This window comes from Thalassospira xiamenensis M-5 = DSM 17429, assembly GCF_000300235.2.
In the GTDB taxonomy this organism is placed as follows: Bacteria; Pseudomonadota; Alphaproteobacteria; order Rhodospirillales; family Thalassospiraceae; genus Thalassospira; species Thalassospira xiamenensis.
Window position 1 is genome coordinate 1311879 of sequence record NZ_CP004388.1, and the last position, 56797, is coordinate 1368675.

Genomic DNA, 56797 nt, shown 5'->3' on the forward strand with positions numbered 1-56797 from the left:
CGCGGTATGATCGCCAAGGTCAAGCACCTCGTCCGCGTGGACGAGGCCTGATTGGCCCCCAGATCGAAAAGGTGTTGATTAATGAAACTCAACGAACTTGCCGATAACCCGGGTGCCCGCAAGGCGCGCACCCGCGTCGGTCGCGGTATCGGTTCGGGCAAAGGCAAAACTTCTGGCGCAGGTCAGAAGGGTCAGACGTCCCGTTCCGGTGTGGCGATCAATGGCTTCGAAGGCGGGCAGATGCCAATCTACCGTCGTCTTCCGAAGCGCGGCTTTAAAAATCCGTTCCGGAAACTGTTCGGTGTCGTGAACCTTGGTACCCTTCAGACCGCCGTTGATAACGGTGTTCTTGAAGAAGGTGCGAATGTCACCATCGACGTTCTGGTCGAAAAAGGCCTGGCCCGTCCGCAGAAAGACGGTCTGCGTCTGCTCGCTAAAGGCGAACTGAAAGCGAAACTGAACATCGAAATCACCGGTGCTTCCAAGTCGGCTATCGCAGCCGTCGAGAAAGCGGGTGGCTCGGTCAAGGTTCTTGCTCCGGTTGCCGCAGCAGAAACCGCAGAATAAGCCTCTATGACTACGTGAGGGTCCGGTTCCCAAGATTACGGGACCGGACCCTCCAGTTTTAGCCTATTGGGAGATAAGTGCATGGCATCGGCCGCCGAGCAGCTTGCCGCGAACCTGAACTGGTCGTCTTTTTCGAAGGCAACCGAGCTTAAAAAGCGCATCTGGTTCACGTTGGGCGCGCTTATAGTTTACCGTCTGGGAACATATATCCCGATTCCCGGCGTTGACCCGTCCATTCTTGCTGATATTTTCCAGCAGAATGCTGGTGGCGTCCTGGGCATGTTCGACATGTTTGCTGGTGGTGCGCTTGGGCGTATGACCATCTTCGCGCTGAACATCATGCCTTACATCTCCGCCTCGATCATCATTCAGCTGATGACCACTGTTTCGCCAAGCCTTGAGGCTATGAAAAAAGAGGGCGAACAGGGGCGTAAAAAGATTAATCAATATACCCGTTATCTGACCGTTGTGATCGCCACGATCCAGGCATGGGGCATTGCCGTTGGTCTTGAAAGCATGAGCGGTTCATCCGGCTCTGCGGTTCATGATCCGGGCATGTTCTTCCGCTTTACTGCGGTTGTGACCCTGGTTGGCGGCACCATGTTCCTGATGTGGCTGGGCGAACAGATCACCCAGCGCGGTATCGGTAACGGCATTTCGCTTATCATTTTCGCCGGTATTGTTGCGGGCCTTCCGGCCGCGATTGCGGGCACGCTTGAGCTTGGCCGTACCGGCGCGATTTCCGCCCTGGTGATCGTTGCGATCATCGTGCTGGCGATTGCCGTCATTGCCTTCATCGTGTTCATGGAACGTGCCCAGCGCCGTGTTCTGATCCAGTACCCGAAACGCCAGGTCGGCATGAAGGTCATGGAAGGTCAGAGCTCGCACCTGCCGCTCAAGATCAACACGGCTGGCGTTATTCCGCCGATCTTTGCAAGCTCGCTTCTGCTGATGCCGCTGTCGGTTGCACAGTTCACTGCCGGTGCGGATGCGCCTGCGTGGCTTAGCACCGTGACAGCACTGCTTGGCCGTGGCCAGCCGCTTTATATCGGTCTGTATATCGCGCTGATCGTCTTCTTTGCCTTCTTCTACACCGCGGTTGTTTTCAACCCGGAAGATACGGCAGACAACCTGAAAAAGCATGGCGGCTTCATTCCGGGCATCCGTCCGGGCAAGAATACCGCCAACTATCTGGATTTCATCCTGACCCGCCTGACGGTCATCGGTGCAGCGTATCTGGCATTTGTCTGTATCCTGCCAGAGCTTCTGATCGCCGAATGGTCGGTGCCGTTCTACTTTGGTGGGACTAGCTTGCTGATCGTTGTCACGGTAACCATGGATACCGTAGCACAGATCCAGTCGCATATGCTGGCACACCAGTATGAAGGCCTGATCAAGAAATCCAAATTGCGTGGACGCCGCCGCTAAGGCGGCGCCACCAAGACCATCAGGGGGACGGACAACAATGAACATTATCCTTCTTGGCCCTCCGGGTGCTGGCAAAGGGACCCAGGCAAAGCGTCTTGAAACGGGACGCGGCATGATTCAGCTTTCGACCGGTGACATGCTGCGTGCAGCGGTAGCAGCCGGGACCGAGCTGGGGCAGAAGGCAAAGGAAGTCATGGATGCGGGCAAGCTCGTTTCCGACGATCTGATGATCGGTCTGATTTCCGAACGACTTGATCAGGATGATACCAAGAACGGTTTCATCCTGGACGGATTTCCGCGCACCACAGCCCAGGCACATGCCCTGGATGTGATGCTGGAAACCAAGGGACTGGCACTTGATTATGTGATCGAGTTGCGGGTTGATGATGCCGCCCTTGTGGCACGTATCGTTGGTCGCTACACCTGCGCGAAATGCGGGCAGGGATACCATGACACGTTCCAGAAACCCAAGCAGGACGGTGTTTGCGACGTATGTGGCAGCACCGAATTCAAACGCCGTGCGGATGACAATGCCGAGACGGTCACCTCGCGACTGGAAGCTTATCACAAGCAGACAGCACCGATCATTCCCTACTATGAGAATGCCGGTAAGCTGAAAACAGTTGACGGGATGGCCGAAATCGACGAAGTTACGCGCGAGATAGAAGCCATCCTGGGGTAATTTCCCGGGCAGGGCATTTTTTGCTGGCGGGTTGGCAGTATTGCTGGCCCGCTTTTGCAGCGCCCCGTCCTACCGGATCTGCCGCAGGGTTTGTTAACAGGAAACAGGAGTCTCACACAGTGGCTCGTATTGCTGGCGTAAACATCCCGACCGCTAAGCGCGTCGTGATTGCGCTTACCTACATCACCGGCATTGGCCCGGCGAAAGCTAAAGAAATTTGCGCAAAGGTTGGCATCGAAGCAGCAACCCGCGTTCATCAGCTCTCTGATGACCAGGTTCTCAAGGTGCGTGAAGTCATCGACGCTGATTACACCGTCGAAGGCGACCTTCGTCGTGAAACCGCAATGAACATTAAACGTCTGATGGATCTGGGTTGCTATCGCGGCCTGCGTCATCGTCGCGGTCTCCCGGTACGCGGTCAGCGTACCCACACCAACGCCCGCACCCGCAAGGGCCCGGCTAAGCCGATCGCTGGCAAGAAGAAGTAAGGTAGGGGACAGACAATGGCAAAAGCTCCTCAGACTCGCGTGCGTCGCCGCGAGCGGAAGAACATTACGAACGGTATCGCGCACGTAAACGCGACCTTCAACAACACCATGATCACCATCACCGACGTTCAGGGGAATACCATTTCCTGGTCGACCGCTGGTGGTATGGGTTTCCGCGGTTCGCGTAAATCGACCCCGTATGCTGCACAGGTTGCTGCCGAAGACGCAGGTAAAAAAGCTGCTGAACACGGCATGAAAACCCTTGAAGTTCAGGTTAAAGGCCCGGGTTCGGGACGTGAATCTGCCCTTCGTGCGCTTCAGGCGGTTGGTTTCACCATTACGTCGATCAAAGACGTAACGCCGATCCCGCATAACGGTTGCCGTCCGCGTAAACGTCGTCGCGTCTAATCGCGCCGATCTGCGGACGACCCCGCGTTTGGGCCCGGGCGACCGGGCCTCTTCGCGTTTCTCGCGGGGGCCAATTTTGTGCCCCCCTTACCATAGGCTCCAGTTGCGAAGGTGGGTCTCGTGATTCAAAAGAACTGGCAGGAACTGATTAAGCCGACCAAGCTTGATGTTACTCCGGGTACGGATGCCAGCCGCATCGGTACGATCGTGGCGGAACCGCTGGAGCGCGGTTTTGGTCAGACTCTGGGTAACGCGCTGCGTCGCATTCTGCTGTCGTCGCTCCAGGGTTCGGCGGTTACTGCGATCCAGATTGACGGTGTATTGCACGAATTTTCGTCGATCCCGGGTGTGCGTGAAGATGTCACCGACATCATCCTGAATATCAAGACCATGGGTGTGCGCATGCATGCCGAAGGTCCGAAGAAAATGGCGCTTAAAGCGACTGGTCCGGGTGCTGTCACCGCGGGTCAGATCGAAACCGGTGCCGACATCGAAATCCTTAACCCGGATCTCGAGCTGTGCCATCTTGATGATGGTGCGACGCTGAACATCGAATTTACCGTTGATAACGGTAAAGGCTATGTTGCGGCGACTTCGCATCGTTCGTCGGATGCGCCGATCGGTCTTATTCCGATTGATGCAATCTTCAGCCCGATCCGTAAAGTGGCCTACAAGGTGGAAAACACCCGTGTTGGTCAGGATACCGATTATGACAAGCTGTCGCTGACCGTTGAAACCAACGGCTCGGTCACCCCGGAAGATGCAATGGCACTTGCTGCCCGTATCCTTCAGGACCAGCTGTCGCTGTTCGTCAACTTCGACGAGCCGGAAGCGGTTGTCGAAGAGAAGAAAGAAGACGAACTGCCGTTCAACCGCAATCTGCTGCGCAAGGTCGACGAGCTTGAGCTCTCGGTCCGTTCGGCAAACTGCCTCAAGAACGACAACATCATCTATATCGGTGATCTGGTTCAGAAAACTGAAGCAGAAATGCTTCGTACGCCGAACTTCGGTCGTAAATCGCTGAACGAAATCAAGGATGTTCTGGCGCAGATGGGCCTGCATCTTGGTATGGAAGTCGGCGGTTGGCCGCCGGAAAACATCGAAGAACTGGCGCGTAAGTTCGAAGACCCGTTCTAAGGCGGGGCTTCGGCCTTCGGGTCGGTGCTTTTTGACTGACGGGGCAGGCGTTCTGCCCCAACCAGAAACCCGGTTTTCGGAGTTTCTGGCGGGCTGGTGCCCAAAACCGCACGTGCATGACCTGATTTAGTCAGGGTGGCGGCGCGGTATCACAATCGGTTTCGTGCGCGAAGCCAAGGCAATAAGGAGAGTTCCTATGCGTCACGGTATGCAAGGCCGTAAGCTTAATCGTACTTCGTCCCATCGTAAGGCGATGTTCTCTAACATGGCGGTTTCGCTGCTCACCCACGAGCAGATCAAAACCACTCTTCCGAAGGCCAAGGATCTTCGCCCGTATGTCGAAAAACTGATTACGCTGGGCAAGCGGGGCGACCTGCATGCACGCCGTCAGGCCATTTCGATCCTGCGTGACGAGAAAGTCGTTGCCAAGCTGTTCGGCGAAATTGCTGATCGCTACAAAGAGCGTTCGGGTGGTTACACCCGCGTTCTGAAGGCTGGCTTCCGTTATGGCGATGCTGCTCCGGTTGCTGTGATCGAACTCGTTGATCGCAACCCGGAAGCCAAAGGCGCGGAAGACCGTGCTCGCCTTGAAGCAGAGGGCGAAGGCGAAGAAGCGTCTGCTGAATAAGCAACGTTTCGGCCTTTAAGATAGAAACGGGCGGTGCCAATGGTGCCGCCCGTTTTCTTTTGGTTTTATCGCGGCAGCGAAATATTTCAAAATTCATCATATTTCCGCCAAGGTTGCGCGTAAATCCTGATCACCCTACTTTCTGTCGGGTATCCAGGGTTCTGACCCTGACCCTAACCAGACTGTTTTCCGCGCTGACCCGCTTTACGAAGAAAAGAGAGAGTTCGACGTGCAGGCACGATTGATTGCGACCGTCATGACCGGGATCATGATTGTATCAGGGGCCATGTTTGGCCAGATTGGCGTAGCATCCGCACAGGATCGGCGTCTGCCCGAAAGCCAGACCGAAATAAAGATGTCGCTGTCGCCGCTGGTGAAGCAAACCGCGCCGGCCGTTGTGAACATCTATACCAAAAAGGTCGTCACCACCCAGCAACGAAGCCCGTTTTTCAACGATCCGTTCTTTCGGCAGTTCTTTGGCGAACGGTTTGGCGGTGCATTCGGCGCCCCGCGCCAGCGGGTTGAACGGTCGCTTGGTTCCGGGGTGATTGTATCGTCGGACGGCACAATCGTGACCAACCATCACGTGATTGATGGTGCCAGCGAGATCCGCGTTGTTTTACATGACAATCGCGAATTCGATGCCGATCTGGTCGGTTCGGACGAACGCACCGATCTGGCCGTTCTGCGTCTGCGTGATGTTAAGGATGAATTGCCGGCCATCACGCTTGGCGATTCTGACGCGGTCGAGGTCGGCGACCTTGTCCTTGCCATCGGCAACCCGTTCGGGGTGGGGCAGACCGTGACCAGCGGCATCGTTTCCGCACTGGCACGTGCCGGTGTGACCGGACAGGATTACCAATCCTTTATCCAGACCGATGCCGCGATCAATCCGGGGAACTCCGGCGGGGCGCTTGTTGATATTGATGGCAATCTGATCGGGGTGAATTCGGCAATCTTTACCAAATCGGGCGGATCAAACGGCATCGGTTTTGCCGTGCCGGTCAATATGGTCAAGGTGGTGATGCGTGGCCTGATCAGTGGCGATCTGCGTCGCCCGTGGCTGGGGGCGGCAGGGCAGTCGGTAACCGCCGATCTGGCGGCGTCGCTTGATCTGGATCGCCCGCATGGTGTTCTGATCAACGAAGTCCGCGATGGTAGCCCGGCGGATCGTGGCGGCCTTAAACCCGGTGATGTGGTGGTTGCGGTGAATGGTCTTCCTGTCGATAACCCCAACGAGCTTAAATTCCGCATCGCAACACTGGAACTTGATCACAATGCCGAGCTTTCCGTGCTGCGCAAGGGGCAGGAAGTGATGCTCCGGATGCCGCTTGAAGTCGCACCCGAACTGCCTGCGCGTGATGAAACCGAGGTCGAAGGCCGCAATCCGTTCAGCGGATCAAAAATCGCCAATGTGAACCCCGCACTTGCCGATGAAATTGGCATTGATACGCTGAGCAACGGTGTCATCGTCCTTGCCGTACAGCGCGACAGCCTTGCGCGCCGTGCCCGCATTCAACCCGGTGATTATATCGTCGAGGTCAATGGTGTGCCGATTGACACGGTGGCCCGCCTGAAGGACGTTATCAAAGCCGGTGAACGCGGTCGTGACTGGTCGATTGCGGTCAAACGCGATGGCAAGGTTCTGACCGCTGAATTCCAGCTTTGATTCTTGTCAGCCAATAGATAGACAGATCCGGGGATCATTCCCCGGTTCTGTCGTTTTTGTCGCTGACAATCGATAGCGGCAGATGGTCGATCTGGCTTTTCATGATGCCGATGATCTGGCCGTATCGGTTTTAAGAAACATCATAGCCAGACAACTGAGTAAACCCAGCCCGACGGTCAGAAGCACTGCCCGGACGCCATATCCGTCGATCAGCAATCCGAACAGGAACGGGGCGGCCGCCTGCGCAAAGCGCGACGGTGCCATCAGAAACCCCTGCCGCAGGCCATAGCCAACCGGCCCGAACAGGGCAAGGGGCAAGGTCCCCTTGGCGATGGTCAGGATACCATTGCCCGCCCCATGCAGGCTTGTGAATATCATGCCGACGGGACCGGCAAAAACCAGCAGAAGCGATGCGCCAAGCGGATGGGCAAAGCCTGCTATCCGGGCAGAAATCAGTGGATGCATGCGTTGCAATACACCGAATTCCAGCAATCGTCCCGCGACCTGTGCCGGGCCGACGAGCGAGGCGGCAATAATCGCATCCGCCGTATCCATCCCCGAAATTTGCAACAATCGCGGCAAATGGGCGGCCATGGCGGTTGCGATAAACCAGCTTGCGGCGAAAACAAATGCCAGCAGGATCATCGGTACGGTGAAATATCCCGGGGTTACCGCCGTATCCGCTTTGACCCTGACATTATCGGGATTGTCAGCAGGGGCCTGGGCTGGTGCGGCATGCTGGCCGTTTCCGGCCGGGATGATCAGGCGGTTTAACGGCAACCCGACAAACAGATGCATCGCCGCCCAGAAAAAGCAGGCAGTACGCCAGCCATATTCGATTTCAAGCCCGGCTGATATCGGCCAGCAGATCGTGCTGGCGAATCCGGCAATCAATGTGATGCCGGTAATCGGCCCGCGTGCACCGCGCCCAAAGATCCCGGCAAGTGTTGCAAAGGCCGCCTCGTAAAGTCCCATCGCCATACCGGCCCCGATGATGAGCCACGCCATGCACATGGCGATCATACCGTTCGACAGGCCAAGCAAACCAAGGCCAAGCGCGAAGACAAGGCTTGAAACCGTCAGGATATTGCGCCCGCCAAACCGGTCGATCCGCGCACCTGCCATCGGGCCCAGAAGGGCCGCAACCACAAGTGCCAGCGAAAAGGCACCAAACGCCCAGCCGGTCGGAATGCCGAATTCCTCTGCCATTGGGGCGGACAGAATGGCCGGCAGATAAAGTGTCGATCCGAACCCCAGTGTTTGTGCGCTGCCAAGGGCGATAATGATCGGCAATTTTTTGGGGGCTTTGGTCATGGTTTGATGCCTCGATCATCGAGGTATGATGACCTGAAAAAAGGGCTACTCACAGCATGCCTTTCCCTGTGGTTGGGGGACCGGGGTGGTGGAGGATGCCGTGCGGGTCTGGGTTGCATCCCGGCTGGCAAGGATATGCTGGGTCACATCCATCCATGCCTCGGTCGCGACCCGGAATGCATCGCGCCCCTTGTTGGTCAGTTCGTAAACCTTGCGCTGGCGGCCCTGAACGACTTCGGGGTGCGATGTAAGGTATCCACCGGCCTCGAATTCGTTCAGAACCGGATAGACGGTTCCTTCGGAAGGGGAACAGCAGCCATTGGTGGTTTTTTCGACGGCCTGAACGACCTCGTAGCCATGCATCGGCTTGCGATGCAAAACGCACAGCACGAAAAACTTCGACAAGGACATTTTGATTGTGCCTTGCCAATAGGAACGGTCAGTATAATCGGCAATCTGTTTCACGTCGGTGTTTCCGGCTGGTTTGACGGCGCGAACGGTATACCTCGATGGTCGAGGTGTCAATATTCTTGCCTTATCGCTATAAACCGGTCGATGTTCGTGATAAGTTCCGCGCAAAACCGGTCGCAAGATAATAATAGGAACATCTGCCCGATATGGCGTCACTGTTTGAAAGTCAGGCATCCCGGCCCTTGGCCGACAGGCTGCGTCCGGCCAAGCTGGATGAGGTTGTCGGACAGGGGCATCTGTTCGGGGATGAGGGACCGATCACGCGCATGATCAATACCGGGCGTGTGCCATCGGTCATTCTTTGGGGGCCGCCGGGCTGCGGCAAAACGACGCTGGCGCGCCTAATGGCCGATGTTGCCGATATGGCGTTCGAGCCCTTGTCGGCGATCTTTTCCGGGGTGGCGGACCTTCGCAAGGTGTTTGACCGGGCACGCGGGCGGCGGGCAACCGGGGCATCGACCCTGTTGTTCATTGATGAAATCCACCGTTTCAACAAGGCACAACAGGACAGCTTCCTGCCGTTTGTTGAAGACGGCACCATTACCCTGATCGGGGCGACAACCGAAAACCCCTCGTTCGAGCTGAACGCGGCGTTGCTGTCGCGCTGTCAGGTGCTGGTGCTTAAACGGCTTGATGATCAGGGTCTTGAAGAGCTTCTGGTGCGTGCGGAAAAGGAAATGGGGTTCGAGCTGCCCCTGTCGCCCGAAGCACGGGTAACGCTGCGCGCCATGGCCGATGGGGATGGCCGTTATTTGCTGAACCTTGCCGAAGAACTGTTTTTGCTGCCGCCCAGTGACGATGGCCCGCTTGGCGTTGCCGAACTGTCGCGTACCGTGCAAAAGCGCATGCCGCTTTATGACAAGGGCGATGACAGTCATTATAACCTGATCAGTGCGCTGCATAAATCGGTGCGCGGGTCGGACCCGGATGCGGCCCTGTACTGGTTTAATCGGATGCTGGCCGGGGGCGAGGACCCGAAATTCGTCGCGCGCCGCATCACCCGCATGGCGGTCGAGGATATCGGACTTGCCGATCCGCAGGCGCAGCAGATTTGTGTTGGCGCGTGGGAGACGTATGAACGCCTCGGCAGCCCCGAAGGCGAACTGGCGCTGGCGCAGGCGGTGATCTATCTGGCGCTGGCGCCCAAATCAAATGCCGGTTATGCCGCCTATAAACGATCATTGAAGGTCGCGCGCGATACCGGGTCGCTGATGCCGCCGGCCCATATCCTCAATGCCCCGACCAAGCTGATGAAGGATATCGGCTATGGCAGTGGCTATGCCTATGACCATGATCAGGAAGATGGTTTTTCCGGGCAGAATTATTTTCCCGATGGCATGCGCCGCCAGAATTTTTACGAACCGGTCGAACGCGGTTTTGAACGTGATTTGAAAAAGCGGGTCGACTATTTCGATAAATTACGCCGGGAACGTCAAAAGCAGCGCGGCGAAGACTAATCGGCAGGTGTGTTGTTCTCTTTTGGTCAACAATCTGGTGAAAAGACATCGGATAATCATCGTCATGGAAACTGTTAAAGTCGGGGTAACAGAAACAAACCCGGACTTGGAGAATTCACATGACTTCGATCCTGCATATCAATGCCTCGGTTAACGGCGAAAATTCCAATTCGCGTCAGATCGCATCAAAGCTGATCGAACGTATTGTTGCCGCAACTCCGGCTGCCAATGTTGTTGAACGTGACCTGAACGACAAATCGATCCCGGCCCTGACCGGCGAGATTGTCGGCGCGTTCTATACCCCGGCTGAAAACCGTACCGAGGCACAGAAAGACGTGATCGCCGTTTCCGACAAACTGGTTGCCGAGCTTCAGGCATCCGACGTCGTTGTGATCGGTGCGCCGATGTATAATTTCTCGGTCCCGTCGACGCTTAAGGCCTGGGTTGACCTGATCGCCCGTGTCGGTGTGACCTTCAACTACACTGAAAATGGCCCGAAAGGCCTGCTTGAAGGCAAGAAAGCCTATATCGTTGTTGCCACCGGCGGTGTTCCGGTCAACAGCCCGGCCGATTTCGCGACCCCGTATCTGAAACAGGTTCTTGGTTTCGTCGGTATTTCCGATATTGACGTTATCGATGCATCCGGTTTCGCGGTAAACGCCGAAGAAGCCATGGAACGTGCGATTGCCAATGTGGCTGCTGCACCGCTTCCGACGGCGGCATAACGCCTACCCCTGTTGCATTGCCCGCGGGAAATCGATCATCGCAATCCATCCCCCCCCCCCGTTGCGGTCCATTGGTTTCCCAAAAATGCCCGAACGAGCATCTCGTTTGGGCATTTTCGTATTTGTTAACTTGACGAATTACAGGAATTAACCGGTATTTAGGGAGTCTTGCGTTACAGCAGGGCACGCAAAACGGGAACGGGGAATTTTTGTGAAACGCGTAGCGATTGTACTGGCATGGCTTCTGTTTGTCGGCGGACTGACATTTGCCGTAATCCGTTTCAGCGGATTGCTCGACAGTATGCTGATGGCAGATGAGCCGGCAGACATCAGTCTGGGACCGGATATCGACCTGCCGCAATCACCGACCTATTTCCTGATCTGCCCGCCGGATGCCTGCCCATCGACCGATCGCAACGTGCCAAGCCCGGTATTCGATGCATCGCCCGATACCGTCGCAACCGCCTTGCAGGCAACCGCGGGCGCACAAGGCATGAAACTTGTCGAGGGGAATGGATTGGCGCTTGAATTGCGCTTCCTTGCCCGGACGCCTGTTTTCCGTTTTCCCGACTGGGTTGATGTCAAGGTCATTCCCGGTGAAAATGGCGGCAGCCGCGTTTTTGCCTATTCCCGATCCGTCTATGGCAGTGACGATTTCGGCCAGAATGAAAAACGCCTGAAATCATGGATGGCGGCAACCGTCGCCCTGATTGGCCGGCAGGCCGCGCCGCAGAACTGATTGTTCGTTTGCGACGGGGTTTGGTTGGTGTACCGGAATGCGACCCGCCCATGATGTTTTCACACGTGACTTTTCAGAACTGAAAGACTAGGTTCCGCGCCATGCAATTTTCACCGTTGTTTATCGCATCCATCGCATTGGGCGGGGCTATCGGGGCGGTTGCCCGATATGGTGTTTCTGCCCTGATGGGCGCGACACTTGGTCATGGATTTCCATGGGGGACTTTGACGGTCAATATCGTCGGCTCCTTCCTGATGGGGCTTCTGATCGAGCTTTCGGCGGTCAAGCTGTCGCTCAGTCCTGAAATGCGGGCCTTCCTTGTGACCGGCTTTCTGGGGGCGTTTACAACGTTTTCGACTTTTTCGCTCGATGTCGCGACCTTATATGAACGCGGTAATATCGGCCTTTCGGGCCTTTATGTCGCGGTTTCGGTCTGCGTTGGCATCGCAGCATTGTTCGGCGCAATCGCGCTGGTAAGGGGAGTTCTGCAATGAGTGGCGTCACTCTGCGCAAGGTTAAGAATGACGAAGCCGAAATGCGGCTGGATCGCTGGTTCAAACGGAACTGCCCGGAATTTACCTTTGGGCAGGTTCAGAAGTTCCTGCGGGGTGGTCAGATCCGTGTTGATGGCAAACGTGCCAAGGCCGGTCAGCGCCTTGAGCCCGGTCAGGAAGTCCGTGTTCCCCCCGCGCCGGTCATGTCGGGCGGCGGTATGGGGCCATGGGCGGAGGGCAATTACGATGCGGCCAATGCGGCCCAGCATGTAAAATCCGGCCCGGCCAAATCGAACGCGACCGAGGAAGAACTTCAGGCGTTGCGCGATTCCGTCATTTTCTATGACGAGGTGGTTCTGGCGATCAACAAGCCCGCCGGTCTGGCGGTGCAGGGCGGGACCAATACCGACCTTCATGTTGATGGCATGCTTGATGCGTTAAAGCTTGATAGCAAGGAACGCCCGAAACTGGTGCATCGTCTTGATAAAGACACCAGCGGCGTGCTGTTGCTTGCACGGTCGGCATCGGCGGCCAATGCCCTGACCAAGGCATTCAAGGACAAGACCACGCGGAAATTGTACTGGGCGATTGTTACCGGTGCGCCCGATGAACGCGAAGGTCTGATTGATGCCCCGCTTGCCAAACATGGCGGCAAGGGCGGTGAAAAGATGGTCATCGACGAAAAAGAAGGCAAATCCGCCCAGACGATCTATCGTCAGTTGGCCCGTGCCGGACGCCGTGCGGCGTGGCTTGCCCTGTCGCCGCTGACCGGTCGTACCCACCAGCTGCGCGCGCATTGTCAGGCGATAGAATGCCCGATCCTTGGCGATGGTAAATATGGCGGGGCCAAAGCGTTTCTTGATGGACTGTCAAACCAGATGCATCTGCATGCGCGCGCGATTGACTTTCCCCATCCGGTGACCGGCCATCGCGTCGTGATCGAAGCCCCGGTGCCCGAACATTTCAGCGCAACCATCAAAGCGTTGAACTTTGATCCGAAAACGCCAACCAAATTCCTGACGCCGGAAATCCACCGGGAAAAGGAAATCAAACCGAAACCCAAGGCAAAGCCGTCCCGGTTGCGTAAAAGATAACGGATGCGGTCAGTGTCCGAAACGCGAAAAGCCGACGCAGTGCGTCGGCTTTTTCGTCCCTGTCAACGGCGTTGATGACAATCGATCTTTAAGGGCGCGCGACCATTTTGTCGAAGCGGTTGATAAACGCATCATGAACCCGGCGCAGATGTTGGGCGTGGACCGTATTTCCCGTACGTTCGCACATTTCCGCCTGGCTTTTGATCATAATAGCAATCCGTTTGCGCCCCCGTGGGGTGTGCACCATGCTTTCGCCTTCCTCAAGGGCGGTCAGAAGGGGGATGTGTTCACACTCGGCAATCGCGAGGATTTCCTCCTCGCTCAGATCGCTGAAATCGATGCAGTCCCGAAGTGTGAGCATGTTCAGCCTCCGCAGTTTGCGTGCTAACAGAATCATCCTAACCCTACCTTGGGGTGTTCGAAAGTGTGTTGAAATTTACCATTGGTTTCCATTGCTTGCCGCAGAGCAAAAAATGCGTCGACTTTGCATGGGCTAGAGACTCGATCTTTGGCGGACTTTGGAATAATCTCCGCCGCGATATGAACAGAACTGGATGACTTTTGATGGCGAACGATCCGCTCAGGCTTGTGGTTTTTGATTGTGACGGTACGCTGGTTGATAGCCAGCATGCTATTGCGCATTGCATGGATCATGCCTTTGCCGCACATGACCTTGATTGCCCCGGCCTTGAAAAGACACGTACCATCATCGGTCTGAGCCTGCCTGAAGCAATCCGCAAGCTTGCCGCACCGGGCATGATCGATGACGCAATTATTGAAGGCGTCACCGCGGCCTATAAGGCGGCATTCTTTGAATTGCGCCAGACCCCGGATTTTTACGAGCCGCTTTTCCCCGGTGTGCGCGAAATGCTGGCCGCACTGGATACGCGCAACTGGCTTTTGGGGGTTGCGACGGGCAAGGCGCGCCGCGGGCTTGATGCCGTTCTGGCGCGCAACGCACTTGAAGGCCGGTTCGTTACCCTTCAGACATGCGACAATCATCCGTCCAAACCCCATCCGTCGATGTTGCACGCCGCCATGGATGAAACCGGCGTGGATGCACCCAATGCGGTGATCATTGGCGATACCGCCTATGATATCGAAATGGGCCGGGCGGCGGGGATGCTGTCGATTGGTGTCAGTTGGGGCTATCACGATATTGAAACGCTGAACAAGGCCGGGGCGCATGCCGTGATTGATCATTTCGATCAGCTGCCCGGATTGCTGGAAACCATGTGGGGAACTGGCCGCGATGCTGCCTGAAGCCGATCACAAAGATGACGACCTGAAACCGATCCGGGTGAAAATCACCGTTCCGGTCGAACCGGAATACGCGTTCGAGGCATTCACCAATGGCTTTGGCAATTGGTGGCCGACCGACAGCCATTCGCTGGCGCGTGAAAACTGCAAATCGGTCGAAATCAATCCGGGCCTTGGCGGCAAGATTGTCGAGCATGCCAAGGGCCGCGATCCGGTGGTCTGGGGCACTGTCGATATCTGGCAGGCAGGCGAACATGTTGCCTTTACCTGGCATCCGGGCTGGGAAGAAGGGGCTTATACCCGCATCAGTGTCACGTTCGAACAGAATGCCTTTGGCCGTTGCGTGATCCGGCTCAAGCACTGGGACTGGAAAAATCTGGGCGAAATCGCCCCGATGGTCCGCGACGGCTATGAAAGCGGCTGGAAATATGTTTTCGAACAGTGCTTTGCCAATTACCTGACGGCCAAGCGGCACTGACTGCTTTTAAAGCAGGCCATATTCCATCAAATCACGGCGCAGGCGGATCGGATCGCGGAACCAGTGGGTGGCAAAGCCCATTTCACGCGCCTGCTGAATATTCTTTTCACTGTCGTCGATAAACAGGGTTTCGCGCGGATCAAGTTTGAAGCGCGCGGCGGTAAGATCGAAAATCTGCGGGTCGGGCTTGGCCAGTTTTTCCTGACCCGAGACCAGAATGCCTTCGAAATGGCTTAGGAAACCGAACCGTTCAATCGCGTGCGGCCAGGTATCCGCCGACCAGTTGGTCAGCGCAAACAAACGCACATTGCCGCGTGATTTCAGTTCTTCAAGAATATGTACGGTGCGGTCAATCGACCTCTTCATCATTTCCGGCCAGCGGTCCATCCATGCCGCGATCTGGTCGCTATATTCCGGATAGCGATGCTGAAGATCGGGGATCGATTTGGCAAAGCGAAGCGCACCCTTGTCATGCAGGAAATTCCAGTGCGGATGACAGATTTCTGTCAGGAAACGTTCCATTTCGGCATCATCTTTGAAAATCTTGCGATACAGATGCCGTGGATCCCAATCGACCAGAACGCCGCCCAGATCAAAAAGAACCGTTTCGATAGTACGCATGATTTCCTCGGATGATTGGGAACGGGATCGACGTTTGGCTGTTAAAGCAGGCAACAGCAGACAGGGCAAGGGGACATTTGCATGACAATTGCCAGGATGGCGGTACAAAGGGTTGATCTGTAACGGGTTTGGGTGCGTACTCTTTTGGGGTAACAGGGATTTATGACGCGAGTGTGATTTGCAAATTCTTCGCATCTTGCGAAATGATGACGCGAAGAGCATCATGACAAATACAACCTGAAAAAACGCATGATCGTAACAAGACAGAGGAGGCTTGAATATGTGCACGCTTGACGGATGTGGCGTAAACGACCATCTCGGCCCGCCGCCGAAGGCCACGGATGAAGATCGCCGTCTGTTCCTTAAAGGCGCGGTTGCCTTGCCGCTTGCGGTTATTCTGGCCGATCCGATTTTGGCCCATGCCGCCGGATCGACATTGTCCCCCGTGACCATCACCACGCCGGGCGGGGAAAAAATGACCGCCGAAATCGCCATGCCTGCAACCCTTCCGGCCCCGACCGTCATTCTGATCCATGAATGGTGGGGCCTGAATGATCAAATCCGCGCGGTTGCGGCAGAATATGCCAAGCAGGGCTATATCGCGCTTGCGGTTGATCTGTATGGCAAGCCACCTGCAACCACGGCGGATGGGGCAAAGGCGCTGATGTCGGCGGTCAATCCGGCGATTGCCACCGAGAAATTGCAGGAATCCGTCAAATTCCTTAAAAATCACAAGGATTCAACCGGCAAGGTGGGAACGGTTGGCTGGTGCTTTGGTGGTGGCTGGTCGCTCAATACCGCGCTTGCCGCCGATGTTGATGCGGTTGTTGTCTATTACGGCAATGTCAAAAAGACCGCCGAGCAGGTTTCAACCCTGAACGCGCCGCTGATGGGGCATTTCGGCACCCTTGATAAAAGCATCAACAAATCGATGGTCAATGGGTTCGAGGAATCCCTCAAGGAAGCCGGGAAAACCGATTACCAGATTTTCTGGTACGAAGCCGACCACGCCTTTGCCAATCCGACCGGTGGCCGTTATGACGCCGAGGATGCCAAACTGTCGTGGGAACGCACGATGGGTTTCTTTGATACCCATCTGTCCTAAGGCTTTATCGCAATCGCCAGAACATCAAAAGGCCGGGGTTTTCCCGGCCTTTTGCGTGCCCAAGCGGTGCGACGACGCTCTTAATTGGTCGGATTTCCGCGATTGGCCCATTTGGTGGACCGGCGTTCGATGATGTTAAACAGCTCGTACATCGCAATCCCCATCACCGCGATCACCAGCAACCCGGCAAACACCAGCGGCATGTTGAATTTCGATGATGCCGACAACATCAGATAGCCAACACCAAGGTTTGATGCGACGGTTTCCGAAATCACCGAACCGACAAAGGCCAGCGTGATCGCAACCTTGAGCGATGCAAAGAAATAGGGCATGGCGCGAGGGAAGCCGACCTTGACCAGAATATCGCGCCGGGTCGCGCCAAGGGACCGCAACACATCGCGCAATTCCGGTTCAAGCGTTGCCAGTCCCGTCGCCACATTGACAACAATCGGGAAAAACGAAATCAGGAATGCGGTGATGATCGCGGGCACCGTACCGATGCCAAACCACATGACAAGAACCGGGACCAGTGCCACCTTTGGCACCGAATTGAACCCGACCAGAAGCGGGTTGGCCGCGTCATAAACTGCCTTGCTGGACCCGACAAGCGCGCCCAGAACCACGCCAAACACAACCGCAATGGCAAAGCCCGCCAGGGTCGTATAAAGCGTATGAACCGCATGCATCCAGATCGCACCGCGGAAATCCCAGCCGACCATGATGCTTTCCGACGGGGTCGGCAGGATATAGACCGGAATATTGAAAATCCGGACAATCAGTTCCCAGATCACGAAAAGCCCGATTGCACTGATCCAGGGAGTGGCTTTGGACAGGTCTTTTTTCTTGGCCATGATGCTTTCAACCTTCCCTTATGCCGCGCGCACGTCACGGATGTGACTGCGCAATTCGTGGACCAGATCGGTGAAGGGCTGCGTGAATGTCGTTTCCTGATCGCGTGGGCGGGGCAGGGTGTTTTCACGCTGGACCAAAATCGTACCCGGGCGCTTGGACATCACATAAATCGTATCGGCGAGATAGGCTGCTTCGCGCAGATCATGGGTGACAAGAATGACGGTAAAGGGCCGCACCATCCAAAGGTTCTGCAGAATGTCCCAAAGCTCTTCGCGGGTGAAGGCGTCAAGGGCACCGAACGGCTCGTCGAGCATCAGAAGATCGGGCTCATGGATCAGCGACCGGCAGAGCGATGCGCGTTGCTGCATCCCGCCTGACAATTCCCACGGGTATTTGTCTTCGTGCCCGGCAAGCCCGACACTGGCGAGAAGCTTTCGCGCGCGGTCTTCATATTCGGCACGGTGCTTGCGCAGGCGGTTGCGATGCGGTTTGACGATTTCCATCGGCAGCAGGACGTTATCAAGGGTCGTTCGCCACGGCAGAAGGGTCGGGTTCTGAAACGCCATGCCGACGATCTTAAGCGGCCCGGAAACTTCCTTGTTATCGACGATAACCGTGCCTTCGCTGGGCGGCATCAATCCCGATACCAGTTTCAGCAGCGATGACTTGCCACATCCCGAAGGTCCGACAACGGCAATGAATTCGCCCTTGTTGATCTTCATGTTTGTTGTTTCCAATGCCAGATCGTCACCTTCGCTGTAACGAAGCCGGACATTGTCGAGTTCGACAAAGCTGTTCGACACGGCAGTCATCCCCCTGCGTATGCTGATGATTTATTATGTATCGGGGCCGGTTTGCCCGGCCCCGTTTGCGTGGTCTGGCGTGGCAGTTATTTCAGCATCCGGTCTTTATCGCCGGGCATGAAAATGTCGGTGAAGATGTCCGCAACGGTTGGCTTGTTTTCAATGCCAAATGCCAGGCTGACCTGGTCAATCGCCTTGTTCATGCGGTCGGTCTTGATCTGGCCCATGCCTTCTTTAAGCGTTACCTCGGTGACGACATTGTCATCAATCGTCATCTGAAGGCGCTGCAATTCAAGGGCCGGGTCAATCAGCGGATCGGTATCCTTAAGGGCCGCAATGGCTTCTTCGGGGTTGGCAATCGCATCACGCCATCCCTTGACGACCGCGCGCAGGAATGCGCGCAGTTCTTCCGGATGGTTTTCCATCATGTCGGGCGATGCAATCATCGCATTGCCATAGAAATCCATGCCGTAATCGAAATATTTGAAAACGGTCAGATCATCCTTGGAAATGCCCTGTGCCTGAAGGTTCAGGATTGATGTGAAATAGTGACCGGTGATCGCATCAACGTCACCACGCACCAGCATCGGTTCGCGCAGCGGCGGGTCCATGCTTTCCCATTTGACATCGTCAAGCTTAAGCCCGGTTGCCTGTGCAAAGGCCGGGAAAAGTTTGCGCGATGCATCGAAAACCGGCGCGCCCAGCGTCTTGCCAATCAGGTCTTCGGGCTTGGTGATGCCGCTTTTTTTCAGCATGAACAACGAAAACGGCGGGCGGTCATAAACCATGAAGACCGACTTCATCGCGCGATCCGGGTTCGATGCATTGAATTCCAGCATCGAGTTGATATCGGCAAAGCCGACATCATAGGCGCCGCTGGCAACGCGTGTGATCGAACCGACCGATCCGTTGCCCGAATCAATCGTCACATCAAGGCCCTCGTCGGAGAAATAGCCCTTTTTCTTGGCCAGCACATAGGGGGCTGCCGGGCCTTCGAATTTCCAGTCGAGTGTAAATTTGATCGCCATCTGGGCCATGGCGGATTGCGCACCAAGTGCAACGGCAATGCCGACGGTCGCGCCAAGTAGCCGCGCTTTAAGTCTCACCATTAATGAAGCCTCCTGTTTCGGGTCTTTTTGACGACCCATTGACCGAATGATACCCCTGATCGCACAGCAATGCCTGTGCCAAATCCCTTTTTTGCCGGTTTTCCTGATATGAAGGGACTGTTACGGGCAGAGTACGGTTGTTTAATAAATGGTCAATGGGGTAAATTGATCAAAAATTATACAGAAATTCTTGATAATCGCCTTTGAACATGGCGGTCCAATCAAATCGCTTGCACATGGAAACGGATTTGGGCATATCGCCATCATGCTTACAAAATCGATCAAACGTTTTTACAAAAAAGCCGAAGCCGTGCGCGACGAAGATGCGCAGGGCTGGCGTATCCATCTGGACGGAAGGCCGGTAAAATCGCCGTCCAAGGCCGAATTCGTGTTGTCGGCGGAACAGTTGGCGCATGAAATTGCTGCCGAATGGGATGCGCAGGGGGAAAAGGTTCTGCCGACCACGATGCCGATCATGCAACTGGCCGCAACCGCGATTGACCGCGTGCGCCCGCACCGGTTTGGCGTGATTGCGGAACTGACCGGGTTTGGCCGGTCTGACCTGTTATGCTATCGCGCATCCTTCCCCGATGACCTTGTCCGCCAGCAGGCCGAAGCATGGCAGCCGTTGCTTGACTGGGCGCATCATGAACTGGGTGTGTTGCTTAAAGTGACCGAGGGCGTGATGCCGATCTCGCAGGAAGACGAAGCTCTTCTGCGTATTCAGGACGAGATCGAGGCGCTTGATGATTACTACCTGACAGCCCTTCACACCCTGACGACGGTGTCGGGATCGGTGATCATCGGGCTTGCGACCCTGCGCGGCCGGATCAGTGCCGAGCAGGCGTTTGAGGTTTCCCAGCTTGATGAAAGCTATTCCATCGAGCATTGGGGTGCTGATGCCGAGGCGGTTGCACGCCGCGAACGTCATCGCGCGGAACTGCTGGCCGCGGGGCGGTATCTTGATCTTATCGGGCAGCGATAAACATTCGTTGCCCTGATCAATTCATCCATTTCGCGATCATTCTGTGCTGTACGGCGGCCTGTGCCGCCATCCGGTAATAGGACAGCAATTCGCGCATTGGCGATGACATCCGGTCAAAACCGGAAATGAACGCGACAATAATCCCGACCGATGTTTCGCCCCTGATCGCAAGATAGCCGCCGACAATCAGCACCGAAAGCGGGGCAAGCGCATTCAGCAGATTGATCAGGGTTTTCATTCCGAACTTGAGGATGAAAAACCACATGCGGTTGTTATAAAGGTAACTGATGCCGCGATGGATCGGGTCCAGAAGTTCTCTGTGATCATCGTCGTGGCCGGGGTGGAGTTCGCTTAGTTCGTCGCTGACTTCGCGCATTTTTTCCACGCGCTTTTCAATCAGCCGGTTGATCTGTTTTTGAATGACCGGCACCAGCGCGATTTGCGGGATCAGCGCCAGAATACCGATCAGTCCGATGATCGGCTCGACACTGACCATATAGCCAATTCCGAAAATCAGCATCCCCGCATTCACGACCGGCTGCGACAATCCATCGCCCACAAAGCCGCCCAGTTTTTCGATTTCCGATCCGATGATCGAAACTGCCCGGCCATTTTCGCCTTCACCATTGCCGGTGCGGTCTTCGGCATAAAGGCGGCTGAGATGGCGGCGGTTGTGGCGGATCGCGCTTTCACTGAGCCAGCCTTCATACATCCGAAGCATGAATTTGGTCGCCGAATGAACCACAACAACCGCCAGATAGATCACCGCCAGCACGGTCAGAAGCGACATATCCTGTTTGCTGATCGCATCGTCGACCAGGCGGCGTTGCAGTTCCAGCGGCACGATGCCAAGGGCCGCCACCGATATGGCAATCAGGCATACAACGATCTGGTGTCGGCCGCTCATAAGCCAGATATAACGCCATAAGGATTGCGCAGGGCGATCATCGCCGGTGGATTTCGGCTCGTGCGGGCGGATGCGAAACAGCTTCATGAAAGGACCGTTCTGATGGATATCATAAGGCCTTAACGCGCCAGAAGCCGTTTGGTGCCCAGCTTGTCCTGAATATTGGTATTTGTCGACCTGCTTCTAGACTTTAGTCCAGCCCGTCCTTACATATCGCAATGACGTTAGGGAAATCAGGCCTTTACAGGCTATTTTCATCTTGTGCCAGACTGTGAAAAATAATTGGCATTCCAGTACCGAATAATGCTATTCCAAATCATCATTCAGATTGCATCACCGGCATGACCATCGTCATGAACGCATTCCGGGCGGCCCAAAGTAAGGATCACGCAATATGCAGGATATTATCGCCAAGCTCGAAGTCAAACGCGCAGAGGCGGCCATGGGCGGCGGTCAGCGCCGCATCGACAATCAGCATGCCAAGGGCAAATTGACCGCGCGCGAACGGCTTGATGTTCTTCTTGACGAAGGCTCGTTCGAGGAATGGGACATGTTTGTCGAACATGATTGCGTTGATTTCGGCATGCCCGAAAACCGCATTCCCGGCGATGGCGTGGTCACCGGGCATGGCACGATCAATGGTCGGTTGGTGTTCGTCTTTTCCCAGGATTTCACCGTATTTGGCGGTGCGCTTTCGGGTGCCCATGCGCGCAAGATCTGCAAGATCATGGATCAGGCGATGAAAGTCGGCGCGCCCGTGATCGGGCTTAACGATTCCGGCGGGGCGCGTATTCAGGAAGGTGTCGAAAGCCTTGCGGGTTATGCCGATGTGTTCCAGCGCAATGTCGAGGCATCCGGCGTTATCCCGCAGATTTCCCTGATCATGGGGCCGTGTGCGGGTGGGGCTGTCTATAGCCCGGCCATGACCGACTTCATTTTCATGGTCAAGGACAGTTCCTATATGTTCGTGACCGGCCCCGATGTGGTCAAAACCGTCACGCACGAGGAAGTCACCCACGAGGAACTCGGCGGGGCGATGACCCATACCAGCATTTCCGGGGTGGCCGATCTGGCGTTTGAAAACGATGTTGATCTGTTGTTGCAGACCCGTCGTTTCATGGATTTCCTGCCGCTATCCAATAAGGAAAAACCGCCCGCACGCCTGTGCGAAGACCCGATCATGCGCGATGATTTCTCGCTTGATACGCTGGTGCCGGAAAATCCCAACATGCCCTATGACATGAAGGAACTGATCACAAAGGTCGTCGATGAAGGAGACTTTTATGAAATTCAGCCCGATCATGCCAAAAACATCATCATCGGCATGGCGCGCATGGATGGCCGCACGGTTGGCATCGTTGCCAATCAGCCGATGGTTCTGGCGGGATGTCTTGATATCGCCAGTTCGAAAAAGGCCGCGCGGTTTGTGCGGTTCTGCGATGCCTATAACATTCCGATTGTCACCTTTGTCGATGTGCCGGGCTTCATGCCGGGCACCGCACAGGAATATGGTGGCATCATCAAACACGGTGCCAAACTGCTTTATGCCTATGCCGAGGCGACGGTGCCAAAGGTCACCGTCATCACGCGCAAGGCTTATGGCGGGGCCTATGACGTGATGGCGTCCAAGCATCTGCGCGGTGATGTCAACTATGCCTGGCCGACCGCTGAGATCGCGGTGATGGGGCCAAAGGGCGCGGTGGAAATCATTTTCCGGGCCGATATGAACGATCCCGAAAAGATCGAGGCCCGCACGGAAGAATACCGTGAAAAATTTGCCAACCCGTTTGTCGCGGGGCGCAAGGGTTTCATTGACGATGTCATCATGCCGCATGGCACGCGCAGGCGCGTGTGCAAGTCGCTTGCGATGCTGCGTAACAAGGACATCAAAAACCCGGCCCGCAAACACGGCAACATTCCGCTTTAACGCCGCGACAATCCATTGGGGAGAGCACCTTTATGTTCAAGAAAATCCTGATTGCCAACCGCGGTGAAATTGCCTGCCGCGTGATCAAATCGGCCCGCAAAATGGGCATCAAAACCGTTGCGGTCTATTCTGATGCGGATAAAAATGCCCTGCATGTGCAGATGGCCGACGAGGCCGTGCATATCGGCCCGGCGCCATCCAACCAGTCTTATCTGGTGATTGATAAAATCATCGATGCCTGCAAATCCACGGGGGCCGAGGCCGTCCATCCCGGCTATGGCTTCCTTTCGGAAAATCAGGCCTTTGCCAAGGCGCTTGATGCCGCCAAAATCGCCTTTATCGGCCCGCCGGTTGGCGCTATTGCGGCGATGGGCGATAAGATCACGTCCAAGAAAATCGCTGCGGAAGCCGGTGTTTCAACCGTTCCGGGCTATATGGGCGTGATCAAGGACACCGACGAGGCGATCAAAATCGCCAATGATGTCGGCTATCCGGTGATGTTAAAGGCGTCTGCTGGCGGTGGGGGCAAGGGCATGCGCATTGCGCGCAATGACGCCGAATGCCGCGAAGGGTTCGAGCGTGCCACGTCAGAAGCCGCAAGCTCCTTTGGTGATGATCGTGTCTTTATCGAAAAATTCGTCGAAGAACCGCGCCATATCGAAATTCAGGTTCTTTGCGATAAACACGGGCATGGCATTTACCTTGGAGAACGCGAATGTTCGATCCAGCGCCGCCATCAGAAGGTCGTCGAAGAAGCCCCGTCACCCTTTATTGATCCCGAAACCCGCAAGGCGATGGGCGAACAGGCCGTGGCACTGGCGCATGCGGTGAATTACTGCTCCGCCGGGACGGTGGAATTCATCGTCGACAAGGACAAGAACTTCTACTTCCTTGAAATGAACACAAGGCTTCAGGTCGAACATCCGGTGACCGAACTGGTGACGGGCGAGGACCTTGTGGAATGGATGATCCGCATCGCCAATGACGAAAAACTGACGCTCGCGCAGGATGACGTCAAGCTGACCGGCTGGGCGATGGAAACCCGCATCTATGCCGAGGACCCGTTCCGCGAATTCCTGCCCTCCACCGGGCGTCTGGTGCGGTATCAGCCGCCAGCCGAGAGCGCATCCGTGCGTGTCGATACCGGCGTGTTCGAAGGCGGCGAGATTTCGATGTATTACGACCCGATGGTCGCAAAACTGGTGACGTATGGCGCAACCCGTGATGTTGCGATTGCCGAAATGCGGGCCGCCCTTGATGCCTATTACATCCGTGGCATTTCGCACAATATCCCGTTTGTTGCCGCCGTGATGGCTAATAAACGGTTCCAGTCGGGCAATATCACCACCAATTTCATCGCCGAAGAATATCCCAACGGCTTTTCCGCCGATGATCTGCCCAATGATGATCCGGCGATGCTGGTGGTGGTTGCCGCATACCTCAATCAGCGGGTGGCCGAACGCAATGCGCGGGTGACGGGGCAGGTCAGCGATCATCCGTTGCAGGTTGCCGAAAGCTGGGTTGCGGTATCGGGCGACGATCACACCGCGTTCGATATCGAAATTGACGGTGTTAACAATGACTATATCGTTGCCATCAAGGATCGCAGTTATGGCGTTTCATCCGACTGGAAAATCGGTGATGCGCTGTTTGTCGGCGAAATTGACGGTGCGCCGATCTGCGTGCAGATCGATGTCGAGGGTGTCGGCTATCGCCTGTCGGCCAACGGCATCCAGCGCAGCTTCAAGGTGATGCTGCCCCGTGTCGCCGAATTGCAAAAACTGATGCCGTTCAAAGCCCCGCCGGACATGTCAAACTTCCTGCTGTCCCCGATGCCGGGGCTGCTGGTCAAGGTATCGGTGACCGAAGGCCAGACCGTCCAGCCGGGCGAGGAACTTTGCATCCTTGAAGCGATGAAAATGGAAAATGTGCTCAAGGCCGAAAGCAAAGGTGTCGTCAAGAAAATCCACGCCGAGCAGGGCGCGAACCTCTCGGTCGATGCGATCATCATCGAGTTTGAGAAGAAGGACGAGTAAGCTGCCGGTATTTTCAAGCTTATTGGATATTCTGAACACCGGGGATTTCCCCGGTGTTTCATTCTGCTTGCATCGGTAGTTGTTTAGTCCCGGCATTTGATGGATTGAGTTTATGATGAATCTTTCGGGTTCGTTTGTCCACTGTTTGCAAATGACTGATCTGTGGTCTTTAGCCTGTCAAAATGGCTGGTGCAGTCAGAGCTTTCCGGCAGTTTTCATCAACGTCGCACTGTTTTCAAAAAGATTTCCACCTGATCCCTAAGCAGTGAGCCGTTTTTCCCAAGTTCCGCAGCTGCATGCAAAACTTCTTCGGCGGCATTGCCTGTTTCTCCGGCAGCTTGGGTCACATCATCAATATTGGACGATACATCTGCCGTGCCATCCGCAGCCTGAGAGACATTTCGGGAAATTTCCCGCGTTGCCGCTGTTTGCTCCTGAATTGCCGATGCGATGCTTGTCGATATCTCGTTGACGCTGCTGATCGTGTCGGAAATCTCTTGGATCGCAACAGCAGAACTGCTCGTTGCTTCCTGAATCGAGCGCACCTGAGCGGCGATTTCCTCGGTTGCTTTTGCTGTTTGTGTCGCCAGCGTCTTGACTTCGGATGCGACCACGGCAAATCCTTTGCCGGCATCGCCCGCGCGGGCTGCCTCGATCGTTGCATTGAGGGCCAATAGATTGGTTTTACCCGCAATATCATTGATCAACAATACAACTTCACCGATTTTTTGGGCTGCCTCGTTCAGGCCCCGTACTTTGGCGTTTGTATCAAGCGCCTGACTCACCGCCGAGCCAATGATCTCCGAAGATTTTTCAACACGGGTTCCGATTTCGATAAAGGATGCAGATAACTCTTCGCTTGCCGAGGCAACTGTCTGGACATTTTTTGCCGTCTGTTCGGAGGCAGCCGCAACGACCACAGCACGTTCGCTTGTCGTGTTTGCCGTTTGTGACATGGATTTTGCTGTCGCTTGCAATTCCGTGGCAGCCATCGATACGCCGGAGACCAGTCCGCCGACCGATGTTTCAAATTCATCGGCCATCGCATGCAACGCCAAACGCCTTTCTTCCTCGGCCTTTGCCTGATCTTCGGCGCGCTGTGCAATATTGCGCTTCAGGTCTTCTAGCATCTTGCGCAAGGCTTGTGCCAGTGCACCAACTTCATCCTCCTGGTCGATATGCAGTGTTTGGTTAAAATCATTGCGGGCGATGCCGTTGGCAAAATCGGCACAACTGCGAATGGGGCTCGCGATGCTGCGCGCTGCAAGCATGATCAGTACGATAGCAGTCACCGCAATTGCCAGCCCGACCATGACAGACCAGAAAATACTGTCTGACGTCCGGGTATGCATAGAGTCTCCCAGTTCATTGACCGTTGCCTGAACTACTTCGCGTGGTATCGAAATCAGGATGGCCCAAGGTGTTTGACCAATACCCATCTCAATAGGTGCATAGACATCAATATTTGGCGACGCATCATCATCACGGACAATCGCTTTGCCTGCCTTTACGGCGTCAAAGTCGGCGCGCCACCGCGCATTCAAATCCGCTGAATTCTGGCCAATGGATCCGGGATTTTCGCTGTTGGCGACAATCAGGCCCTCGTTTCCCATCATGACCACATTGCCGCGACCTTCAAACAATGACTCATCGACGGATATGGCAAGTTTTTGAACAAAATCAAGATTATAGTCTGCACCGGCAACGCCAGCAAATTTACCGTTCACCATGACTGGAACCGACATTGTTGCCAGAAATACCGGTTTACCCTGAACGATATAAGGTAGTGGACCGAGAATGTTTTCCTTGCCGGTTTGGGAAGGAGAGATATACCAGTCACCTTTTACAAGCCCATTGGCATGTTTTTCGTTGCTGTCATATTCGACAAGCGGCTGGATGGCGATATCGCCACTGGCACTTCGGGTCCAGTAAGGTAAAAAGCGACCGGTATCATCCGACCCCATTGCCTTGTTACCCTTAAAAGCAGCGTCGTTGCCATCCAGTGCATTTGGTTCCCAGGCGGAATATGTGCCGTTGAATGCACTGTTCTCCTCAAGAACATTTTCCAGCGCGGCATTCAACTGGGCGCGCCGCTCGCTGGCGGGGGTTCCCGCGTTTTTGTCATCTGCCAGCACAGAAAAGACGTGTGCCAGGTTTCGCGCCGCATCAAAACCGGTATTAAGTTCTGACTGGATTTTCATGGCTTCAAATCTGGCCCGGTTCAAAAGAGTTTCCTTGACCTGGCTGTCAACGATTTCCATCACTTCCGTGGTGACGTGATCATTACTTATACGGGTGGAAACAAGATTGTACCCCACCAGCGCTGCAACCGTCGCCACAAGGCAAATTCCGGATATAATTGCAATCTTAAGTTGAATTTATTTTAAACGAGACAAAGCAAACAATGACATTTTGATTCCCTTTTGGTATAGTATTTAAACCCACTGTAGTATTGGTTTATATACTTTTGGGAATAATTATCTTGATTTACATCAACGTGGGTATAGGCATTTTATAATGTTTAAATTTAACGGGTGAGAAGGAAGGTGGGTGCTTTTGTTTTTAAAATATGTTTTATTACAGTGACTTATGAGGATTCCTATTTCAAATTCATACTATGAATGACAAGATGTGACTTTATTCAGGTAGAGTTTTGCTCTCAAGTTTAATACTAAAGAATAGGGTTGTGTGTCTCATCCGAATCAAACCGGAGACAGAGTTGGAAATCCAATCCTGAATTGATATCGCGATAGTAGCCATATGCAGCGCAAGCCCATAATTGTGCGGTCGTATTGTGCATTAACATGATCATGCTCATCGCAACCTTATCCGTTAGTGCGGATGTCGGCGTGATTTTGCCAATCGCTGTGAAGTTCTTCATCTCCTGTTCGAATGTGCGGCATTTCAACCCCTTTCGAACAGTTGCCGCGCATATTAAATACAGGAAACGGGGCTTTACGGGGTTTTCCGGCTGACTTATGGTCGCGGATTGAGGCCGGGTGCTTTCTGCAAGGCCATCCAAGAACAAGAAACGAGGCGTGAATATGTATAAACTGATTGCTTTTGATGGCGACGATACGCTGTGGCATAACGAACCGCTGTTTCGTGACGCCCATATTCGCCTGCGCGAAATGCTTTCCCACTATGTCGATGCTGATACGGTCAATGATCGCCTCTATCAGGCGGAACTGTCCAACCTTTCGATTTATGGATACGGTATTACCGGCTTTACCCTGTCGATGATCGAAACCGCGATTGAGCTTTCTGATAAGAAAATAAGTGCGGCTGACATTCATGAACTGGCCGAAATCGGCAAATCCATGCTGCGCGCGCCAACCCGTCTGATTGACGGAGCCGAAGACGTGCTGCGCCATTATGCCGCCCATCCCGAACGCAAGGTTATCCTGATCACCAAGGGCGACCTGATCGCCCAGCAGCTCAAGATCGAGCGTTCCGGGCTTGAAAGCCTGTTTGCCGGTGTTGAAATCGTTTCGGAAAAAGATCCGCTGACCTATCGCAATATCTTTGGTCGCTATGGGGTTGAGCCGTCCGAAGCCGTGATGATCGGCAATTCGTTGAAGTCCGATATCCTGCCGGTGCTTGCGTGTGGCGGGTCGGCGATCCACATTCCCTATGAAATCACCTGGGTCCATGAAATGGTCGATCAGACCGAAATCGACAATGATCATTTCGTGACGGTCGAAAGCATTGCCGAGGTTCCGGAAAATATCGAAAAACTTGAACAGGACCTGCCAGCCTATGGCAGGGTCGGGAGTATGGAAAATGTCTGATTGCGCCGGTTCGGAAATGTCGACCGAGGCATCCCTTGCCAATGGCCCGGCGGCAAAGCTTGATCCGCAAACCAGGCTGGAACTTGAAGCCGCCGCCTTTCGCGGCCTTGTGCAGCATCTTCAGGACCGCAAGGATGTTCAGAATATCGATCTGATGAACCTTGCCGGTTTTTGCCGAAACTGCCTTGCCAAATGGTATCTGGCCGCCGCACGCGAACGCGATGTTGCGATGGATTATGACGGCGCGCGCGAGGTGGTCTATGGCATGACCTATGATGAATGGAAAGACAATCATCAGGCCCCGGCAACAGCCGAACAGAAACAGAAGTTTCAGGACACCGCCCATCTGCATGCCAATATTCCCGGCGCGAAGTAAACATCACATCAAAGGATGTTGCCATGACCACCACCGAACCTGACCCGCAAACCGGCACCGGAAACATTTCCGTCCTTGCCCGGATCGAAGGCCGGGTGCAGGGCGTATGGTATCGTGCCTGGACGGTCGAGGAAGCGCGTAAGCGCGACCTGACCGGCTGGGTGCGCAACCGCACGGATGGCACGGTCGAAGCCCTGTTTTGTGGCTCGGTGGCCGGGGTGCAATCCATGATCGCGGCCTGCCATGATGGCCCGACGCATGCGAATGTCACCCGCGTGCATGAAGAACCCGGCCTTGAAGATGGGTTCACCACCTTTGAAAAACGCCCGACTGTCTGACTGCGGGCCGCCGGATTGGCGCCTTTATCAAATCGCGTCCAAAGCCTTTTTCCGCCCCGATGCAGAAAAGGCTTTTTCTTTGGTGCAGTGCGGTGGCATGCTCTTGCAATCCTGTCCGGCTGGTCAGATCGCTGTTTTGCGTATCGGGTGTGCTATGGCCGGATCGGGAACCAAACAGGGAGAATAAAACATGAAATTGACGACGAAATCATTTGGCGTTGCTGTTCTTCTGGCGGGATCGGCCTTTGGTGCGCAGGCCCAGGAACCGGCACAGAATGACGGTTTGAACGCATCGCTTTGGTATCAGACCTCGGTCGAATATAAAACCACGGCCCTTTCGGTTTATGCAGGCGCGCAGCGTCTTCTCGATGCGGCGATTGGTGATCATGGCTGGACCGCCGCCCTTGAACAGGATGGCAACTATTCGGCCAAACCGCCCGCGATCATCCTTGATGTTGATGAAACCGTGCTCGATAACTCGGCCTATCAGTCATGGGTTGTGACCGCCAATACGTCTTACAGCTCCAAAACATGGGCGGCATTTGTCGAAGACGCGATTTCAACCCCGACGCCGGGCGCGCTGGAACTGACCAAGGCCGCGGCCGACAAGGGCGTTGAAGTCTTCTATGTCACCAACCGCAAGGCCGCCGAAGAAGCCGCGACCATCAAAAACCTGCAGGAATATGGCTTCCCTTATGCTGATGCGGATCATGTGATGGTGCGCGGTGAAAAGGAAGAATGGGGTTCGGCCAAGGCCACCCGCCGCGAAGCGGTGGCTGCTGATTTCCGCGTCATCATGATGTTTGGCGATAACTTCGGCGATTTCACCGATGATGTCGATGGCACCATCGATGAACGCCTTGAAGTCATGGACAAATACGCGACCTATTGGGGCGAGCGCTGGTTCATGCTGCCAAACCCGACCTATGGGTCATGGGAATCCGCGGCATTTGGCAATGACTGGAAAAAATCCCCCGAAGTCCGCCGTCAGGACAAGCTTGACGCGCTCAATAGCTGGTCGGGCCCGAAAGAATAATTTCTTTCGCATCTGACGGTAGAAAGGGGGCGTGCCATGATCGGCGCGCCCCTTATTTCATGACCCAGCGGAATGCGCGTTTAAGCTCGGCGGTGCCGTTGTGATCGTACCAGCGGCCATGCGACATAATCACCCGTTCCGGTGCCCAGTCGATCATCTGATTTACCGCCTTACGCAGACTTTCCTTATGCCCGGCAAAGGTCATGCGCATATCACGCGGCGCACATCCATCCGGGTCCATCGAGCCAAACATCCGCACCAGCCACCGCCAGATCGGGCTTTTGATCTTGTGGGCCTCGAAATTCTCGATCAGGTCGGTCAGGATCAGGCTGTTTGATTTCGGGTGATAAAACACGGCCTCGCACAAATAGCCGCCGCGCACCATCACCTGTTTGATTTCATCCGCCCATTCCGGTTCGGCAGTATCGGCAAGTTCGGCATCAAACGATACCGTCATGCCGACCGACTTCGCCCGTTTGATCACACCGGGCGCACAGAAACTTTGCGCCGTCGGATAGGCCGCCTGCCATTCCGGCACCCCGGCATAATGGATGGTGTTGGGTGCAATCAGACAGGCAACTTCGCCCAGCGCATCAACACTTGCCTTAAGCTCCGCCGTCAAACGGATCGGTGAATGGACAAACAGCTTCTCTGACGCCAGCCGGATGATCGTCATTCGGGTCGGAAACGGCAATTTCATGCCCAGATACTGAAACCCGATCACCGGACCATCAATGATCCAGATATCATCCCCAATGGCCTTGGGAACATTCAGCGGATCATAGGTATCAATCGAAAACATCGCAGACCTTTATGGGGTTGGGGGCGCCCATGATGTGGTTTATTTCACGATCTTGCCGGGATTGAGCATACCATCGGGATCAATCGCGTCTTTGATCGCGCGCAAAAGCTTCATCTTTTCCGGGCTGGCATAGCGGGCCAGTTCATCAAGCTTCAGCTTGCCAATGCCATGTTCGGCACTGATGGAGCCGCCAAGATCGGCGACAATGTCATGGATCAGACGGTTAAGCGTTTCCCAGCAATCGAGAAACGCCTGTTTTTCCATCTCGACCGGCTGGGTGAAATTGAAATGGATATTGCCATCGCCGACATGGCCAAACGGGCAGGGGCGAATGCCCGGAATCAGATCCCCGGCCGCCGCCATGCCACGCATAAGCAATTCCGGCACCCTGGAAACCGGGACCGACACATCATGCTTGATGCTGCCGCCTTCAAACCCCTGTGCCTCGGGGATGCCTTCGCGGATCGCCCAAAGATTGGCGCGCTGGGCTTCGGACTGCGCCAATGCCGCATCGCTGGCAAGGCCGGCCTCAAGGGCGGCTTCCAGAAGGTCGCTTAGGACCTCGTTCAGGTCATCCTTGGGCCGTGACGAGGTCAGTTCGATCATCACATACCAGTCCGAAGGGGCGGCAAGCGGGGCGGATAGCCCCGGCAGGTGTGCCACCGTCATATCATGGGCAAAGCCGCAGATCAGTTCGAACGCGGCAATCGCATCACCGCTTTCACGCCGTGCGAGTGCCAGAAGGTCAAGAGCCGCATCCGGTCCGGGGACGGCAACCCACGCGGTCGCGACATGGCGGGGCTTGGGAAACAGTTTCAAGCTCGCCTTGGTGATAATGCCAAGCGTCCCTTCGGCCCCGATAAACAGATCGCGCAGGTCATAGCCGGTATTGTCCTTGCGCAATTTCGAAAGCCCGTTCCACACGCTGCCATCGGGCAGAACAACCTCAAGCCCCAGAACCAGATCGCGGGTATTGCCATACCGGATGACGTTCAACCCGCCGGCATTGGTCGCAAGGTTGCCGCCAATCTGGCAGGTTCCCTCCGACCCAAGGCTAAGCGGGAAGATCAGATCACGATCAAGGGCAGCTTCCTGAAGAGTTTGCAGGATCGCACCGGCTTCGACGGTGGCGGTAAAATCGCGCGCATCGATATCAATGATCCGGTTCATCCGTTTAAGGTTCAGGATCACCTCGGCGGCATTGGCAACCGCCCCGCCGCATCGCCCGGTATTGCCGCCCTGGGGCACAATCGCAATGCCATGGGTTGCACAGATCGCGACACATTTGGCGACTTCATCGGTATTGGCGGGATAAAGCACCATGCCCGCGTCGCCTGCAAACTTGCCACGTGCCTCGGCATTATGCGTGGCCAGAATATCGGCCTCCATGCTCCAGCCTTTCGGGCCAAGGGCATCCTGAAGTTCCTTGATCGCGCTGGCGGGCAGGATGTGCATGGGGCTGTTTTCCGCTCGGCTGAGGTTTGGAAGAATTACGGGGTCGGATGAAGGGCGCGCGGCGCGCTGGCGCGTTTCATCCGGTCATTGATCGCAAGCCCAAGACCGGCATCGGGGATCGGCGCAATCGCGATCCCGTCAAAGCGCGGCTGATCGGCTTCGTGCAGTTTGGCAAACAGGTTGGCGGCGGCCTCGCGATCATCGCCGGTTTTCGAAAGCCACAGGACCTTGTCAAACCCCTTTGTCACGCAATCGCCGAATGCCAGCAATATTTCATGGCCGTATTTCTTCTGATCCGGTGCCGTCGCATTCAGCCGCACCGGCAATCCCGGCGCATAATGGCTGGTCAGCATTCCGGGGCTTTTGGGGGCGTTGTCATCGGTTTCGGCCATCACGACGTCGCATCCCAGAACTTCCGCCACCTGATCGCGGGTAATCCCGCCGGGGCGGAGCATCACGACGCGGTCGGTGGTCAGGTCAATCACCGTGCTTTCAAGCCCGACCCCACATGGGCCACCATCCAGAATCATGCCAATCGCATTGCCAAGGGATGCTGCCACATGGGCGGCTGTTGTCGGGCTGATCCGCCCGGACCGGTTGGCCGAGGGGGCGGCAATCGGGCGGCCGACCGCGCGCAATAATGCGCGCGCCATTTCGTGGGCGGGCACACGCACCGCAATGCTTGGCAACCCGGCGGTGGTCAATTGCGATACATTGCTGTCGGAACGCTTTGGTAAAACAAGCGTCAGCGCACCGGGCCAGAACGCATCGGCAAGCTTATCGGCACGCGCATCGAAAACCGCATGCTGGGCCGCCGCATCCCGGTCAGGAAAATGGCTGATCAGCGGGTTGAAGCTTGGCCGTTGTTTGGCGGCAAAAATGCCCGCAACCGCATCATCATTGGTGGCATCCGCGCCCAGCCCGTAAACCGTTTCGGTCGGAAACGCGACAAGCTCGCCCGCGCGCAACTTGGCCGCGGCCTGCGTCAGGGCACCTTCGGAATAGGGGCGGATCGTCAAAGCCGGGGACATCAAGCATTCCATAAAAAATATAGCTCTATGAAATACCTAGCGACGATAGGGCTTAATGACAAGCTGGAACCGACTTTATCGCTGTTTGCATTGATCGAATGATCATCCCGGTTTAGGGTGTCGGTCGCAGGAAGAACCCGATGATTGATCCCGGTTCGCACGTGGTGCGTGTCAAAGCCTGCATCCCTGATATCCGGCCTGCTGCAAACACCCGCTCAGGTCCTCAAAACGGTGTAATCCATCGCAAGGAGGGCCTTTCATGCCTTTGCACATGCCATCCATTCCGCCGAAAATTGCCATTCCGCTGGCCCTGATTAATCTGGCGTCCTTTGTTTCGCAGATCATCCAGATCGGCGTGATCGATACGCTTTTGCCGCTGGCACTGACCAATGCCGGATTAGGGGAACGGCATGGCGGCATGATGCTGTCGCTTTACTGGATTGCCGATCTGATCGGTGGTTTTTTTGTCGCGGCGGTTTTGCGCAAAACCCATCCCTTCGTCCCGCTTTTGATCAGTGGCCTGTCATTTTTCATCCTGATTGTCGTGGTGATGTTTGCGCCGCAATCGGCGCTTGTCCTGCCCGCAACCCTGTTTGCCGGGGTGGGGCTGATCCTGCGGTGGGTGGTGTGTGACGGGCTGATCGTGCAACTGGCCCCGCGTGATAAACTGGGCCGGGTGGTTGGCTTTCATGAAACCCTGATGGGGCTTGGCATTGTTCTGGGCCCGGTCCTGATTGGCTGGTTTGGAACGGATGCATTCGCCATGTCGGGCATTGCCCTTGTTGCGGCGATCATCCCGCTTTTCTGTGCTGTTGCCATGCCGCGCCTTGAAATGGCATCAACCCAGAAGGGCGCGGGGGCAGCATTGCGACGCTGGATTGATCATTGGGATCTGGTGCTGATTGCCTTTGTCGCGGGGTTTGTTGAAATCTGCTTTTTATCGGTCCTGCCGTTGCAATCGCAACGTGACACCGGCCTTGCCGAAGCTGGTTTGTGGCTGGCGGCGGTCTTTGTGTTTGGCGGCACGATCTGCCAGCCGCTTGTCGGTTATGTTTCGGATAGAAGCGGTCCGGTCAAACTGGCTTGGCTGTGCTTTGGTCTGCTTCTGGTTGGCGCGGTGCCCATGGCGCTTGCCGGATATGGCATCATGGCGGCGATTATCCTGTTTGCGCTGGGTGTTGCGGTGGCTGGGCTTTATACCGCTGCCGTCCTGATCGCGGCCAGTGGCCAGGGGCAGGGATATCAGATCGGCGTTCTGGTGATCGTCTCGCAAAGCTATACGCTGGGGGCCATTGTTGGCCCGTCGGCGGGGACGTCGCTTCTGGTGATGGTCGGAAGCTGGGCCTTGCCGATCCTTGTTCTACTGTCGGCAGGCATATCGGTACTTCTTTTGATGATGCGCCGGACCACACCGGCACCGGGAACCTAACCCCAAACAGCGCAGAGCCGCCATCAAGATGGCGGCTCCATTTTACGCTCTAGCCCGGTGGTCGCTCCGCGGCAGTGACCCGGACCGCGTCGCCGTGATTCCGGCGGCTATTTACGTCACCTACACTGTGTGTGGCGATGGCGCGATCATCATTCAAATTGCCAAAAATGTCAAGGTTTCTGCGGTCTGGCATGCATCGTGATATGCGCCATATGCAAGGCGGCCTGCCTTTGATGCGTCGCACAAAAGACAAGCCGCTATGATCGTTCTGTTATTCGGATCGCCTACCGCTTCGCGATAGATCAGGATTGGTAGGTCACCGGCACGGATGGGCTGCGTGCGATGAAGAACGGATTGCGGAAATCGGCCTTGCCATAGGCAAACCGAGTCCCGTCCATATTCTCGACCACGCCACCCGCCGCCGCCAGAACCGCATGACCGGCCCCGATATCCCATTCCATGGTCGGGCCAAGCCGTGGATAAAGGTCAGCGACCCCTTCGGCCAGAAGGCAGAGCTTGAGCGAACTTCCCGCCGGGCGCAGTTCCTTGACCGCAAGGTCGCCCAGAAACGCCTTCATCGCGTCGGGATCGCCATGCGAACGTGACCCGACAACCACAACGCCGTCTTCGGGCATGTCGCGCACGGTGATGGCGCGCGTACTGTCGTTACCATCACCACTGCCTTCAATCAGCTTCGCGCCATCCGGCCCGCCGTAATAAAGCTTTTCAATTGCCGGGGCATAAACCACGCCCAGAACCGGCGTGCCCTTTGCAATCAGGGCGATATTGACGGTAAACTCGCCGTTGCGTTTGATGAATTCCTTGGTCCCGTCCAGCGGATCCACCAGCCAGAAGAAATCGGTATCCCCGTTGACATCGGGAATGTCACCCGCAGCCGCACTTTCCTCGGACACGATTTTGACATTTGGGGTCAGGGCGCGAAGACCGGGCAGGATCACCGCCTCGGCGGCGTCATCGGCCTCGGTCACGGGGGATGCGTCATCCTTGGACCGGACTTCGAAATCGGTGTCATAGATTTTCATCATGGCGGCACCGGCGCGGCGCGCAATTTCAATCAACCCGTTTTCAAGGGCACTGGCATCGGCCGGAAGGGCAATCGTCATGGCAATCTCGTCTGGTTAATCTTTTGCGTGCAAAGGGCATAGGGAATTTTGCCCATCACGTCCAGTAAGACCGTCCCATTATGGCGAGATCACGTTCACTTTCCTGTTCACGTTCATCATCGCAATCATCTGCCCTCAGGACGATATGCCCGGTCACGCCGGTTGACCGATCCGAAACCGGTTGCGATAGCGGGCCGGGGGCACGTGGGCGATATCGCGAAACGCGATGCGAAATGTTTCCATCGACTGGAACCCGCATTGCTCGGCAATGTCACCCAGCGGCAAACTGGTTTCTTCAAGCAATTTCATCGCACGCAATACCCGTTCACGCCGCAGCCATTTAAGTGGCGCCATGCCGGTGCCTTCGCGGAAACGCCGTAAAAACGTTCTTTCGCTTAGTCCCGAAAAGTTGGCCATTTCGCCGATTTCAATCGGTTCGGCCAGTTTGCCGCGTGCCCAGTCCAGAACGGCTGCAATCGATTTGCCCGGTCGTTCCTGTACAGGTGCTTCGACATATTGCGCCTGTCCCCCATCACGATGGGGCGGCATCACCAACCGCCGTGCGACCACATTGGCAACCTGCGCGCCATGATCGGACCGGATCACATGCAAACAGGCATCAATCCCCGCACTGCTGCCCGCCGATGTGATGATCTGGCTGTTTTCGACATATAAAACATCATCGACAATCTCGATATCGGGATACATCGCGTGCAGCCGGTCGGTATATCGCCAATGCGTCGTCGCCCGCCCGTTTGCCAGCAACCCGCTTGCCGCCAGAACAAACACGCCCGAACAGATGCTTACCAACCGGCAGCCGCGGGCATGAGCACGCCTTAACGCATCACAAAGTGCCACATCGGGCATCACATCCGCCCCGCGCCAGCCGGGGATGATCACGGTATCGGCCTGATCAATCAATTCGATCCCGGCATCGGTCGCCACCCGAAATCCGCCCATCGCGCGGATTTCCGGGTCAATTCCCGCAATCGAACAGCGATACCACGGAAAATCAAACTCCGGCCGGGGCAGGGCAAATGCCTCTAGGGCGATGCCAAATTCAAATGTGCAAAGCCCGTCATAGGCCAGCACCACAACATGATGCAGGGCGTCGGTTGGTTTGATATCTGCGGCACGATGATCGGGCATGACCGGATTTGATTCCGTTAAAATGCGGTTTGGCGAAAAATTACCGAACAATGGCATTTTGGCCACTATCGCAAAAAATGGCAATCGTTACGATCATCCCATCACCCATGATGATTGAAAACGGAGCCACCCGAATGAAAAGCCTGATCAATGAAATCAACCCCGCACCGTCGCATATTGCACGCGCCCATTTTGATGCGATGCTGCAATTTGAAACCGATTGCTGGGATACTCATGCAAGCCTGCAATCCGGGGCCGATGATTTCATTCTTGTCGATGTCCGGTCCCCCGCGCTGTATCACGGCGGCCATATCGAAGGCGCGATCAATATCCCGCACGGCAAGATGACCGAACGCCGCATGGCCGAATATCCCGCCGGTAAAACTTTTGTGGTTTATTGCGCCGGTCCGCATTGCAATGGTGCCAACAAGGCCGCCTGTCGGCTGGCCGCCCTTGGCCTGCCGGTCAAACTGATGATTGGCGGTGTGACCGGATGGATCGACGAGGGGTTCAACCTGACGGAACCTGTTGCCTGATCTGACGGTAACCATCTCTAATACTGGCCGACAGGATCGCTGCCTGTCGGCCCATCCTATTCTTTGCCACCGGATCGCACCAATGACGTCATCACCAGTGCCGTATGAAATCCGCACCGCCGTCCCGGATGATCTGCCCCGTCTGATTGACCTGATTGCCGATCACGCGGATTTTGAACGCCAGAAGGTCAATCGCACCCATCTGGCCGAAAACCTGCCCCGATATCTGTTTGGCGCGGATGCCCGCCTGAGCGTGATGGTGGCGGGCAGGGGTGGGGAACTGGTCGGCTATGGTGCGGCCAGTATCGAATTTTCAACATGGAAGGCCGCCTGCTTCCTGCATCTGGATTGTCTTTACCTTGCGCCGCAAAGCCGTGGTGCCGGACTTGGCGCGCGGATGCTGGCCGCGTTTGAAAATCTGGCACGGCAGCAAAACCTTGGCTGGATGGAATGGCAAACGCCCGACTGGAATATCGATGCTGCCCGGTTTTATGAACGCAATGGGGCACGGGCCCTGCCAAAGCTGCGCTTTGCGAAAACGCTGTCTCACATCCCTAGCCGGTGATCGATTTCTTTAACGCGGCCATCAAATCATCATGCAATGCCAAATGCCCCGGCAGGATCGGGCCATCATCGCCGGTCGGTGAAATACCGGGTTCAATCCTGTTCCGGGCAAGATCGGGCAACAGATTTTCGGTCAGTTCAACCAGGGTGATCGCGGTCGGGACGTAGCCGGTTTGCGCTATCTCGTTCCACGCATCCGCATGGTCATGGCTTGCGAAAAACGGGCAATATCGGGTGCCATCATTGCCGGGGCACAACAGCCAGCCTTTGTCATAAAGCCCCCAAACCCCTTCCCACGCGATCACGCTTTCAATGAAGTAACGATAGCGTCCTTCACGGGCATTGATGTTGTCCGATCCTGCAATGCTCATGACATCGGGGTCGGTTGCTGCCAGAAATACTTGGGCGAGATGTCCTTGCCCGAGATGCCGCGCGTCACAAACCGTTGTGCCCGCATGCGATCCGACCAATGATCCGTCGAAAGCCCGGCCTTGCGTTTAAGCTGTGCCACGAAATCCGCCGGATCAGGCAATTGCTCCCAGACTTGAGGCAGGAACAAGCCACGATGATTGCCATCCGACAGGATAATGCCATCCTCATGGGGTGTCAGTTTGGCGATCAGATCGGCCTCGTTTTCAAACGGAAAATCACGCGGCGGGGAGAGGACCGAGATGGATAATTCCAGATCGTCATTCAATTCATCTTGGCGAAGGCCCGGAAAGCGCGGGTCGCCAAACCCGGCCTTGAAGGCATTTTCACACAAATCCGTCGCCAGATCGCGATGCGCCATCACCGATCCGATGCAGCCGCGAAGCTGGCCTGATTTCTTTAATGTCACAAAGCACGCACCCGGTTGCAGAAGTTCGGGCGAAACCGATGCCGGATCAATGCGAAGCGGCCCGCCATGCGTGATGCCGTGCCGGATTGATTGCCGTGCAAGGTCAATCATCTTCGCCCCGTGATCGGCCAGAAGCTTTTCGGTCATGCCGACAAAGCCGCCTGATGATTTGCTCGTCTTTTCATCCTCGCGCATGTCCTTTGATCCTGCATAAACCGCCCACGCGCCATAGCCGACCACACGTGATTTATCGCCCGTCACATCGCCGGAATTACACATGCCAAGCGTCCTGATCCGCATGCCGCGCTTGCGGGCCGACATCAACATACCCGCAACCGGTAGCGCGCCGCATGCATCGCTGCTTGTGATGCTTTCGGCGTCAAACCGCTCGATCATCACGCGCGTATTATCGTCGATGCGCTTGGCGGTGTCGTAATCATGAAAATGCGACAGGTCCGATGAAATCACGATCAGGGTTTCCGGCCCGCCCCAAAGCGCCTCGATCACCTCATGCACCTGCCATGCGCTGCATCGGCTGACCAGCAGGGGCACAATGCCGATATCGGCATTTTCGCCAAAAAGCCGCTGGATAAACGGCAATTCGATCTCAAGCCCGTGTTCAAGCCGGTGCGCCTCGTCCAGAACCTGCACCTGTGGCCATGCAAGGGCCGCCTGCAATCCGGCAAGGTCGCAGCGCACATCGCCAAGCGGTGTGGCAAACCCGTCCGCCCTGGCAATCGCAATCCCCTGAAACGCCATGCGATGCGCGGGGCCAATGATCACGATCCGTTTGACCGTGCCCTTTAACGCCCGAACGGTGGCAAAACCCAATCCGGCAATCGCGCCCGAAAACATCAGCCCGGCATGGGGCACAATGATCGCCTTGGGGATTGGCCTATCATTCTCCGTCTGGCTCTCGACCGCCGCATGGATCAACCCGTCAATCTCGCTGCGCAACATATCGGGTGCAGCGGGATAAAACGTTCCGGCAATGGCGGGCGGGCGGATAATCGTCATGACGCTTCCAATGATGGGCTTCCTTTGAAAAAGATAGCGATCAGGGCTACACTTTGAAAGGACAAGCTAACAATCGTGAACCCGGTCAGGGTCCAAAGCGCCATGAATGTCACGACCCCGCAAATAGGAACCGTCCCCGGACGCTACTGGCACCATCTTGATGATGGCCGTATCCAGTGTGATGTCTGCCCGCGCTTTTGCAAGCTGAAGGACGGGCAGCGGGGCTTGTGCTTTGTCCGGGCGCGCGAGGGCGATCAGGTGGTTTTGACCACATGGGGCCGGTCATCGGGCTTTTGCATCGATCCGATCGAAAAAAAGCCTCTTAATCATTTCCTGCCCGGCACCCCGATCCTGTCATTTGGTACGGCGGGCTGCAATCTGACCTGCAAGTTCTGCCAGAATTACGAGATTTCCAAGGCGCGTGAAATGGACAGGCTGGGATCGCTTGCGACACCTGAAATGATCGCCAGAACCGCAAAGGAATATGGCTGCTCGGCGGTGGCATTCACCTATAACGATCCGGTGATCTTTCTGGAATATGCCGTTGATGTTGCGCAGGCCTGCCGCGAAATGGGCATTCGCACCGTCGCCGTCACGGCGGGATATATTGGCGATAAAGCCCGCGAGGAATTTTTCCGCCATATGGACGCGGCCAATGTGGACCTCAAGGGCTTTACCGAGGATTTTTATCACAAGCTTTGTTCCGCCCATCTGGCCGATTTTCTTGAAACGCTTCAATACCTTAAACATGAAACCGGGGTGTGGTTCGAACTGACCAATCTGGTGATCCCCGGCGAGAATGACAGCGACGCCGAATTTGATGAAATGACATCGTGGGTGCAGCGTGAACTCGGCCCCGATGTGCCGATGCATTTCACCGCCTTTCATCCCGACTGGAAAATGATGGATCATCCGCGCACCCCGCCCGAAACCCTGATCCGGGCGCGTGAGATCGCGATGAAAAACGGCATTCGTTATCCTTACGTCGGCAATGTCCATGACAAGGCGGGATCAAGTACCTTTTGCCATCATTGCGGCCAAATCCTGATCGGGCGGGACTGGTATCAGTTATCGGATTGGAACCTTGATGCGTATGGGGCCTGCACTCATTGCGGCACCCATTGTGCGGGTGTGTTCCAACCGCGCCCCGGCACATGGGGGCCAAAGCGCCAGCCGGTGCGTTTGGTCGCGCCAAGTGCGGGTTCGGCACCAGCATCCTGATGGCGTTTTTGCTTCCATTATGGGCAAAGAAGGCTAAATTGCCGCCAGTTTAGTCTGGACGTGAAATCACCCCATGAAAATCCGCAAAGCCAGCATTTCCGACGTCAGCGCCATTTTCGCCATCCGAAGCCGGGTGCGCGAAAATCATCTATCCGTCGATCAGCTTGCCGAACGCGGGATTACCAAGGCCGCCTTTGGCAAATGGATTGCCGATGGCTATGGCATGTGGGTGGCCGATCTGGATGGCGCGGCGGCGGGCTTTGCCATTGCCATCCCGCGTGAGGCAACATTATGGGCGCTGTTCGTTGATCCCGATTTCGAAGGCCGCGGGGTGGGCCGGGCCCTTTTGCGCGTGGCCGAGGAATGGTTGTTTGCCCAAGGCTGCAGCGACATTTCGCTGACCACCGATGCCGATCCCAAAATCCGCGCGCACCGCTTTTATGAAAACAATGGCTGGCATTGCACCGGCGATGCGGACAAGGGGCAGGTTGAATACATCAAATCCAACCCGACCCTGTCGCTGTTTGATTTTGGTTAACGCCGTTCACTTTACCGGAATGCCGCGCGTTTTCTTCTGGCTTGGCCCGATCAGGATCGGCGCATAGCCAATCAGAAACGCCAGCCACCCGATCAGCCAGCAAAGGGTCGCCGCTGCCAGAACCGGAAGGTAAGCATCCGGGAACTGCCCGACCAGAAGCCGCAGCACGGTCGAAACCCACACCAACCCGAATGCGGCATTCAAGGCCCGGCTTGCGCGCAATTCCCGCCCGGTATGGCCAAGGGCGGCCCGCCCGCCAATCGCGATAATCATACACGCCATCGCCCCGCCGGTAAGCCCGTGCAGGGCATCACGCGCCGCGATCACGTCCGGCCAGATATGGGCGATGCCAAACGCCGCCAATCCGGCAGGCACCCAGAAATAGGCGAAATGCAACATCGCCACCAACGGATCGCGCAGCGTCAGGTGCCCGCGCCAGCGTACCATGCGAAGCCCGTGCAGGATGGCCGTAATCAGCAACGCCGCGCCAAAGATGACGCCATCCGTATCCACCATCCCGATCACGATGGTGATGGCAAGGGCGGCAAGGCACACGCCGTCAAAACGCGTAAACATCACCGGCATCGTGGCATACGGCCGTTCGCGTTGCAGCCAGTTGCGCGTAAAGGCCGGGATGATCCGCCCGCCAATCAGCGCGATCAGAAGCACGATCAGCAAAATTGCACTTTGATAAATCACCATCGCATCAAGCGCGATCAGGCCAAGTGCGCTTGCAATAAACATTCCGTCAAAGGCGGTAATCAGCCCCAGAATACCAAGGATTTTAAGGTTGCGATAATTCCGCCCCAGCACAAGCTCCCGCGCGGCAATCACGATAAGGGCGACGAAATAACCAAGCCCGCCGATGATGGTCAAGGCGGGCGGCAATGCCTCGCCAAAGCCAATCGCGAGCCGCGCGATGAGCCAGCACGCGGCAAGCCCCATCAGCAATCCGCCCGCAACGCCGGGCCGCCCCGTCCAGTTGGCAATCGCGGTTAGCAGGAACCCGCCAATCGCCGCCCCGCCAAAGCCGAAAATCATTTCATGCCCGTGCCAAAGCGACGGCGTGCCAAGCGACGGTGTCGGTACGCCATGCGCCATCCCCGCCACCCACCAGACCACGGCCACCTCCGCAATCAGCCCGGCAAACAGAAACATCGGGCGAAACGCGCCACTCCAGAATGGGTGCGGTGCGGGGGCGGGTTCGGATATCGAGATCGGCGTGGTTTTCGCATTCATCATGGCACCGTCAAACAAGCAGGGGACTAAGTTGGAACAGTTCCATCATAGGCCGCGATTGTGCGCCTGCCTTGACATTGAGCAATCGGCCAAAATCACCGTGGAAACACGTGGGTGGTCGTCATGGGCCTGTCATATCGGTAAAATCCCGCAGGTTTTTGAGCAATAAGCCTTTTCTTCGCCATTTAACGCGCTAGATTAGGGAAAGCATTCAAGCATCGGCGGGATTGCCGGTGCAGACACCACATATGCCCGAAACATGACAGGAGCCTTTTTCTCATGAAGATCACGTTCTCCGATCTCGCCATCCCGACCTCGGGCGCTGTGATCGCCTTTGCCACCGATGGCGGCGATCTGATGCCAAGTGCCGTGGCGCTGGACGAAGCAACCGGCGGCGCACTTGCCAAGGCGATCAAGGGATCGACCTTCAAGGGGAAAGCAGGGCAAAGCCTGCAGCTTCTGGCACCGGCCAATACCGATCTTTCGCGCATCATCGTGTTCGGGATTGGCAAGGAAGCCGAATTTGACGTGATCGCCGCCCAGAAACTTGGCGGCAATGTCACCGTGCGCGCCCTTTCGACCGGCGAGAAGGACGTGACCGTCCTGTTTGACATGGAAGGCATGGCCTGTGATTTCGCCACCGGTGCGATGCTGCGCGATTATCGTTTCGATAAATACCGCACCACCGAAACCAAGGAAGATAAACCGGTCCTGAAATCCATTGCGATTGCCGCGCGCGATCACAAGGACGCCAAAAAACAGTTCGACAGTGCCAAAAAGGTTATCGAAGGTGTGTTCTTCACCCGCGATCTGGTGTCTGAGCCTGCCAATGTGCTGTATCCCGAAAGCTTCATGAAAGAAGTCAGCGCGCTTGAAAAACTCGGTATCGAGATCGACGTGCTTGACGAAAAGGAAATGAAAAAGCTTGGCATGGGCGCACTTCTGGGCGTCTCGCAAGGTTCGGCGCACAAGCCCTATATGGTTGTCATGCGCTGGAACGGTGGCAAGAAAAAAGACGCACCGGTCGCGTTTGTTGGCAAGGGTGTGACCTTTGATACCGGCGGTATTTCGATCAAACCGGCTGCTGGCATGGAAGACATGAAATTCGATATGGGCGGGGCTGGTGTGGTTTCTGGCCTGATGAAGGCACTGGCCGGGCGTAAGGCCAAGGCCAACGTGATCGGCGTCATCGGCCTTGTTGAAAACATGCCATCAAGCACGGCTCAGCGTCCGGGCGATGTTGTGACCTCCATGTCGGGCCAGACCATCGAAGTCATCAATACCGACGCCGAAGGCCGCCTTGTCCTGTGTGATGCCCTGACCTATGTGCAGGAAAAATACGATCCGAAACTGATCGTCGATCTGGCGACGCTTACCGGCGCGATCATCATTGCGCTGGGCCATGAAAATGCCGGGCTGTTTTCCAACAATGATGAATTGTCCACCCAGATCACCAATGCCGGTCTTGCGGTCAATGAAACCGTCTGGCGCCTGCCACTGTCGAAGGCCTATGACAGCCAGCTTAAATCCGACATCGCCGATATGAAAAACGTTGGCGGCCGTCCGGCTGGCTCCATCACGGCGGCACAGTTCCTGCAACGCTTCATCACCAACGATCGCCCGTGGGCGCATCTTGATATCGCTGCCATGGCCTGGGCGACGAAGGATAGCGAAGTCACGCCAAAGGGCGGCACTGGCTTTGGCGTGCGTCTGCTGGATCGCTTTGTGGCCGATAATCACGAAGCCTGATTAAAGATCAAACGCATATCGCAAACAAAAATGCACCAAGGCCGGGGAATTTCTCCGGCCTTGGTTTTAGAAAATACCTTTTACTTCACGCCGATCTGATCAATGGCTTTATTCCAGTCGTCATCATCCTGAAGGTCTTGGCGATCATTATTATGGCCCGAAACCCAGACGTCAAAGTTCTGGCTTCCGGCATTGGGATTCTGACATCTGGCGCGTGCTGCGATCCAGGGATTCACGCCCAATGTGTTCATGATCGTCTCATATGCCTCAACGTCGTAATATTTGTCATAGATGACATTGACGCAACTTGAATACCCGTCGGGCGCGGGGGCTGTGTTTCGTGACAAAACGTATCCTTGACCATATTGTGTACGGTCCCGGAAATAGAAGGTTTGCTGATAAATGCTCTCCTGACTTTGGGAAAGCGATGTCGTGTTATAGAAGGCTTCGGCGGCTGGTGTTGCCGTTATACTCAATGTGACGGATTGATTGCCAGCATCCGGGTTGTTCGGGGAAATCTTGCCAAAGGCATCTGCGGCCGCCTGATTGAGAAGTTGCAGGCCGACCCCTTGGCCCGGCGGGTTGGCACAGGCCAGCTGCAAGACCATGGAACCGATATTCTGGCTGCCGGGTGTCGGTTGCCATTCGGTGGCATACAGTCCGACATTTGCACCATTTGCCGTGCAAACATAGCGCTGCATTGTCGGGTTTTTGTGCCCGCGGGAACTGATGTACTGCCCGATTTGCTTGCTGCTTTCCTTGATTTCCTGCCCCTGATAAAGCGGGTAGTAATCGCCGTACCGCCATAGATCAAGGGGATCGGTAATGCGTTTGCACAACGAGGCAACAATTTGACTGTCATTGGCGGTGTGCACCTTGTAGCCAACATTGACACCCTTGACCTGGGTCTCCTTGCTTTCGCGTTGCTCGGCTTGCAGGGTGCAGGCGATCTGGGCATTTGCCGCTTGGGGCAAGCCCAAAGCAGCAATCGCAGTGCTAAGATAGATTAAAACAAGACCAGACTTCATAACCGTTTTAACTCCATGCTGTAACGTCAGTCTGTTTGACGATGACAAGCTTATTTCGTGATGGGTTAGGAGGACTGACTTGCCCGGTCTGACGGATCAGGGTAGAAATCGACCATGGCTGACATCTGGTTCTATCATCTGACCGCGTCCCCGCTGGAACGTGCATTGCCGACCCTGCTGTCCAAGACATTGGAGCGGGAAAAACGTGCTATTGTCATGACCGGAACCGAAGAGAGGATCGAAGCGCTCAATACCCTGCTTTGGACCTATGACGCCGCAAGCTGGATGCCCCATGGTTCGAAATCCGATGGTGACCCGGAAATGCAGCCGGTCTGGCTGACATCCGAGGATGAAAATCCCAACGGGGCGCAATTTTTGTTTCTGACCGACCGGGCGATAAGCGAGAAGATCGCCGATTATGAACGGGTCATCATGCTGTTTGATGACCGCGATCATGAGGCGGTGGCCGAGGCGCGCACCCGCTGGAAAGACTGGAAAGATGCCGGGCACAAGCTGTCTTACTGGCAGCAGACCCCGCAAGGGTCGTGGGAAAAGAAGGCCGAAAGCTGAGTGCTTTTGGCAACGCTTAGGGCGTGCCGGACCCCGACGTCACATCCTCAAACAGGATTTCCACCAGCGCCTTGGTGACGTCATTCTGGCTTAGTTTTCCGGCGGCCATTTCATTGATTGCCGGGAAACTGTCCGCTGAAAGAGCAAACAGCTTTGTCTGGATTTCAGATGCCCGCACCGGCCAGTCCGGATCGATTTGCGCCAGACCCAGCAACATCGCACGTGCCATCTGATCGGCATCACCACTTTTGATCGCGTCCTGAACCTGCGGGATTTGTTTGGCCTCGGACACGGCAACGTCAAGCGTCGCCAGAAGATCGGCCAATGCCTTTGCCTGAATCTGAATATCGGTCACCGGGTAATTCTGTTCGATGTCGCGCAACGGGGCGACGGCGGCCGATGTGCCGTAGCTCGACAGATAGGCAATCGCCCCGCCCAACTGCCAGCTTTCCCACTTTTTCCACGAGCCGGCTTTAAGGTCATCGATCATCGGCGTGGCGATGGTGCCGCCATATTGCCGGAAAATCTGGTCAATCGCCTGTGGGGCCGGGCGGCCGGTCACGCGGGTTGCTTCCTGCGTTGCAAGGGCGGCGATATCTTTCAGGGCCTGTTGATAGTCGCTTTGTGCCGTCATCGGAAAGCTCCCGTTTCATATGTCACGATATCACGCATCAACCGCTGTCCACCAGTTGGCATAGCGCACATTGCCAAACGCCGCCTGACCGTCATAGGGCGTGCGCAATTCGTTGGTGCCGCAGTGAATTTCGCCAAGTGCAACGTGATAGTCATCCCAGTCATCAATGAAGTCGCAGGTGGGGCCATTGACAATGGCAGCGATTTTCTGGGTCAAATCACGTTCAAAAAGATCATATCCGTGATTGGGATTTGTATTGTCCTCGATCCACGGGCCGAAAGGCTTGGGAATCATCAGGCGGTCATTACCAACAAACATATTGGGCATGTCACCGGTCAAGGCACCGCACTGGAAGCCGCCCTGTTTGCCCGGATAGACGTTAAAGCCGTTGTCCCGCCCGATTGTCCAGCCTGAAACCTTGTCGGCAAAGGTGAAATCACCAGGATTATAGCCTTCCGGGAAGAAGATGACCGGAATCTTGATGATATCGGTATCGACCAGATCGAATGCATTTTTCAGGAGCGTGACATTTCTGGCGATAACTGTTTCAACCCCGCCAATGTTCCAGTCGCGCAGTTGCTTGTATGTGTAATTGCTGTGATCGCGTGGATTGGTCAAGGGTGCCGGGCCGTTGCCCAGAAAGGCATTGATGGTCGCGCCAACATTGGTCCCGTTGATTTGCAGGCTGGTATAATCAAAACGATTATGAACACCATCCCATGCCGCACGATTAAGCACATTTGCGGCACCATGTGCACCTTGGGCGGCCGTCATCAGTCGGTATGCCTCTGCCGGGCTTGCCACCAGAAGCTTCCATTTTTTGAAGGCATTTCCCGGATTGTTGTCGGGTACAAAGGTCATCATTTCATCGACATGACCAACCAGTAGCCAGTCCGTATCAAGAATGATCGGTGTTTGCATGTTCTGGGCGGCCATGAAGTCGCGGCTGCTGGCATCGACCCTGTGATACCGGTTATGGCCGTAATAAATCCGGCCGTATCGATATGGTGTGACGATGCCATTCGCCGTTTTCTGAACCGGTGGGGTTACGGCAATATTTCCACCCGAATTGGCCGAGGCAATGGCATCTGCGCTTCCCGCTGCCGGATAGGAAATGCCGACATTTGCATTCAGCAATGTCTCATACACCCAGTTTTGCAGGGGCCGCCAGCGGTGGGCCTTCATGAAAACATCCTTGTTTTCAACACCTGTTCCGTTACCGGGCCATGAACAGTGACCCGATACAATGGTGTCGCGCATCCAGCGGTCATCCCCGGCGGGAACGGTGCCCCCGCGATAGTTTGCCCATGCATTGCCGTTCAGATAAGGAACACCTGTTGGGGTTGCTGCGGCGGGATCGCCTACCGTGACCGGGATAACCGGATTGTCTGCACCGGCTGCCGCGCCAAGATCAACGCGAAACTGTGCATTGTTTGCGTTGGCGACATACATGCGGGCAACTGTTTGCAAATGGTGATTGCCGACCCACCGTGCTGCGACAACCCGGTCTGCATAAAGATAGCTTGGATTGCCTGCTCCTGTGACCTCGGGCTGGATCACATGCAAAACGATGCGGACTTGACCAGAGGTAAACCCGGTGCCGGCAAACCGGACGGCTTCAAGGGCAAAGAGTTTGGAAGCGCCGACATTGCCGGTTGTAATTGCTGCGATGTCCGTCGTTTCGGGACCAATGATTTCGGTGCTGTTATTCAGAATACCGTTGAATATCCGCAAATGTTGCCGGGCCGGGTTTTCACCCCCAGCCCCGATAACGCGCAGTTCCAAACCCCAACCGCCCGGTACAACTGGGGCACCTGCATTCGGGCCAAGTGCATTTCGCCGGATTTCAAGGCGGGAGGTGCCGGTCACCAGATCATTGTTCCCGTTTACCCGCTGATCCTGATTGTCGGCATAGCCGACAGCGGTGTTATTGCCATCGCGGTTGCAGTTAACCGGAATGATCGCACCAACACCCCCTACGCCATATGTGATGGCGGGTGGTGTCACCTGATTAAGGATACCGGCATCATCCAGATTGCCGTCACGATTGCGGTCCGTGTGAAGCGTATACCAGACAACATCAAGATTTTTGGCATTGGTGGCATCACCATTCACGACAATACCCGGCTCGTCCACTGGGACGAACCCGGTTCCGCTAACCTTCAGCCGCCACGTACCATCCGCAATATCAAAAACATGCGAAACCGTGACATTTGGTGTCACAACCAGATCCTGTGTCTTTTGCGGATGGGCATCGCTGGTGAGCGAGATGCGTACCGAGTTGAACGGATAAACTCCGGCGGGGGCATTAAGCTGGACGGTGTAATTTGCCATGACGTCCTCAGCGGCTGGTAGGGGCGGGTGATGGGCTGGTATTCATCGCATCGGCCATCAGAAGCCGTGCCTGAAGCGCGTTGTTCAGAATGGCAATCCGGTCATCGATGGTGCCAAGCCCGGCATCCTTCAGGATTGCACTGGCCCATGGCTGGCTGGTGATGTCCGGGCCACCTGCGAATTGTACGGTGGCGTAATCGGTAATCCCGTCCGGCGTTTTAACGCCAAGCCTGATCGCGGCATCCCCGGCGGCCTTGCTGGCAATCGCCAGGCTGTCGGCGTCATATCGGGCAACCGCATCGGGAATGGTGATCTGCAAATAACCGGGAAGCGATGCGATGACATCGTCAAGCGATGGTACCGGTGACGGGGTGGGGGATGGTGTTGGCGTCGGTGACGGTGTCGGCGTTGGTGTGGGTTGCGGTTTCGGGCCACAGGGCGAAGCTGGCAGGGCGGCAACGCTGCTGGCCTCTGCCGCCATCAGTTTCGCCACCTCGTCGGCAAAGCGTTTCTCGGCCTGAAGGCGGCTGGCAGCACTCGCATCGAATTTCTGTTTGCTCATGATGCTCAGCGTCTTGAGCCGTTCGGCATCCTGTGCGCCAAACGCCGCCAGAAGATTGCCGACCTGCGGGCCGGCATCGGCAATGCGTTGCGACAATGCCTTGGCGTCCTTGCCGCTATCTGCTGCAATCACGGCATCGCCATCACGTGCAAGGTTCTGATCATTGCTGATCTGCGCATTCAGGCTTTCAAGCTGCTTGGCGGTGCGAATGTCGATCCTGGTGCCGGTAATGGTCACACTGGTCGGGTATTGCGCCAGTGTTCGGGCAAGGTCGCTGATCCTGTCGGCATAGGCCATTTATCCGGTCCCGCTTTGGTGAAGACGTCCTATGACGCCGACAGGCGGCTTTTGTGATGGGCGGGATTAATACAAATATTTCATGTTGATCATGCCTGTCTCATGCAAGCCATGCGTAAATTGCATGTTGATGGGGATTGATGAATGACGTCCGGTTCGCTATACATGTCATATCGAACGCGCCGATTTGCTCCTCAGCTTGCGGGCGCGCTAAAAATGCGGCTAAAGCGAGAGGGCGTGCACGCTCCGACATGTACGACCGCCTCGGTTTCGCCGCGGCGGTTTTTTTTATGTTCGGAAAAGGTTGGGATCCATGATCAGGCTCTCGAACGTCCAGAAGACCTACCCCGCACGGCGCGGAAGCCCGGCGCATACCGCGCTTCATGGCATCGATCTTGATATCGCGGCCGGTGAAATCGTGGGGGTTATCGGTCGGTCCGGTGCGGGCAAATCCACGCTTATTCGTTGCATCAACCTGCTTGAAGTCCCGACATCAGGCAGCGTCATTGTCGATGGCACCGATGTCACGCAACTGGCGAAACGCGATCTGCCGCTGTTTCGCCGTCAGCTCGGTATGGTGTTCCAGCATTTCAATCTGCTGTCGTCACGCACGGTTTACGACAATATCGCCCTGCCGCTTGAACTGGCCGGGGCCAGCAAGGCCGACATTGCCGCGGCGGTTGATCCGTTGCTGCCGCTGGTCGGGCTTGAAGACAAGCGCGACCGTTATCCCGCCGAACTTTCCGGCGGCCAGAAACAGCGTGTCGGCATTGCGCGCGCGCTGTCAAGCAATCCCAAGGTCGTTCTGTGTGACGAGGTCACATCCGCCCTTGACCCGGAAACCACCCGCCAGATCCTCAGCCTCCTGCGTGACATCAATAAACGCCTTGGCCTGACCATGGTGGTGATCACCCATGAAATGGCGGTGGTCAAACAGCTTTGCGACCGCGTGGCGGTCATGGATGGCGGCGTGATTGTCGAGGAAGGCAAGGTTGACGCGATTTTCGCCAATCCGACCCACGCCACGACGCAATCGCTTCTGGCCGATGAATTCCTTGATTACCCGGCGCGGCCGGCTGCGACCGCGACTGTCGATACAACCACCGGGCAGGAGGCTTAATCATGTTTGCAACACTTGCACCGATCCTGCTTCAGGCAACGCTTGAAACCTTTGCGATGGTGATATCCGCCCTTGCACTTGGCACCGCGTTCGGTCTGCCGCTTGGCGTTTTGCTGGCGACGTCTGGCCGGGGTGAACTGTTCGAAGCCCCGCTGTTTCAGAAATCCATCGGGCCGATTGTCAATGCCACCCGATCCGTACCCTTCATCATTCTGGCCGTCGCGATCATTCCGTTTACCCGCCTGATTGTCGGTACATCGATTGGTACGTCGGCTGCCATCGTGCCACTGACCGTTGCGGCCATTCCGTTCATTGCCCGTATCATCGAAGGCGCGATCCGCGAAGTCGATGGCGGCCTTGTCGAAGCCGCCCAGGCGATGGGCGCCCGCCCGTTCCAAGTGGTGACCAAGGTGCTGTTGCCCGAAGCATTACCGGGCATCATTCACGGCCTGACCTTAACCGCGGTCACCCTGATCGGGTATTCGGCGATGGTTGGCGCAGTGGGTGCCGGTGGCCTTGGCGATCTTGGCATTCGCTATGGTTATCAGCGTTTCCGCCCCGATGTGATGGCGGCGGTTGTCATCACCCTGATTGTGGTGGTGCAGATGGTGCAAAGCCTTGGCGACTGGATGGCGCGCAAGGCGGACAAGCGCAATATCTGAACCCGTTTTCGTTTCTTTATCTTCTTTGAATTCCCGCAAAACACCACAGTAAACAAGGAGTTTTACCATGCGGTTTCTGCTTAAACTGACGGCTGCTGCCGTTCTGACCGCCGCCCTGACCGGGCAGGCACTGGCGAACGAGAAAATCAAGATCGGCGTTACCCCCGGTGCGCACGAAGAAGTCATGGAAGAAGTCGTCAAAGTGGCGGCGACCAAGGGCCTTGATATCGAAATCGTCAGCTTCTCGGACTATGTCATTCCCAACCAGGCGCTTGATGATGGCGACCTTCAGGCCAACAGTTTCCAGCACAAGCCCTATCTTGATAACCAGATCAAGGATCGCGGTTATGATCTTTCGGTGGTCGGCTATAACATCCTGACCCCGATGGGCATCTATTCGGACAAGATCAAGGATCTGAGCGAGCTTAAAGACGGTGCCGAAGTCGGGATTCCGAACGACCCGACCAATGGCGGTCGTGCGCTTCTGGTGCTGCAGTCCGAAGGCCTGATCAAGGTTGATCCGGCGGTTGGCCTTGTCGTCAGCCCGCTTGATGTCATCGAAAACCCGAAAAACATCAAATTCGTCGAACTTGATGCGGCACAGCTTCCCCGTTCGCTGGCTGATCTCGATGCCTCGGCGATCAACACCAACTACGCGCTTGAAGCCGGTCTGAACCCGATCAAGGATTCAATCGCGATTGAAGGCAATGACAGCCCGTACGCCAACGTGATTGTCACCCGCACCCAGGACAAAGACGCGCCGTGGGTCAAAACGCTGGTTGAATCCTATCACGATGATGCAATCCGTGAATTCATCGAAACCAAATATGAAGGCTCGGTCCTGCCGGTTTTCAAAATTTCTGAATAATCCCCGCGATTATTCATAAAAAATTGCGCCCGCGCTCGGATCAAAGCGCGGGCGCTTTTGTTATGTGCAGGCATATGCACGATTTAACGCGTTTCAACCATATCGCTGATCGTCTACGACACCCGGTTTCTGATCTTCTCAGACATAAAAACCGGTTTAGTCCTGATTTCCTTTTGGTGGCTCTGGCGGCGCATTTTCAGCGATTTCCCCGTTCTCATGATCGTTTTCGGGGCTGGGGCCGTTTTGGCGTGCCAAAAGGCGCTGATAGAACAGCCCGATACAGATCAGAACGACGCCAAGCCCGATAAAGGACAGCGCCCGCCAGATACCTTCAAGGCCCGACATATCAAACAGGAACGCCTTGGCAACCGCCATAAAGACAAAGGCCGCCGATGCCATGCGGACATGCAGCGATCCACGCCACAACCCATAGGCCAAAAGCGCAATCCCAAAGCCCAGCCACGCCGCGGAATAGCTGTAAAGTTCCGGCGATGTCCAGGGCTGATACATGCCGATATAACCGCCGTGGAAGAAATGGCGGATTTCAAAGGTGATCCAGCAAAAAGCCAGCAGGATCGACAGAACCCCCGCCGTCCGGCGATAGCTTTCCGGTTTGCCCCCCGAAAGCCGGGTCGCCAGAAGGCCGGTCAGGATCGCGGGCAGCAGATAGGCCGAAAGCAGCAGGTTAAAGAACAGGCCATTGCCGACAAACTCGCCACTCATCAACGGGTTGAGCAACAGCAGGTTCAGCATGCCGAGCATGAAGAACCCGGCAAAACCAAGCCCCAGAATGCACCGGGACATCACCGGGCTTGCCAGCGACCGGTCAAGCCGCTGCAAACCGATTGCCGCCGAAAGCGCCAGAAGGGATTGAAGGCTCCATTCCATCAGGGTATCGGGCACGGTATGGAAAATACCCTGATTGGTGGCGTGATGCAGGATCACCGCACCGGTCGCAAGGCTTGTGAAAATCGCAAGTCCTTCGAAAACAAGACGATGGCGCACATCACCCGATTGGCGAAGCATCCAGACGCAGGCCCAGAATGCCATCGCCGGACCGCCATAGCCCCACAGCAATGCATTGAAAACCGGTGCGGTGCCAAGCTGATCAGCGGGAACAATGGTCGGCTGCCAGAAGATCGTCACAAGAACCAGACCGGCAATGCCAATCGCCGTCTTGGCAAGCCCCGGCAGGGGCCAGCGCCCGCCAACCCAAACGGTCGCAACCGCAAGGGCGGCAAGCCCCAGCGGCAGCCAGCCATCCCCCAGCAGGATGAACATCGCGGTGGCAATCATGCCGATGGTGCCCACCGTATAGGTGGCAAGCGCCCCATCCCGGCCATGTGCGGTGGCGGGCATTCTGCGGTCGATGATGCTTAAGGCACCAAGGAACCCTGCCGCCAGCGCAAGGGCAAAACCGCCAAAGAACATATCGACATCAAGAATATCACTACGCCAGAGCGCAATCAGGAACAGCCCGATCGGGCCCGACACCCCGGCAACCGCCATAAACAGGCGGGCGGTGGAAAATACCGCCCCGGCAAAGCCACCAAGACCAAGAATCAGGCCAAGCCCAAGCCCGGTCAGAAGGAAGGATTGCGTATCGGGCAGGACGGAAAATTTATCAATCGCATCGGTGATAATCGGCTGATCATACAGCAGCGGATCGATGGAAAGACGGATATCCCAACCCAGATAACCAATCAGTGCCAATACTGGCGCACCAAGTGCAACCGGCCCCAGAACCGGGAACAGGGCCGCCGTCGCCAGCAGCAGGGCCAACATGATCATCAGGGTCGCGGTGCCGGTCGCATCAAACCCGCTATGATGAAGCAGATAAATCACAAGCCAGCCATTCCCGGCGACCATAAGCGACGATTTCCAGTCTATGCGTTCGGGAATCCGGGCGGGATCGCGGGGGTAAATGCCAATGGCATAGGTCGCAATCGCGGCCAGCAGAATGGCAATATCATAAACCGCAAGCGACGCCCCCATATCGGACGGGGCGGCAAAGGCCAGAAGATGGCCCCAGACAAAACCCGCAATCGCGGTTGTCATGGCAAACCAGTGCCAGCCACGCAATCGCGCAATGCCATAGCTGCCCGCCGTGATGATCAAACCATAAAAGGCCAGAACCCAGGGGGCGGGTTCACCCGACTGCACCATAAACGGCACGATGTAACTGGCCAGAAGCCCTGTCGATGCCACCAATGGCCCCTGCAAAAGCGAAAGTGCGAGCGTACCCAGCGCCACAAGCGCCATCAGGACAAAGGCCATCGCCGGGCCGATCATGCCATAAAGCATATGGGCCGAAAAAACCGTGGCAAAGGCCGTTGTTGTCCCCGCAAGGGTCAGAATGCCCGGAATATAACCGGCATTATTGCCGGTCTTGGCTGCAAGCAGGGCGGGCTGACGGCGAAGATATTCGCCACTGCCAAACAGGGCCGCGGCAAACAGGGCCGCAAGCAGAATGCGCACCAGCGGGCTGAGTAGACCGGCCTCAATGGAATAATGCACAAGGAAAATGCCGCCAAACACCAGCGCGATGCCGCCAATCCACACCGCCCAGCGCGTGCCGATCTTTTCTTCAAAGCCGATGGCGCGTTTGGGGGCTGCTTGCGGCACGGTGCGTTGTGGTCTTGGCGCGACCGCCGCAGGTTTTGCTGGGTGGGCGGGTGTGTCGGTCTTGGCCGGTTTTGCCTGATCAGCAGGATCAGCCGCGTCGGCTTTTGCCGTTTTATCCGGTTGGGCCGCAGCAGGTGTGACCGAAGGAGCCGGAGGCACCGACAGACCGGCTTTCAAAAGCCCGATCTGTTGTTCCAGCATTTGCAGTTTCTGTTTGAAACCGCGTATCCGGAAAAAAGCGATGATGCCCATGATCGCGCCGACCAATATGGTCAGGCTGAAGACACCTGTGAAAAACAGCTCCATGTAATCCTCTTTTTCGCATTGCTCGTGCGGGGGCGGATTTTTATCCGCGATTATTTCCGCCATCATAGCGCGAAAAAGCGAATTGTCTTGTCTTTACAGGAGTGTATGGGATTGCGCCAGGTTTGGCCGCGGCAGAGGGATATTCATGGGTATTGCCCCGCAACACCGACAAGG

56 protein-coding genes and 2 pseudogenes (1 of these 58 running past the window's edge) are annotated in these 56797 nt (G+C 56.0%); 35 read left to right on the plus strand and 23 right to left on the minus strand.

Features of this window, described 5'->3' with window-relative positions:
* The 9 genes from rpmD to TH3_RS06180 all read left to right on the plus strand — a co-directional run.
* Positions 1-51, plus strand: the final stretch of a protein-coding gene (gene rpmD / locus TH3_RS06140; protein ID WP_007091489.1) for a 50S ribosomal protein L30. It extends 144 nt beyond the left edge of the window; the window shows 51 of its 195 coding nt (coding positions 145-195); its start codon lies beyond the left edge, outside the window; the stop codon is at positions 49-51.
* Between the two features lie 30 nt (positions 52-81).
* Complete coding sequence (rplO, locus tag TH3_RS06145; protein WP_007091488.1) at positions 82-567, plus strand: 50S ribosomal protein L15; 486 nt, start codon at positions 82-84, stop codon at positions 565-567.
* Between the two features lie 81 nt (positions 568-648).
* Entirely contained in the window at positions 649-1995 is a 1347-nt protein-coding gene (secY, locus tag TH3_RS06150; protein ID WP_007091487.1) for a preprotein translocase subunit SecY, read from the plus strand.
* A 37-nt stretch (positions 1996-2032) separates the two neighbouring features.
* On the plus strand, positions 2033-2677 hold the full coding sequence (locus tag TH3_RS06155; protein WP_007091486.1) for an adenylate kinase: 645 nt from the start codon (positions 2033-2035) through the stop codon (positions 2675-2677).
* A 119-nt stretch (positions 2678-2796) separates the two neighbouring features.
* Positions 2797-3165 (plus strand): 30S ribosomal protein S13, encoded by a 369-nt coding sequence (rpsM, locus tag TH3_RS06160; RefSeq protein WP_007091485.1) that lies wholly within the window; start codon positions 2797-2799, stop codon positions 3163-3165.
* Between the two features lie 15 nt (positions 3166-3180).
* A complete protein-coding gene (gene rpsK / locus TH3_RS06165) occupies positions 3181-3573 on the plus strand; it encodes a 30S ribosomal protein S11 (RefSeq protein ID WP_007091484.1) in 393 nt (130 codons plus the stop codon).
* 120 nt (positions 3574-3693) lie between these two features.
* Positions 3694-4710 (plus strand): DNA-directed RNA polymerase subunit alpha, encoded by a 1017-nt coding sequence (locus TH3_RS06170; RefSeq protein ID WP_007091483.1) that lies wholly within the window; start codon positions 3694-3696, stop codon positions 4708-4710.
* A gap of 196 nt (positions 4711-4906) precedes the next feature.
* Positions 4907-5338, plus strand: a complete 432-nt coding sequence (gene rplQ, locus TH3_RS06175; RefSeq protein WP_007091482.1) for a 50S ribosomal protein L17 — start codon at positions 4907-4909, stop codon at positions 5336-5338.
* Between the two features lie 229 nt (positions 5339-5567).
* Entirely contained in the window at positions 5568-7007 is a 1440-nt protein-coding gene (locus tag TH3_RS06180; protein WP_007091481.1) for a DegQ family serine endoprotease, read from the plus strand.
* A 99-nt stretch (positions 7008-7106) separates the two neighbouring features.
* Here TH3_RS06180 and TH3_RS06185 read toward each other — a convergent pair whose 3' ends face one another.
* Positions 7107-8321, minus strand: a complete 1215-nt coding sequence (locus TH3_RS06185; protein ID WP_007091480.1) for an MFS transporter — start codon at positions 8319-8321, stop codon at positions 7107-7109.
* A 45-nt stretch (positions 8322-8366) separates the two neighbouring features.
* Positions 8367-8786: a PadR family transcriptional regulator gene (locus TH3_RS06190; protein WP_007091479.1), complete on the minus strand. Its 420-nt coding sequence runs from the start codon at positions 8784-8786 to the stop codon at positions 8367-8369.
* 152 nt (positions 8787-8938) lie between these two features.
* On the opposite strand from TH3_RS06190, the gene TH3_RS06195 reads away from it, so the two are divergent.
* The 5 genes from TH3_RS06195 (at position 8939) to TH3_RS06215 (ending at position 13301) form a co-directional block, all read left to right on the plus strand.
* Complete coding sequence (locus tag TH3_RS06195; RefSeq protein WP_007091478.1) at positions 8939-10249, plus strand: replication-associated recombination protein A; 1311 nt, start codon at positions 8939-8941, stop codon at positions 10247-10249.
* A gap of 119 nt (positions 10250-10368) precedes the next feature.
* On the plus strand, positions 10369-10974 hold the full coding sequence (locus TH3_RS06200; protein WP_007091477.1) for an FMN-dependent NADH-azoreductase: 606 nt from the start codon (positions 10369-10371) through the stop codon (positions 10972-10974).
* Between the two features lie 211 nt (positions 10975-11185).
* Positions 11186-11713, plus strand: a complete 528-nt coding sequence (locus TH3_RS22295) for a DUF1499 domain-containing protein (RefSeq protein ID WP_007091476.1) — start codon at positions 11186-11188, stop codon at positions 11711-11713.
* 101 nt (positions 11714-11814) lie between these two features.
* Positions 11815-12207, plus strand: a complete 393-nt coding sequence (gene crcB, locus TH3_RS06210) for a fluoride efflux transporter CrcB (protein WP_007091475.1) — start codon at positions 11815-11817, stop codon at positions 12205-12207.
* Positions 12204-13301, plus strand: coding sequence for an RluA family pseudouridine synthase (locus TH3_RS06215; protein ID WP_007091474.1), 1098 nt, complete (start codon positions 12204-12206; stop codon positions 13299-13301). The genes crcB and TH3_RS06215 overlap by 4 nt, the downstream gene beginning before the upstream one ends.
* 88 nt (positions 13302-13389) lie before the next feature.
* On the opposite strand, the gene TH3_RS06220 is transcribed toward TH3_RS06215, so the two are convergent.
* Positions 13390-13662, minus strand: coding sequence for a hypothetical protein (locus tag TH3_RS06220; RefSeq protein ID WP_007091473.1), 273 nt, complete (start codon positions 13660-13662; stop codon positions 13390-13392).
* A 203-nt stretch (positions 13663-13865) separates the two neighbouring features.
* Between TH3_RS06220 and TH3_RS06225 the strand changes: the two genes are divergently transcribed.
* The gene (locus TH3_RS06225; RefSeq protein WP_007091472.1) at positions 13866-14564 is read left to right on the plus strand and encodes an HAD-IA family hydrolase; all 699 of its coding nucleotides are present in this window, start codon (positions 13866-13868) and stop codon (positions 14562-14564) included.
* Positions 14554-15039, plus strand: a complete 486-nt coding sequence (locus TH3_RS06230) for an SRPBCC domain-containing protein (protein WP_007091471.1) — start codon at positions 14554-14556, stop codon at positions 15037-15039. The genes TH3_RS06225 and TH3_RS06230 overlap by 11 nt, the downstream gene beginning before the upstream one ends.
* Before the next feature lie 6 nt (positions 15040-15045).
* Here TH3_RS06230 and TH3_RS06235 read toward each other — a convergent pair whose 3' ends face one another.
* A complete protein-coding gene (locus TH3_RS06235) occupies positions 15046-15660 on the minus strand; it encodes an HAD family hydrolase (protein ID WP_007091470.1) in 615 nt (204 codons plus the stop codon).
* A 280-nt stretch (positions 15661-15940) separates the two neighbouring features.
* On the opposite strand from TH3_RS06235, the gene TH3_RS06240 reads away from it, so the two are divergent.
* Positions 15941-16765: a dienelactone hydrolase family protein gene (locus TH3_RS06240; protein ID WP_007091469.1), complete on the plus strand. Its 825-nt coding sequence runs from the start codon at positions 15941-15943 to the stop codon at positions 16763-16765.
* Positions 16766-16845: 80 nt separating this feature from the next.
* Here TH3_RS06240 and TH3_RS06245 read toward each other — a convergent pair whose 3' ends face one another.
* From TH3_RS06245 to TH3_RS06255, 3 genes are all read right to left on the minus strand, one after another.
* A complete protein-coding gene (locus TH3_RS06245) occupies positions 16846-17616 on the minus strand; it encodes an ABC transporter permease (RefSeq protein ID WP_007091468.1) in 771 nt (256 codons plus the stop codon).
* 18 nt (positions 17617-17634) lie between these two features.
* Positions 17635-18429, minus strand: coding sequence for an ABC transporter ATP-binding protein (locus tag TH3_RS06250; RefSeq protein WP_007091467.1), 795 nt, complete (start codon positions 18427-18429; stop codon positions 17635-17637).
* A gap of 77 nt (positions 18430-18506) precedes the next feature.
* Positions 18507-19529 (minus strand): ABC transporter substrate-binding protein, encoded by a 1023-nt coding sequence (locus TH3_RS06255; protein WP_007091466.1) that lies wholly within the window; start codon positions 19527-19529, stop codon positions 18507-18509.
* A 265-nt stretch (positions 19530-19794) separates the two neighbouring features.
* Between TH3_RS06255 and TH3_RS06260 the strand changes: the two genes are divergently transcribed.
* Positions 19795-20514: an ATP12 family chaperone protein gene (locus TH3_RS06260; protein WP_139328193.1), complete on the plus strand. Its 720-nt coding sequence runs from the start codon at positions 19795-19797 to the stop codon at positions 20512-20514.
* 16 nt (positions 20515-20530) lie between these two features.
* Here the strand turns inward: TH3_RS06260 and TH3_RS06265 are convergent, their stop codons facing one another.
* Positions 20531-21508 (minus strand): ABC transporter transmembrane domain-containing protein, encoded by a 978-nt coding sequence (locus TH3_RS06265; RefSeq protein ID WP_007091464.1) that lies wholly within the window; start codon positions 21506-21508, stop codon positions 20531-20533.
* Positions 21509-21815: 307 nt separating this feature from the next.
* Here TH3_RS06265 and TH3_RS06270 point away from each other — a divergent pair, with 307 nt between their 5' ends.
* Positions 21816-23348, plus strand: coding sequence for an acyl-CoA carboxylase subunit beta (locus tag TH3_RS06270; RefSeq protein ID WP_007091463.1), 1533 nt, complete (start codon positions 21816-21818; stop codon positions 23346-23348).
* A 32-nt stretch (positions 23349-23380) separates the two neighbouring features.
* Positions 23381-25384 carry an acetyl-CoA carboxylase biotin carboxylase subunit gene (locus TH3_RS06275; RefSeq protein WP_007091462.1) on the plus strand — a complete coding sequence of 668 codons (2004 nt, stop codon included), beginning with the start codon at positions 23381-23383 and terminating at the stop codon, positions 25382-25384.
* Between the two features lie 218 nt (positions 25385-25602).
* Here TH3_RS06275 and TH3_RS06280 read toward each other — a convergent pair whose 3' ends face one another.
* Together TH3_RS06280 and TH3_RS23550 are read right to left on the minus strand one after the other, a co-directional pair.
* Positions 25603-27114, minus strand: a complete 1512-nt coding sequence (locus TH3_RS06280; RefSeq protein WP_233421846.1) for a methyl-accepting chemotaxis protein — start codon at positions 27112-27114, stop codon at positions 25603-25605.
* Positions 27115-27519 (minus strand): annotated as a pseudogene (locus tag TH3_RS23550) (cache domain-containing protein); the annotation flags it as partial.
* Between TH3_RS23550 and TH3_RS23285 the strand changes: the two are divergent.
* The 5 genes from TH3_RS23285 to TH3_RS06305 all read left to right on the plus strand — a co-directional run bounded on the left by TH3_RS23285 (position 27419) and on the right by TH3_RS06305 (position 30925).
* Entirely contained in the window at positions 27419-27664 is a 246-nt protein-coding gene (locus TH3_RS23285) for a hypothetical protein (RefSeq protein WP_233421847.1), read from the plus strand. The pseudogene TH3_RS23550 and the gene TH3_RS23285 overlap by 101 nt on opposite strands.
* Positions 27665-28428: 764 nt before the next feature.
* Positions 28429-29175, plus strand: coding sequence for an HAD family hydrolase (locus TH3_RS06290; RefSeq protein WP_007091460.1), 747 nt, complete (start codon positions 28429-28431; stop codon positions 29173-29175).
* Complete coding sequence (locus TH3_RS06295) at positions 29168-29551, plus strand: DUF1244 domain-containing protein (RefSeq protein ID WP_007091459.1); 384 nt, start codon at positions 29168-29170, stop codon at positions 29549-29551. Before TH3_RS06290 ends, TH3_RS06295 begins: the two co-directional genes overlap by 8 nt.
* A gap of 23 nt (positions 29552-29574) precedes the next feature.
* Positions 29575-29889, plus strand: a complete 315-nt coding sequence (locus TH3_RS06300; protein WP_007091458.1) for an acylphosphatase — start codon at positions 29575-29577, stop codon at positions 29887-29889.
* 190 nt (positions 29890-30079) lie between these two features.
* Positions 30080-30925 (plus strand): 5'-nucleotidase, lipoprotein e(P4) family, encoded by an 846-nt coding sequence (locus TH3_RS06305; protein ID WP_007091457.1) that lies wholly within the window; start codon positions 30080-30082, stop codon positions 30923-30925.
* A gap of 52 nt (positions 30926-30977) precedes the next feature.
* Here the strand turns inward: TH3_RS06305 and TH3_RS06310 are convergent, their stop codons facing one another.
* From TH3_RS06310 to TH3_RS06320, 3 genes are read right to left on the minus strand one after another with little or no spacing between them, the layout of a single operon-like run.
* On the minus strand, positions 30978-31727 hold the full coding sequence (locus tag TH3_RS06310) for a DUF4336 domain-containing protein (RefSeq protein ID WP_007091456.1): 750 nt from the start codon (positions 31725-31727) through the stop codon (positions 30978-30980).
* Between the two features lie 39 nt (positions 31728-31766).
* Complete coding sequence (locus TH3_RS06315) at positions 31767-33182, minus strand: FAD-binding oxidoreductase (RefSeq protein ID WP_007091455.1); 1416 nt, start codon at positions 33180-33182, stop codon at positions 31767-31769.
* Positions 33183-33217: 35 nt separating this feature from the next.
* A complete protein-coding gene (locus TH3_RS06320; protein WP_007091454.1) occupies positions 33218-34213 on the minus strand; it encodes an L-threonylcarbamoyladenylate synthase in 996 nt (331 codons plus the stop codon).
* A 259-nt stretch (positions 34214-34472) separates the two neighbouring features.
* On the opposite strand from TH3_RS06320, the gene TH3_RS06325 reads away from it, so the two are divergent.
* Positions 34473-35642: an MFS transporter gene (locus tag TH3_RS06325; protein ID WP_007091453.1), complete on the plus strand. Its 1170-nt coding sequence runs from the start codon at positions 34473-34475 to the stop codon at positions 35640-35642.
* A 302-nt stretch (positions 35643-35944) separates the two neighbouring features.
* Here TH3_RS06325 and cysQ read toward each other — a convergent pair whose 3' ends face one another.
* Entirely contained in the window at positions 35945-36766 is an 822-nt protein-coding gene (gene cysQ, locus TH3_RS06330) for a 3'(2'),5'-bisphosphate nucleotidase CysQ (protein ID WP_007091452.1), read from the minus strand.
* 153 nt (positions 36767-36919) lie between these two features.
* Positions 36920-37915, minus strand: coding sequence for a transcriptional regulator FtrA (ftrA, locus tag TH3_RS06335; RefSeq protein WP_007091451.1), 996 nt, complete (start codon positions 37913-37915; stop codon positions 36920-36922).
* 134 nt (positions 37916-38049) lie between these two features.
* On the opposite strand from ftrA, the gene TH3_RS06340 reads away from it, so the two are divergent.
* Both TH3_RS06340 and TH3_RS06345 read left to right on the plus strand, forming a co-directional pair.
* Complete coding sequence (locus TH3_RS06340; protein WP_007091450.1) at positions 38050-38451, plus strand: rhodanese-like domain-containing protein; 402 nt, start codon at positions 38050-38052, stop codon at positions 38449-38451.
* Between the two features lie 82 nt (positions 38452-38533).
* On the plus strand, positions 38534-39016 hold the full coding sequence (locus TH3_RS06345) for a GNAT family N-acetyltransferase (protein WP_007091449.1): 483 nt from the start codon (positions 38534-38536) through the stop codon (positions 39014-39016).
* On the opposite strand, the gene TH3_RS06350 is transcribed toward TH3_RS06345, so the two are convergent.
* Complete coding sequence (locus tag TH3_RS06350) at positions 39006-39386, minus strand: DUF2750 domain-containing protein (RefSeq protein WP_007091448.1); 381 nt, start codon at positions 39384-39386, stop codon at positions 39006-39008. The genes TH3_RS06345 and TH3_RS06350 overlap by 11 nt on opposite strands.
* Positions 39383-40870 (minus strand): AmmeMemoRadiSam system protein B, encoded by a 1488-nt coding sequence (gene amrB / locus TH3_RS06355; protein ID WP_007091447.1) that lies wholly within the window; start codon positions 40868-40870, stop codon positions 39383-39385. Before amrB ends, TH3_RS06350 begins: the two co-directional genes overlap by 4 nt.
* Before the next feature lie 102 nt (positions 40871-40972).
* On the opposite strand from amrB, the gene amrS reads away from it, so the two are divergent.
* Entirely contained in the window at positions 40973-42091 is a 1119-nt protein-coding gene (gene amrS / locus TH3_RS06360; RefSeq protein ID WP_007091446.1) for an AmmeMemoRadiSam system radical SAM enzyme, read from the plus strand.
* 73 nt (positions 42092-42164) lie between these two features.
* Positions 42165-42629 carry a GNAT family N-acetyltransferase gene (locus TH3_RS06365; protein ID WP_007091445.1) on the plus strand — a complete coding sequence of 155 codons (465 nt, stop codon included), beginning with the start codon at positions 42165-42167 and terminating at the stop codon, positions 42627-42629.
* A gap of 6 nt (positions 42630-42635) precedes the next feature.
* Here the strand turns inward: TH3_RS06365 and TH3_RS06370 are convergent, their stop codons facing one another.
* Positions 42636-43871, minus strand: coding sequence for an NnrS family protein (locus TH3_RS06370; protein WP_007091444.1), 1236 nt, complete (start codon positions 43869-43871; stop codon positions 42636-42638).
* A 276-nt stretch (positions 43872-44147) separates the two neighbouring features.
* On the opposite strand from TH3_RS06370, the gene TH3_RS06375 reads away from it, so the two are divergent.
* Positions 44148-45617, plus strand: coding sequence for a leucyl aminopeptidase (locus tag TH3_RS06375; protein WP_007091443.1), 1470 nt, complete (start codon positions 44148-44150; stop codon positions 45615-45617).
* An 80-nt stretch (positions 45618-45697) separates the two neighbouring features.
* Here TH3_RS06375 and TH3_RS06380 read toward each other — a convergent pair whose 3' ends face one another.
* Positions 45698-46645: a hypothetical protein gene (locus tag TH3_RS06380; protein ID WP_007091442.1), complete on the minus strand. Its 948-nt coding sequence runs from the start codon at positions 46643-46645 to the stop codon at positions 45698-45700.
* A 114-nt stretch (positions 46646-46759) separates the two neighbouring features.
* Between TH3_RS06380 and TH3_RS06385 the strand changes: the two genes are divergently transcribed.
* On the plus strand, positions 46760-47215 hold the full coding sequence (locus tag TH3_RS06385) for a DNA polymerase III subunit chi (RefSeq protein WP_007091441.1): 456 nt from the start codon (positions 46760-46762) through the stop codon (positions 47213-47215).
* 16 nt (positions 47216-47231) lie between these two features.
* Here the strand turns inward: TH3_RS06385 and TH3_RS06390 are convergent, their stop codons facing one another.
* Genes TH3_RS06390 through TH3_RS06400 form a run of 3 tightly spaced genes read right to left on the minus strand, consistent with a single transcriptional unit; the run spans position 47232 to position 51042 of the window.
* Positions 47232-47849, minus strand: a complete 618-nt coding sequence (locus TH3_RS06390; RefSeq protein ID WP_007091440.1) for a hypothetical protein — start codon at positions 47847-47849, stop codon at positions 47232-47234.
* 30 nt (positions 47850-47879) lie between these two features.
* Positions 47880-50183 (minus strand): protein-arginine deiminase family protein, encoded by a 2304-nt coding sequence (locus TH3_RS06395; protein ID WP_007091439.1) that lies wholly within the window; start codon positions 50181-50183, stop codon positions 47880-47882.
* Between the two features lie 7 nt (positions 50184-50190).
* On the minus strand, positions 50191-51042 hold the full coding sequence (locus TH3_RS06400; RefSeq protein WP_007091438.1) for a hypothetical protein: 852 nt from the start codon (positions 51040-51042) through the stop codon (positions 50191-50193).
* A 313-nt stretch (positions 51043-51355) separates the two neighbouring features.
* Between TH3_RS06400 and TH3_RS06405 the strand changes: the two are divergent.
* From TH3_RS06405 to TH3_RS06415, 3 genes and pseudogenes are all read left to right on the plus strand, one after another.
* Positions 51356-52084, plus strand: a pseudogene (locus TH3_RS06405) (methionine ABC transporter ATP-binding protein); the annotation flags it as partial.
* 80 nt (positions 52085-52164) lie between these two features.
* Entirely contained in the window at positions 52165-52824 is a 660-nt protein-coding gene (locus tag TH3_RS06410) for a methionine ABC transporter permease (protein WP_007091436.1), read from the plus strand.
* A gap of 67 nt (positions 52825-52891) precedes the next feature.
* Entirely contained in the window at positions 52892-53692 is an 801-nt protein-coding gene (locus TH3_RS06415) for a MetQ/NlpA family ABC transporter substrate-binding protein (RefSeq protein WP_007091435.1), read from the plus strand.
* Between the two features lie 156 nt (positions 53693-53848).
* On the opposite strand, the gene TH3_RS06420 is transcribed toward TH3_RS06415, so the two are convergent.
* Positions 53849-56623 carry a DUF2339 domain-containing protein gene (locus TH3_RS06420; protein WP_076519560.1) on the minus strand — a complete coding sequence of 925 codons (2775 nt, stop codon included), beginning with the start codon at positions 56621-56623 and terminating at the stop codon, positions 53849-53851.
* Positions 56624-56797: the final 174 nt, after the last annotated feature.

Coding starts and splice junctions, on each gene's coding strand:
- rpsK (WP_007091484.1), top strand. CDS start 3,181: ATGGCAAAAGCTCCTCAGACTCGCGTGCGTCGCCGCGAGCGGAAGAAC.
- TH3_RS06290 (WP_007091460.1), top strand. CDS start 28,429: ATGTATAAACTGATTGCTTTTGATGGCGACGATACGCTGTGGCATAAC.
- TH3_RS06310 (WP_007091456.1), bottom strand. CDS start 31,727: ATGTTTTCGATTGATACCTATGATCCGCTGAATGTTCCCAAGGCCATT.
- TH3_RS06295 (WP_007091459.1), top strand. CDS start 29,168: ATGTCTGATTGCGCCGGTTCGGAAATGTCGACCGAGGCATCCCTTGCC.
- TH3_RS06325 (WP_007091453.1), top strand. CDS start 34,473: ATGCCTTTGCACATGCCATCCATTCCGCCGAAAATTGCCATTCCGCTG.
- TH3_RS06275 (WP_007091462.1), top strand. CDS start 23,381: ATGTTCAAGAAAATCCTGATTGCCAACCGCGGTGAAATTGCCTGCCGC.
- TH3_RS06350 (WP_007091448.1), bottom strand. CDS start 39,386: ATGAGCATTGCAGGATCGGACAACATCAATGCCCGTGAAGGACGCTAT.
- TH3_RS06195 (WP_007091478.1), top strand. CDS start 8,939: ATGGCGTCACTGTTTGAAAGTCAGGCATCCCGGCCCTTGGCCGACAGG.
- TH3_RS06250 (WP_007091467.1), bottom strand. CDS start 18,429: ATGACTGCCGTGTCGAACAGCTTTGTCGAACTCGACAATGTCCGGCTT.
- TH3_RS06270 (WP_007091463.1), top strand. CDS start 21,816: ATGCAGGATATTATCGCCAAGCTCGAAGTCAAACGCGCAGAGGCGGCC.
- TH3_RS06185 (WP_007091480.1), bottom strand. CDS start 8,321: ATGACCAAAGCCCCCAAAAAATTGCCGATCATTATCGCCCTTGGCAGC.
- crcB (WP_007091475.1), top strand. CDS start 11,815: ATGCAATTTTCACCGTTGTTTATCGCATCCATCGCATTGGGCGGGGCT.
- TH3_RS06315 (WP_007091455.1), bottom strand. CDS start 33,182: ATGCACATCCTGCCCGCCAGCGCGATCAAGGAACTTCAGGATGCCCTT.
- TH3_RS06385 (WP_007091441.1), top strand. CDS start 46,760: ATGGCTGACATCTGGTTCTATCATCTGACCGCGTCCCCGCTGGAACGT.
- TH3_RS06200 (WP_007091477.1), top strand. CDS start 10,369: ATGACTTCGATCCTGCATATCAATGCCTCGGTTAACGGCGAAAATTCC.
- amrS (WP_007091446.1), top strand. CDS start 40,973: ATGAATGTCACGACCCCGCAAATAGGAACCGTCCCCGGACGCTACTGG.
- secY (WP_007091487.1), top strand. CDS start 649: ATGGCATCGGCCGCCGAGCAGCTTGCCGCGAACCTGAACTGGTCGTCT.
- TH3_RS06420 (WP_076519560.1), bottom strand. CDS start 56,623: ATGGAGCTGTTTTTCACAGGTGTCTTCAGCCTGACCATATTGGTCGGC.
- TH3_RS06265 (WP_007091464.1), bottom strand. CDS start 21,508: ATGAAGCTGTTTCGCATCCGCCCGCACGAGCCGAAATCCACCGGCGAT.
- TH3_RS06395 (WP_007091439.1), bottom strand. CDS start 50,183: ATGGCAAATTACACCGTCCAGCTTAATGCCCCCGCCGGAGTTTATCCG.
- TH3_RS06400 (WP_007091438.1), bottom strand. CDS start 51,042: ATGGCCTATGCCGACAGGATCAGCGACCTTGCCCGAACACTGGCGCAA.
- TH3_RS06380 (WP_007091442.1), bottom strand. CDS start 46,645: ATGAAGTCTGGTCTTGTTTTAATCTATCTTAGCACTGCGATTGCTGCT.
- TH3_RS06220 (WP_007091473.1), bottom strand. CDS start 13,662: ATGCTCACACTTCGGGACTGCATCGATTTCAGCGATCTGAGCGAGGAG.
- TH3_RS06280 (WP_233421846.1), bottom strand. CDS start 27,114: ATGGTGAACGGTAAATTTGCTGGCGTTGCCGGTGCAGACTATAATCTT.
- TH3_RS06305 (WP_007091457.1), top strand. CDS start 30,080: ATGAAATTGACGACGAAATCATTTGGCGTTGCTGTTCTTCTGGCGGGA.
- TH3_RS06410 (WP_007091436.1), top strand. CDS start 52,165: ATGTTTGCAACACTTGCACCGATCCTGCTTCAGGCAACGCTTGAAACC.
- cysQ (WP_007091452.1), bottom strand. CDS start 36,766: ATGACGATTGCCCTTCCGGCCGATGCCAGTGCCCTTGAAAACGGGTTG.
- TH3_RS06225 (WP_007091472.1), top strand. CDS start 13,866: ATGGCGAACGATCCGCTCAGGCTTGTGGTTTTTGATTGTGACGGTACG.
- TH3_RS06245 (WP_007091468.1), bottom strand. CDS start 17,616: ATGGCCAAGAAAAAAGACCTGTCCAAAGCCACTCCCTGGATCAGTGCA.
- rplO (WP_007091488.1), top strand. CDS start 82: ATGAAACTCAACGAACTTGCCGATAACCCGGGTGCCCGCAAGGCGCGC.
- TH3_RS06320 (WP_007091454.1), bottom strand. CDS start 34,213: ATGTCCCCGGCTTTGACGATCCGCCCCTATTCCGAAGGTGCCCTGACG.
- TH3_RS06340 (WP_007091450.1), top strand. CDS start 38,050: ATGAAAAGCCTGATCAATGAAATCAACCCCGCACCGTCGCATATTGCA.
- rplQ (WP_007091482.1), top strand. CDS start 4,907: ATGCGTCACGGTATGCAAGGCCGTAAGCTTAATCGTACTTCGTCCCAT.
- TH3_RS06370 (WP_007091444.1), bottom strand. CDS start 43,871: ATGATGAATGCGAAAACCACGCCGATCTCGATATCCGAACCCGCCCCC.
- TH3_RS06415 (WP_007091435.1), top strand. CDS start 52,892: ATGCGGTTTCTGCTTAAACTGACGGCTGCTGCCGTTCTGACCGCCGCC.
- amrB (WP_007091447.1), bottom strand. CDS start 40,870: ATGACGATTATCCGCCCGCCCGCCATTGCCGGAACGTTTTATCCCGCT.
- TH3_RS06390 (WP_007091440.1), bottom strand. CDS start 47,849: ATGACGGCACAAAGCGACTATCAACAGGCCCTGAAAGATATCGCCGCC.
- TH3_RS06240 (WP_007091469.1), top strand. CDS start 15,941: ATGTGCACGCTTGACGGATGTGGCGTAAACGACCATCTCGGCCCGCCG.
- TH3_RS06235 (WP_007091470.1), bottom strand. CDS start 15,660: ATGCGTACTATCGAAACGGTTCTTTTTGATCTGGGCGGCGTTCTGGTC.
- TH3_RS06300 (WP_007091458.1), top strand. CDS start 29,575: ATGACCACCACCGAACCTGACCCGCAAACCGGCACCGGAAACATTTCC.
- TH3_RS06215 (WP_007091474.1), top strand. CDS start 12,204: ATGAGTGGCGTCACTCTGCGCAAGGTTAAGAATGACGAAGCCGAAATG.
- TH3_RS06345 (WP_007091449.1), top strand. CDS start 38,534: ATGACGTCATCACCAGTGCCGTATGAAATCCGCACCGCCGTCCCGGAT.
- TH3_RS06255 (WP_007091466.1), bottom strand. CDS start 19,529: ATGGTGAGACTTAAAGCGCGGCTACTTGGCGCGACCGTCGGCATTGCC.
- TH3_RS06230 (WP_007091471.1), top strand. CDS start 14,554: ATGCTGCCTGAAGCCGATCACAAAGATGACGACCTGAAACCGATCCGG.
- TH3_RS06365 (WP_007091445.1), top strand. CDS start 42,165: ATGAAAATCCGCAAAGCCAGCATTTCCGACGTCAGCGCCATTTTCGCC.
- TH3_RS06260 (WP_139328193.1), top strand. CDS start 19,795: ATGCTTACAAAATCGATCAAACGTTTTTACAAAAAAGCCGAAGCCGTG.
- TH3_RS06375 (WP_007091443.1), top strand. CDS start 44,148: ATGAAGATCACGTTCTCCGATCTCGCCATCCCGACCTCGGGCGCTGTG.
- ftrA (WP_007091451.1), bottom strand. CDS start 37,915: ATGCCCGATCATCGTGCCGCAGATATCAAACCAACCGACGCCCTGCAT.
- TH3_RS06155 (WP_007091486.1), top strand. CDS start 2,033: ATGAACATTATCCTTCTTGGCCCTCCGGGTGCTGGCAAAGGGACCCAG.